This is a genomic window from Stenotrophomonas sp. YJH_SMC_21 (assembly GCF_059369555.1).
Genome location: NZ_JCAFSU010000003.1, coordinates 329631 through 386668, shown reverse-complemented (window position 1 = coordinate 386668; position 57038 = coordinate 329631). Strand labels below are relative to the sequence as shown.

Annotated in this window: 49 protein-coding genes (2 of these 49 cut by a window edge); 16 read left to right on the top strand and 33 right to left on the bottom strand. The window is 67.2% G+C overall.

Going from position 1 to position 57038, the window contains the following annotated elements:
* Positions 1 to 180, top strand: the end of a protein-coding gene (gene ubiM, locus AC5P67_RS07350) for a 5-demethoxyubiquinol-8 5-hydroxylase UbiM (RefSeq protein ID WP_043034836.1). 999 nt of this gene lie to the left of the window's left edge; only the last 180 of its 1179 coding nucleotides appear in the window; the start codon falls outside the window, past its left edge; its stop codon occupies positions 178 to 180.
* An 11-nt stretch (positions 181 to 191) separates the two neighbouring features.
* On the opposite strand, the gene AC5P67_RS07345 is transcribed toward ubiM, so the two are convergent.
* Positions 192 to 413: an RNA-binding S4 domain-containing protein gene (locus tag AC5P67_RS07345; RefSeq protein ID WP_005408703.1), complete on the bottom strand. Its 222-nt coding sequence runs from the start codon at positions 411 to 413 to the stop codon at positions 192 to 194.
* Positions 414 to 680: 267 nt separating this feature from the next.
* Between AC5P67_RS07345 and AC5P67_RS07340 the strand changes: the two genes are divergently transcribed.
* From AC5P67_RS07340 to AC5P67_RS07315, 6 genes are all read left to right on the top strand, one after another.
* On the top strand, positions 681 to 2636 hold the full coding sequence (locus AC5P67_RS07340) for a DEAD/DEAH box helicase (protein WP_043034837.1): 1956 nt from the start codon (positions 681 to 683) through the stop codon (positions 2634 to 2636).
* Positions 2637 to 2854: 218 nt separating this feature from the next.
* Complete coding sequence (locus AC5P67_RS07335) at positions 2855 to 5278, top strand: putative bifunctional diguanylate cyclase/phosphodiesterase (protein ID WP_495214437.1); 2424 nt, start codon at positions 2855 to 2857, stop codon at positions 5276 to 5278.
* A 109-nt stretch (positions 5279 to 5387) separates the two neighbouring features.
* On the top strand, positions 5388 to 7052 hold the full coding sequence (locus AC5P67_RS07330; RefSeq protein WP_087803328.1) for a sensor domain-containing diguanylate cyclase: 1665 nt from the start codon (positions 5388 to 5390) through the stop codon (positions 7050 to 7052).
* 34 nt (positions 7053 to 7086) lie between these two features.
* Entirely contained in the window at positions 7087 to 7809 is a 723-nt protein-coding gene (locus AC5P67_RS07325) for a pseudouridine synthase (protein WP_005408708.1), read from the top strand.
* Positions 7810 to 7953: 144 nt separating this feature from the next.
* Positions 7954 to 9024 (top strand): sensor domain-containing diguanylate cyclase, encoded by a 1071-nt coding sequence (locus AC5P67_RS07320; RefSeq protein ID WP_087803326.1) that lies wholly within the window; start codon positions 7954 to 7956, stop codon positions 9022 to 9024.
* Between the two features lie 163 nt (positions 9025 to 9187).
* Entirely contained in the window at positions 9188 to 10348 is a 1161-nt protein-coding gene (locus AC5P67_RS07315) for an AAA family ATPase (RefSeq protein WP_024956273.1), read from the top strand.
* 45 nt (positions 10349 to 10393) lie between these two features.
* Here AC5P67_RS07315 and AC5P67_RS07310 read toward each other — a convergent pair whose 3' ends face one another.
* From AC5P67_RS07310 to AC5P67_RS07300, 3 genes are read right to left on the bottom strand one after another with little or no spacing between them, the layout of a single operon-like run.
* On the bottom strand, positions 10394 to 11341 hold the full coding sequence (locus AC5P67_RS07310; protein ID WP_012479593.1) for a DMT family transporter: 948 nt from the start codon (positions 11339 to 11341) through the stop codon (positions 10394 to 10396).
* 34 nt (positions 11342 to 11375) lie between these two features.
* Entirely contained in the window at positions 11376 to 12194 is an 819-nt protein-coding gene (locus AC5P67_RS07305; RefSeq protein WP_099485269.1) for a DUF72 domain-containing protein, read from the bottom strand.
* Positions 12191 to 12634, bottom strand: a complete 444-nt coding sequence (locus AC5P67_RS07300; RefSeq protein ID WP_099485268.1) for a VOC family protein — start codon at positions 12632 to 12634, stop codon at positions 12191 to 12193. The genes AC5P67_RS07305 and AC5P67_RS07300 overlap by 4 nt, the downstream gene beginning before the upstream one ends.
* Before the next feature lie 110 nt (positions 12635 to 12744).
* Between AC5P67_RS07300 and AC5P67_RS07295 the strand changes: the two genes are divergently transcribed.
* The 3 genes from AC5P67_RS07295 (at position 12745) to agp (ending at position 17627) form a co-directional block, all read left to right on the top strand.
* Positions 12745 to 14304, top strand: coding sequence for a serine hydrolase (locus AC5P67_RS07295; protein WP_099485267.1), 1560 nt, complete (start codon positions 12745 to 12747; stop codon positions 14302 to 14304).
* 199 nt (positions 14305 to 14503) lie between these two features.
* On the top strand, positions 14504 to 16336 hold the full coding sequence (gene smrA / locus AC5P67_RS07290; protein WP_099485266.1) for a multidrug efflux ABC transporter SmrA: 1833 nt from the start codon (positions 14504 to 14506) through the stop codon (positions 16334 to 16336).
* A gap of 67 nt (positions 16337 to 16403) precedes the next feature.
* Positions 16404 to 17627 (top strand): bifunctional glucose-1-phosphatase/inositol phosphatase, encoded by a 1224-nt coding sequence (gene agp / locus AC5P67_RS07285; protein WP_111117849.1) that lies wholly within the window; start codon positions 16404 to 16406, stop codon positions 17625 to 17627.
* A 9-nt stretch (positions 17628 to 17636) separates the two neighbouring features.
* Here the strand turns inward: agp and AC5P67_RS07280 are convergent, their stop codons facing one another.
* Both AC5P67_RS07280 and AC5P67_RS07275 read right to left on the bottom strand, forming a co-directional pair.
* Positions 17637 to 18632 carry a polysaccharide lyase gene (locus tag AC5P67_RS07280; protein WP_099527836.1) on the bottom strand — a complete coding sequence of 332 codons (996 nt, stop codon included), beginning with the start codon at positions 18630 to 18632 and terminating at the stop codon, positions 17637 to 17639.
* Positions 18633 to 18777: 145 nt separating this feature from the next.
* Entirely contained in the window at positions 18778 to 20586 is a 1809-nt protein-coding gene (locus AC5P67_RS07275; RefSeq protein ID WP_005408718.1) for a DUF885 domain-containing protein, read from the bottom strand.
* Positions 20587 to 20698: 112 nt separating this feature from the next.
* Here AC5P67_RS07275 and AC5P67_RS07270 point away from each other — a divergent pair, with 112 nt between their 5' ends.
* Together AC5P67_RS07270 and AC5P67_RS07265 are read left to right on the top strand one after the other, a co-directional pair.
* Positions 20699 to 21055: a GFA family protein gene (locus tag AC5P67_RS07270; protein WP_012479600.1), complete on the top strand. Its 357-nt coding sequence runs from the start codon at positions 20699 to 20701 to the stop codon at positions 21053 to 21055.
* A 23-nt stretch (positions 21056 to 21078) separates the two neighbouring features.
* Positions 21079 to 21867, top strand: a complete 789-nt coding sequence (locus AC5P67_RS07265) for a DUF4349 domain-containing protein (RefSeq protein WP_005412726.1) — start codon at positions 21079 to 21081, stop codon at positions 21865 to 21867.
* Positions 21868 to 21898: 31 nt separating this feature from the next.
* On the opposite strand, the gene AC5P67_RS07260 is transcribed toward AC5P67_RS07265, so the two are convergent.
* Together AC5P67_RS07260 and AC5P67_RS07255 are read right to left on the bottom strand one after the other, a co-directional pair.
* Positions 21899 to 22192: a hypothetical protein gene (locus AC5P67_RS07260; RefSeq protein WP_005408721.1), complete on the bottom strand. Its 294-nt coding sequence runs from the start codon at positions 22190 to 22192 to the stop codon at positions 21899 to 21901.
* Between the two features lie 68 nt (positions 22193 to 22260).
* On the bottom strand, positions 22261 to 23205 hold the full coding sequence (locus tag AC5P67_RS07255) for a LysR substrate-binding domain-containing protein (RefSeq protein ID WP_005408722.1): 945 nt from the start codon (positions 23203 to 23205) through the stop codon (positions 22261 to 22263).
* Positions 23206 to 23320: 115 nt separating this feature from the next.
* Here AC5P67_RS07255 and AC5P67_RS07250 point away from each other — a divergent pair, with 115 nt between their 5' ends.
* Positions 23321 to 24193 (top strand): DMT family transporter, encoded by an 873-nt coding sequence (locus tag AC5P67_RS07250; protein WP_099490393.1) that lies wholly within the window; start codon positions 23321 to 23323, stop codon positions 24191 to 24193.
* Positions 24194 to 24769: 576 nt separating this feature from the next.
* Here AC5P67_RS07250 and AC5P67_RS07245 read toward each other — a convergent pair.
* Positions 24770 to 25672: a peptidylprolyl isomerase gene (locus AC5P67_RS07245; RefSeq protein ID WP_111117848.1), complete on the bottom strand. Its 903-nt coding sequence runs from the start codon at positions 25670 to 25672 to the stop codon at positions 24770 to 24772.
* 136 nt (positions 25673 to 25808) lie between these two features.
* Here AC5P67_RS07245 and AC5P67_RS07240 point away from each other — a divergent pair, with 136 nt between their 5' ends.
* Both AC5P67_RS07240 and AC5P67_RS07235 read left to right on the top strand, forming a co-directional pair.
* On the top strand, positions 25809 to 26174 hold the full coding sequence (locus tag AC5P67_RS07240) for a PadR family transcriptional regulator (protein ID WP_005408726.1): 366 nt from the start codon (positions 25809 to 25811) through the stop codon (positions 26172 to 26174).
* The gene (locus AC5P67_RS07235; protein ID WP_049395934.1) at positions 26171 to 27160 is read left to right on the top strand and encodes a sensor domain-containing protein; all 990 of its coding nucleotides are present in this window, start codon (positions 26171 to 26173) and stop codon (positions 27158 to 27160) included. Before AC5P67_RS07240 ends, AC5P67_RS07235 begins: the two co-directional genes overlap by 4 nt.
* 109 nt (positions 27161 to 27269) lie before the next feature.
* On the opposite strand, the gene AC5P67_RS07230 is transcribed toward AC5P67_RS07235, so the two are convergent.
* Positions 27270 to 28577, bottom strand: a complete 1308-nt coding sequence (locus tag AC5P67_RS07230) for a polyhydroxyalkanoate depolymerase (RefSeq protein WP_005408728.1) — start codon at positions 28575 to 28577, stop codon at positions 27270 to 27272.
* Positions 28578 to 28670: 93 nt separating this feature from the next.
* Entirely contained in the window at positions 28671 to 29261 is a 591-nt protein-coding gene (locus AC5P67_RS07225; RefSeq protein ID WP_005408729.1) for a class I SAM-dependent DNA methyltransferase, read from the bottom strand.
* 186 nt (positions 29262 to 29447) lie between these two features.
* Between AC5P67_RS07225 and AC5P67_RS07220 the strand changes: the two genes are divergently transcribed.
* Entirely contained in the window at positions 29448 to 29903 is a 456-nt protein-coding gene (locus tag AC5P67_RS07220) for a CopD family protein (RefSeq protein WP_005408730.1), read from the top strand.
* Between the two features lie 173 nt (positions 29904 to 30076).
* Here AC5P67_RS07220 and AC5P67_RS07215 read toward each other — a convergent pair whose 3' ends face one another.
* The 22 genes from AC5P67_RS07215 to AC5P67_RS07110 form a co-directional block, all read right to left on the bottom strand.
* Positions 30077 to 31036, bottom strand: a complete 960-nt coding sequence (locus AC5P67_RS07215) for an acetyl-CoA carboxylase carboxyltransferase subunit alpha (protein WP_005408731.1) — start codon at positions 31034 to 31036, stop codon at positions 30077 to 30079.
* A gap of 113 nt (positions 31037 to 31149) precedes the next feature.
* Positions 31150 to 32019 (bottom strand): hypothetical protein, encoded by an 870-nt coding sequence (locus tag AC5P67_RS07210; protein ID WP_059033803.1) that lies wholly within the window; start codon positions 32017 to 32019, stop codon positions 31150 to 31152.
* A gap of 56 nt (positions 32020 to 32075) precedes the next feature.
* On the bottom strand, positions 32076 to 35666 hold the full coding sequence (gene dnaE / locus AC5P67_RS07205; protein ID WP_043034852.1) for a DNA polymerase III subunit alpha: 3591 nt from the start codon (positions 35664 to 35666) through the stop codon (positions 32076 to 32078).
* Between the two features lie 228 nt (positions 35667 to 35894).
* Positions 35895 to 36566, bottom strand: coding sequence for a ribonuclease HII (gene rnhB, locus AC5P67_RS07200; RefSeq protein WP_005412735.1), 672 nt, complete (start codon positions 36564 to 36566; stop codon positions 35895 to 35897).
* Positions 36563 to 37765 carry a lipid-A-disaccharide synthase gene (lpxB, locus tag AC5P67_RS07195; RefSeq protein ID WP_043034888.1) on the bottom strand — a complete coding sequence of 401 codons (1203 nt, stop codon included), beginning with the start codon at positions 37763 to 37765 and terminating at the stop codon, positions 36563 to 36565. Before lpxB ends, rnhB begins: the two co-directional genes overlap by 4 nt.
* Before the next feature lie 53 nt (positions 37766 to 37818).
* Positions 37819 to 38610 carry an acyl-ACP--UDP-N-acetylglucosamine O-acyltransferase gene (lpxA, locus tag AC5P67_RS07190; protein WP_005412736.1) on the bottom strand — a complete coding sequence of 264 codons (792 nt, stop codon included), beginning with the start codon at positions 38608 to 38610 and terminating at the stop codon, positions 37819 to 37821.
* Positions 38611 to 38626: 16 nt separating this feature from the next.
* The gene (gene fabZ, locus AC5P67_RS07185) at positions 38627 to 39085 is read right to left on the bottom strand and encodes a 3-hydroxyacyl-ACP dehydratase FabZ (protein WP_005408737.1); all 459 of its coding nucleotides are present in this window, start codon (positions 39083 to 39085) and stop codon (positions 38627 to 38629) included.
* Positions 39082 to 40104, bottom strand: a complete 1023-nt coding sequence (gene lpxD / locus AC5P67_RS07180; RefSeq protein WP_005408738.1) for a UDP-3-O-(3-hydroxymyristoyl)glucosamine N-acyltransferase — start codon at positions 40102 to 40104, stop codon at positions 39082 to 39084. The genes fabZ and lpxD overlap by 4 nt, the downstream gene beginning before the upstream one ends.
* 440 nt (positions 40105 to 40544) lie before the next feature.
* A complete protein-coding gene (gene bamA / locus AC5P67_RS07175; RefSeq protein WP_262247216.1) occupies positions 40545 to 42908 on the bottom strand; it encodes an outer membrane protein assembly factor BamA in 2364 nt (787 codons plus the stop codon).
* A 74-nt stretch (positions 42909 to 42982) separates the two neighbouring features.
* Positions 42983 to 44341, bottom strand: coding sequence for an RIP metalloprotease RseP (gene rseP / locus AC5P67_RS07170; protein ID WP_099562088.1), 1359 nt, complete (start codon positions 44339 to 44341; stop codon positions 42983 to 42985).
* 55 nt (positions 44342 to 44396) lie between these two features.
* The gene (locus tag AC5P67_RS07165) at positions 44397 to 45587 is read right to left on the bottom strand and encodes a 1-deoxy-D-xylulose-5-phosphate reductoisomerase (RefSeq protein WP_005408741.1); all 1191 of its coding nucleotides are present in this window, start codon (positions 45585 to 45587) and stop codon (positions 44397 to 44399) included.
* A gap of 2 nt (positions 45588 to 45589) precedes the next feature.
* Entirely contained in the window at positions 45590 to 46426 is an 837-nt protein-coding gene (locus AC5P67_RS07160; protein ID WP_495214426.1) for a phosphatidate cytidylyltransferase, read from the bottom strand.
* Positions 46423 to 47190, bottom strand: coding sequence for a polyprenyl diphosphate synthase (gene uppS / locus AC5P67_RS07155; RefSeq protein WP_005408743.1), 768 nt, complete (start codon positions 47188 to 47190; stop codon positions 46423 to 46425). Before uppS ends, AC5P67_RS07160 begins: the two co-directional genes overlap by 4 nt.
* A 5-nt stretch (positions 47191 to 47195) precedes the next feature.
* On the bottom strand, positions 47196 to 47750 hold the full coding sequence (gene frr / locus AC5P67_RS07150) for a ribosome recycling factor (RefSeq protein WP_495214425.1): 555 nt from the start codon (positions 47748 to 47750) through the stop codon (positions 47196 to 47198).
* Between the two features lie 96 nt (positions 47751 to 47846).
* On the bottom strand, positions 47847 to 48575 hold the full coding sequence (gene pyrH, locus AC5P67_RS07145) for a UMP kinase (RefSeq protein ID WP_005408745.1): 729 nt from the start codon (positions 48573 to 48575) through the stop codon (positions 47847 to 47849).
* Positions 48576 to 48696: 121 nt separating this feature from the next.
* A complete protein-coding gene (locus AC5P67_RS07140) occupies positions 48697 to 50235 on the bottom strand; it encodes a GGDEF domain-containing protein (protein WP_005412741.1) in 1539 nt (512 codons plus the stop codon).
* Between the two features lie 224 nt (positions 50236 to 50459).
* Positions 50460 to 51335: a translation elongation factor Ts gene (tsf, locus tag AC5P67_RS07135; protein WP_005408747.1), complete on the bottom strand. Its 876-nt coding sequence runs from the start codon at positions 51333 to 51335 to the stop codon at positions 50460 to 50462.
* Positions 51336 to 51460: 125 nt separating this feature from the next.
* Positions 51461 to 52267, bottom strand: coding sequence for a 30S ribosomal protein S2 (gene rpsB / locus AC5P67_RS07130; RefSeq protein ID WP_005408748.1), 807 nt, complete (start codon positions 52265 to 52267; stop codon positions 51461 to 51463).
* A 220-nt stretch (positions 52268 to 52487) separates the two neighbouring features.
* Positions 52488 to 53186, bottom strand: coding sequence for a fimbrial biogenesis chaperone (locus tag AC5P67_RS07125; protein WP_005412743.1), 699 nt, complete (start codon positions 53184 to 53186; stop codon positions 52488 to 52490).
* Positions 53186 to 53431, bottom strand: coding sequence for a hypothetical protein (locus tag AC5P67_RS07120; RefSeq protein WP_033834089.1), 246 nt, complete (start codon positions 53429 to 53431; stop codon positions 53186 to 53188). Before AC5P67_RS07120 ends, AC5P67_RS07125 begins: the two co-directional genes overlap by 1 nt.
* 203 nt (positions 53432 to 53634) lie before the next feature.
* Entirely contained in the window at positions 53635 to 54669 is a 1035-nt protein-coding gene (locus AC5P67_RS07115) for a Csu type fimbrial protein (protein WP_005408750.1), read from the bottom strand.
* Positions 54666 to 57038 carry the 3' portion of a fimbria/pilus outer membrane usher protein gene (locus AC5P67_RS07110; protein WP_100438041.1) on the bottom strand. 6 nt of this gene lie beyond the right edge of the window, so only the last 2373 of its 2379 coding nucleotides appear in the window; its start codon lies beyond the right edge, outside the window; its stop codon occupies positions 54666 to 54668. The genes AC5P67_RS07115 and AC5P67_RS07110 overlap by 4 nt, the downstream gene beginning before the upstream one ends.

Genomic DNA, 57038 nt, shown 5'->3' with positions numbered 1-57038 from the left:
CAGCGGGGTCACCGGCTGGCGTCGCGGCCGCTGTACGAGGCCACCAATGCGATCGCCAGCCTGTACACCGACGATCGCCGCCCGGCGCGACTGCTGCGGGCGGCCGGCCTGCGCCTGGCGCAGGGCGTGGCACCGTTCAGGCAGCTGATTGCCTCGCACCTGACCCAGCGCGTAGCCTGAACAGCCTCACATCAGCCGGCGGCCAGCACCCGGATCTGGCTGTCGGCGAACTCGACCACCTGGCCTGCGCGGATCTTGCAGGCCTTGCGCAGTTCGACTTCGCCGTCGACCCGCACCAGGCCTTCGCTGATGACCATCTTGGCTTCGCCGCCGCTGGTGACCAGGTCGGCCAGCTTGAGCAGCTGCTTGAGTTCGACGTAGTCACCGTCGAGGTCGAATTCGAGAATCTGCATGGAGCGGGGTTCCTGGGAAGAGGGGCGCAGGCCAGCGGCCGGGCCGGGAAGAGGGCGCGTATTGTGCGCCAGCACGGGGCATGACGGCACGCGCACGGAAAGCTGTACGCCTCGTTCAGGATCAATGCGGTATCATCCCGCTCTGAGCGAGTGAAATCTCCTCCGACCGAGCAGCGCCAGGGCACGCGATAAGAAGGGCGCCCAAAGCGCGGACCATCCCTTTTTTATCGCACTGCCAGGAAGACGGCAGTGCCTTCGGAGTTCCCCATGTCCCAAGATTCCCAAGCGCCGCTGCAGTTCGCGCAGCTCGGCCTGTCCGAGCCCGTGATGCAGGCGGTCACCGCCATCGGCTACGAAACCCCGTCGCCGATCCAGGCCGCCACCATCCCGGCGATGCTGGAAGGCCGCGACGTGCTGGGCCAGGCCCAGACCGGTACCGGCAAGACCGCCGCGTTCGCGCTGCCGGTACTGTCCAACATCGACCTGCAGCAGATCAAGCCGCAGGCCCTGATCCTGGCGCCGACCCGCGAACTGGCCATCCAGGTCGCCGAGGCGTTCCAGTCCTACTCGTCGAAGATCCCGGGCTTCCGCGTGCTGCCGGTGTACGGCGGCCAGCCTTACGGGCAGCAGCTGTCGGCGCTGCGCCGTGGCGTGCATATCGTGGTCGGTACCCCCGGTCGCGTGATCGACCACCTCGACCGCAGCACCCTGGACCTGTCCGAGCTGAAGACCCTGGTGCTGGACGAAGCCGATGAAATGCTGCGCATGGGCTTCATCGACGACGTCGAAGCGGTGCTGAAGAAGCTGCCGGAGCAGCGCCAGGTGGCCCTGTTCTCGGCCACCATGCCGCCGCAGATCCGCCGCATCGCGCAGACCTACCTGCAGGACCCGGTGGAAGTGACCATCGCGGCCAAGACCACCACCTCGGCCAACATCCGCCAGCGTTACTGGTGGGTGAGCGGCATGCACAAGCTGGATGCGCTGACCCGCATCCTGGAAGTCGAGCCGTTCGACGCGATGATCATCTTCGCGCGCACCAAGGCCGGCACCGAAGAACTGGCCAGCAAGCTGCAGGCCCGTGGCCTGGCCGCTGCCGCCATCAACGGCGACATGCAGCAGGCCCAGCGTGAGCGCACCATCGCCATGCTGAAGGAAGGCAAGCTGGACATCCTGGTTGCCACCGACGTGGCTGCGCGCGGCCTGGACGTGGAGCGCATCAGCCACGTGCTGAACTACGACATCCCGTACGACACCGAAAGCTACGTGCACCGCATCGGCCGTACCGGCCGTGCCGGCCGCAGCGGCGAGGCGATCCTGTTCGCCACCCCGCGCGAGAAGGGCATGCTGCGCCAGATCGAGCGCGCCACCCGCCAGCCGATCGAAGAGATGCAGCTGCCGAGCGTGGAAGCGGTCAACGACAACCGCATCAACAAGTTCACCACGCGCATCACCGAAACCCTCGGTGCCGGCGGCCTGGACTTCTACCGCCAGCTGCTGGAGCGCTTCGAGAACGAGCAGAACGTGCCGGCCATCGAGATCGCCGCCGCGCTGGCCAAGATGCTGCAGGGTGACACCCCGTTCCTGCTGCAGCCGCCGGTGCGTGCCCCGCGTGAAGAGCGCGCCCCGCGCGAGCGTTTCGACCGTGGCGACCGTCCGGAGCGTGGCGATCGCTTCGACCGCAACGAGCGTGGTCCGCGCTTCGAGCGTGGCCCGCGTCGCGACGACGCCGAAGGTGGTTTCGAGCAGCGTCCGCGCCGTGAGGTTCCGCCGCGTGGTGCACCGGAGCAGGGCATGGAGACCTACCGCATTTCGGTGGGCCACCAGCATGGCGTGAAGCCGGCCAACATCGTCGGCGCCATCGCCAACGAAGCGGGCCTGGAAAGCCGCTTCATCGGCCGCATCGACATCCACGACGACTTCTCGCTGCTGGACCTGCCGGCACAGATGCCGCCGGACGTGCTGTCGCACCTGCAGAAGGTGTGGGTGTCCGGCCAGCAGCTGCAGATGCGTGCGCTGGCTCCGGGTGAAGACACCAACCCGGCCCCGCGTCCGTTCAAGCCGCGCTTCGACAAGCGTGGCCCGGGCGGCCCGGGTGGTCCGCGTCGTGGTAGCCCGGGTGGTCCGGGTGGTCCGGGTGGCCATGGTGGCGACCGCGGCGGTGACCGCGACAGCCGCCCGCCGCGTCGTGACGGCTTCAAGCCGCGCGGCCCGCGCAGCTTCTAAGCCGCACCCGCAGCCGTCCATAACAACGCCAGCCCCCGGGCTGGCGTACAGGAAAAGGGGACGGAGGGGATTAAGTCGTAAATGGCAGGCCATGCGCTTATGCCGAAAACGACTTAATCCCCTCCGTCCCCTTTTTCGCATGGCCCACACATTGCCGGTCATAGGCTGGGCCGGTTCCAAGGCAGGTTGTCACCGCAGCACATTCGGGGGGATCCGGGATGGGTAGAAGTGGCACGGACCAGCAGAGCCGGCGGGTGCCGATGACCCGTGGGCTGGGATTGCGCTTTGCGTTGTTGACGGGCATGGCGATCGGGTTGGTCGCGTTGTCCGCGTTGATCCAGGAACTGCAGGCAGCCTCGACCGCCTGGATTGCCGGCCAGGGGTACTGGTCACGAGGGCAGCAGGATGCAACCGCTGCGCTGAGCCGCTACCTGGCGCGTGGCCATGCCCAGGACCTGGATGACGCGCGCCAGGCGCTGTGGATTCCATTGGGCGATCTGCAGGCCCGGCTGGCGCTGGAACAGGCGGTACCGGACGAGGAAAAGGCCAGGCAGGGCTTCCTGCAGGGTGGCAACGCGCGCGCCGATATCCCGCGCCTGGTGTTCTCGTTCCGCTATGCACGCGACATCGGTGCATTCCGGGAAGCAACCACGCTGTGGCGACAGACCGACGATGATCTGTTGGCCGTGCAGCGGCTGGTTGCCGAGCTGCAGTCGGGGCACGCCCAAGGCGTGCTGCCAGCGGCGGACCGCGATCGGTACCTGCAACAACTGCGTGATCTGGACCGGCGGCTGCAGGTGCAGGCGCAGGCATTTTCGCAAGCGTTGCTGCGCATGGCCACGATGGTACGGATCGCCACGCTTGTGGTCGGCGGGTTGTCGGTGCTGGCGATCAGCCTGATGGCGGTGGCCCTCGCGCGCCGCGTCGGCAAGGACCTGACCGAGCATGAAAGCCGCTTCCGTGCGGCCTTCTACCAGGCCAACGTCGGCATGCTCAAGCTCGACACCGACGGCAAGGTGATCGAAGCCAACCAGGCGATGGCCGACATCCTCGACTACCGACGCGACGTGCTGCTGCAGATGTCGCTCGGCGATCTGTTGATGGAAGGCGAACTGGTCATCGATGGCGTCGGCCGCATCGACTGGGACCGGCAGCTGCGGCCGAGCGAACTGCGCTTCTGCCGCCGCGATGGCAGCCTGGTGTGGGGGCGCTGGAGTGGCACCGGTGTGCGCAGCGCGGGAGGTGGCCTGTCGGTGTTTGCGATCATCGAGGATGTCAGCCAGAACCATGCATTGGCACGTGAGATCGAGCATCACGCCAGCCACGATCCGCTGACCGGCCTGATCAACCGCCGCGAGATCGAGCGGCTGCTGGAGCGTGCGCTGCTGCAGGTACGCAGTGATGGCGGTACGCATGCGCTGTGCTACATCAACCTGGACCACTTCAAGCTGGTCAACGACAGCTTCGGCCATGCCGCCGGTGACCAGATGCTGCGCAGTTTCGCCGACTATCTGGTGGCGGCCGTGCGTGACGGTGACTGGGTCGGCCGCCTGGGCGCCGACGAGTTCGCCGTGTTCCTCGCCCATGCCGGGCAGGACGAAGCCAAGCGGGTGCTGCAGCGGGTGATCCGCAACCTGGGCCAGGCCACGTTTCCGATCAGCGAGGGCAGCCCGCAGCTGAGCTGCAGCATCGGCGTGGTCGAGGTCAGTGCAGATGCGCCGGACGTGAACTGGTTGATGAGTGCTGCCGACAGCGCCTGCTATGCCGCCAAGCAGGCCGGGCGCAACCGCGTGCACTGCTTCAATGAGAACCGCATGGCGCTGGAGGAGCGGCGGCAGGAGGCCGAGCGCCTGCAGGGCGTCAGCCTGGCGATGGCCGAGAATCGCATGCTGCTGTATGCGCAGCGCATCGCCCGCGTGGGCGATCCGTCCTACCTGCACTACGAGGTGCTGGTGCGCATGCGTGGTACCGATGGCAGTCTGCATCTGCCCGGCCAGTTCATGCCGGCGGTGGAGCGCTATGGCATGGCAGTGGCGCTGGACCGGCACGTGCTCGGGCTGCTGTTCCGCCACCTGCAGGTGTGCCCGGCGCACGTGCGCCAGCTGGGCCTGTGCAACGTCAACGTGTCCGCGCAGTCGATCGCCGAGCCGGGATTCCTCGCCTTCGTCTGCGACCTGCTCGAGCGCAACCGCGCGCTGGCCTCCAAGTTGTGCTTCGAGATCACCGAGACCGCGGCGATCAGCAACCTCAGCCAGGCCCGCGCCTTCATCGATGCGGTGAAGGCACGGGGGTGCCGGATGGCGCTGGATGACTTCGGCTCCGGCCTGTCTTCCTTCGGCTACCTGCGCCAGTTGCCGGCGGACATCCTGAAGATCGACGGCGCCTTCGTGCGCGACATGGATACCGACCCGGTCAGCCACGCCACGGTGCGCGCGATCAGCGAGCTCGGGCGCGAGCTGCAGATGGAAGTGGTGGCCGAGTGGGTGGAGACCGCCGAGGTTGCCGGTGCGCTGACCCGGCTTGGCGTGCAAGGGCTGCAGGGCTATGCCATCGAACGGCCGCAGCCGCTGGAGCGGCTGACCCTGGTCGATCTGCGCCCGGTACGGCTGGTCGCGGTGAAGGGGCCGCCGGCGGCTGGCTGAACCGCGGGCGCCGACTTTGGTCTACACATGCGCGGCGTGCCCGGCTGCGATAATGCGCGCCAGGGGCGGCGCGCAGTGGGCGCGGACGTAAGCAGGAACAGGACGTGGCGTGGGCGGCAGGCAGTGGCGGTATGGAACAGGAGCGGTGCTGGCCGTCCTGATGGTGTGGTTGGCGTTGCCGTGGCCGCTTCAGGCTGCAGAGGCCGTGTCGGGCCATGATTATCTCCTGGTCGGCGGCGCTACCGACGAGCCGACGCCGCACCGCGCATGCACGCCGCAGATGCTGTCCGGCGCCCGCCAGCAGGTGCTGGTACCGGCTCCGCCGCAGGGCTGGTCAGGGCAACCGCAGGCGCTGGACGTGTTCAACGTCTTCGCCGGTGAAGTGCGCGTCCAGCATGGCGACCGCGAGATCTGCGGCAACATGCACGATGCGCGCACCCGCGATTCACGTTTCCGGGCTGGCATCGGCCTGGTGGCCGTGCCGCCGGCCGGCAGCCATGAGCCGTTCCTGGTCTCCTGGCAGACACCGCTGAAGGCACGTTGGGTGCCGACCCTGCGGCTGGGCGCGCCCAGCCCGGTGCAGCAGAACGACACCGCCCGCCTGCTGGTGCGCGCGGCCTGCATCGCGGTGGCGATCGCGCTGGCGCTGTCGGCGTTGATGGCCTTCCTGACCACCCGGGACCGCAGTTTCCTGGTCTACATCGCCGGCACCACCGTGATGGTGCTGTGGCAGGCCATCCTCGGCGGGCTCAGCGGTTATCCGGAACCCTGGCTGCCGGTGGGCGAGCACGGCGCCTGGTGGCTGCTGGCGCTGACCGCTGCGACCCAGGCACTGGTGCTGCCGGCGCTGTGGCGGCTGAACGGAGGCGACCGCGTGCTGCCTCGATCGCGCCCGGCCCAACTGGCGGTGTTGTGGACCCTGATGGCGCTGGCCGTGCTGGTGCCGTGGCTGCGCTCGGAGCATCTGGCCTGGGTCGCGAAGGGCTTGCAGGTGTCCTATCTGTCCGGATGTGGCCTGGCACTGATGGTCGGCGTCTGGGCACGCTGGCGCGGCGACCGTTGGGCACAGGCGGGTCTGGCCGCGCTGGCACCGATGCTGGTACTGATCATCGCCGATGCCTGTGGTGCTGCGTGGCTGCTGGAATACCGGGTGGAGGCGCTGCAGCTGGCGGTGACCTGGCTGTTGATGATGGCCGCCTATGCGTTGAACCAGCGGCTGGGCCGGCTGCGCCAGCAGCGTGATGAACTTCGCCAGCTGGCCGAGACCGATGGCCTGACCGGGCTTCCCAACCGTCGCGCCGGACTGCAGCAGCTGGCCCGCCATCTGGAACGGGTGGACCGTGAGCGCGGCCCGTTGGTGATCGGCTTCCTCGACATCGACCTGTTCAAGGACATCAACGACCGCCACGGCCACGCAGTGGGCGACCAGGTGCTGGTGGCGGTGGCGCGTGCCCTGCGCGCGGCGGTGCGCAGCCAGGACGAAGTGGTGCGGATGGGCGGCGAAGAGTTCCTGCTGCTGATGCCCGGCATGCCGCGCGAGGCGGCGTCGGCACGGCTGGACCGCCTGCGCCAGCGCATCACCGAGGCTGGCCAGGCCCTGCAGGTGCCGGGGCTGGAGGTGACCGCCAGCATCGGCCTGGCGCAGTGGCGACCGGGCGAGGACGATCTGGCCGGGCTGCTGCGGCGCGCCGACCATGCCATGTACGTGGCAAAGCGGGCGGGCCGCAACCGGGTCTTCGACGGTGAGGAGCTCGATCCGCCCGCCCTGGCATGAAGCGCAGCGGGCGGCGATGCCGGATAATGGGCCGATGACCACCCGACTCAACAAACATATCGCCGACACCGGCTTCTGCTCCCGCCGCGAGGCCGATCGCCTGATCGCCGCGCGCCGCGTTACCGTCAACGGCCATCCGGCCGGTACCGGCGCGGTGGTGGGCGAGGAAGACCAGGTGCTGGTCGACGGCCAGCCGCTGCGCGCCCGCGTGGCACGCAAGCCCGGCGCCCGCCGCCACGTCTACATCGCATTGAACAAGCCGGTAGGCGTCACCTGCACGACCGAAACTTCGGTCAAGGGCAACATCGTCGACTTCGTCGGCCACGAACAGCGCATCTTCCCGATCGGCCGCCTGGACAAGGAATCCGAGGGGTTGATCCTGATGACCAGCAACGGCGACATCGTCAACCAGATCCTGCGCGCCGAAAATGGCCACCAGAAGGAATACCTGGTGGCGGTGAACAAGCCGGTCACCGATGAGTTCCTGCGCGGCATGGCGCGCGGCGTGCGCATCCACGACCAGATGACGCTGCCGTGCAAGACCTCGCGCATCGCCAAGTTCGGCTTCCGTATCACCCTGCAGCAGGGCCTGAACCGGCAGATCCGCCTGATGGCCGCCGAATTCGGCTATCGCGTGACCCAGCTGCGCCGCGTGCGCATCGACAACATCAAGATCGGCGCGCTGAAGCCGGGCCAGTGGCGCAACCTGACCGAGCAGGAACTGCAGGGCCTGCTGCCGAAGCAGCTGGACTGGTAACGCGCGGTAGTGCCGGCCGCTGGCCGGCTGCTCCAGGCATCGAATGAGTGCGGGATGCCGGCCAGCGGCCGGCACTACCCGTCGTGCGGTTTACGCGCCGGCATCAGCTAGACTTTGCAGTGACCTGCCGGAACGTGACGCTGCATGATCAAGCCCGACAAGCCTGCCAACGAAGCCCTTCGGCTCCAGGCGCTGTACCGCTACCGGATCCTTGATTCGCAGCGCGAGAAGTCATTCGACGACCTGGTGGCGATCGCCAAGGCGGTCTGCGGTACCTCGATGGCAGCGGTGACCCTGATTGACGTCGAACGGCAATGGTTCAAGTCGATCCAGGGCATCGACGCGGCGGAAAACCTGCGCAGCGAATCGATGTGTGGCCACGCCATCCTGCAGCCGCACGAAATCATGGTGGTCGAGGATGCGTTGCAGGACATCCGCTTCCATGACAACCCGGTGGTGACCGGCGACCCGCACATCCGCTTCTACGCCGGTGCGCCGCTGATCAGTTCCGATGGCCTGCCGCTGGGTACGCTGTGCGTGTTCGATGCACAGCCGCAGCACCTGCCCAGCGACAAGGCCGAGGCGCTGGCCGCGCTGTCACGGCAGGTGATGCTGGTGATGGAGCTGCGTCGTTTCGCGCTCGACATCCAGAAGCACATGCTGGAACGCGATGACTACGAGCGCCTGCTGTCGGAGTACCAGGACGTGCTGCTGGCGCAGAATGCCGACCTGGCCGAACAGAGCCGAACCGATGCGCTGACCGGCCTGCCCAACCGCCGCGCGATGGCAGCGGCACTGCAAGAGGCGGTGGCGGAGATCGATGGGCAGCCGGGAGTAGCCTGCGTGGCCCTGCTGGACATCGATCATTTCAAGCACATCAATGACTTCCAGGGCCACGCCACCGGCGACCGGGTACTGGCTGAGCTGGGCGTGCTGCTGCGTTCGCATTTTGCCGGCCGTGGTATGGCCGCGCGCTATGGCGGCGAGGAGTTCGTGGCGGTGATGCCGGGCACTGATCTGCGCACGGCCGAACTGCAATGCGAGTTCCTGCGCCTGGCCGTGGCGGATCTGCCGCTGGGATTCCCGGTCACGATCAGCATTGGTGTGGCCCAGCACCAGCCCGGTGAAAGCGTGGATGAGATGCTGGCGCGCGCCGACAAGGCGCTGTACCGGGCCAAGGGCAACGGTCGCAACCGGGTGGAGCTGGCGGGCTGAAACACGGCGGTTCGCGCGTTGAACGCATGCGACGCGTGGATGACTCGATGCCGCTCCAGTAGATCCACGCCATGCGTGGATGCTCTTCCCGTTTCACTTGGCGTCGCAGCTCCTGCGATCAGAACCGGCCAGCATGACGTCCCTGTTTCCACGGATACCAGCCATGCTGCAGACCCTGGCCATCGCCCACTATCGCTCGCTGCACGGGCTGGTACTGCCGCTGCAGCCGTTGAACGTGGTCACCGGTGACAACGGCAGTGGCAAATCCAGCCTGTACCGCGCGCTGCGCCTGCTGGCGGAAACCGCCCAGGGCGGCGTCGCGGCGGTGCTGGCCCGCGAAGGCGGGCTTGGTTCGGCGCTGTGGGCCGGCCCCGAATCCATCGATCGCCGGGTTGCGGCCGGCGAGATCCCGCTGCAGGGCGGACCCCGGCAGGCGTCAGTGGGGCTGAAGCTGGGATTCACCACCGACGAGTTCGGCTATGCCATCGACCTGGGCTACCCGCCACCCAGCCGTTCCGCGTTTGCGCTGGATCCGCAGATCAAGGCGGAGGCGATCTGGGCCGGGCCGTTCCTGCGCAGCGCCAACCTGCTGGTCGATCGCCGTGGGGCAATGGTGCGCCAACGCCATGCGCACGGCTGGGATCTCGTGGATGACCGGTTGTCGCTGTTCGACAGCCTGTTCACCCAGGTCGGCGATCCGCAGCGCATGCCGGAAACCATCGCCCTGCGTGAGTACATCCGTCGCTGGCGCTTCTACGATCATTTCCGCAGCGACGCCGATGCCCCGGCGCGACAACCGGCGATGGCAACGCGCACGCCGGTGCTGCATCACGACGGGCGGGATCTGGCGGCGGCCTGGGTGACCATTCTCGAGATCGGAGATCCGGTTGCGTTGGCACGCAGTGTCGATGATGCCTTCCCCGGCGCCACGGTCGGCTTCGAAGAGCTGGACGGTCGACTGGCCCTGCGATTCCACCAGCCCGGGCTGCTGCGGCCGTTGTCGATGGCCGAATTGTCTGACGGTACCCTGCGATTCCTGCTGCTGGCCGCGGCACTGCACACGCCGCGGCCACCGCCGCTGCTGGTGCTGAACGAGCCGGAGACCAGCCTGCATCCGGACCTGCTGCCGGCGCTGGCGCGGCTGATCATCGCCGCCAGTGCGCGCAGCCAGGTGTGGGTGGTGTCACACGCCAGCCGGCTGATCGCGGCGTTGGAGCAGGCGCCGGGCTGCCACTCGCTGCATCTGCACAAGGAGCAGGGCCGCACGCTGCTGAGCGGGCAGGGCCTGCTGGATGCGCCGGCCTGGCATTGGCCGCAGCGTTGAGACATCGATCCGGATCCGGTAGATCCACGCCATGCGGGGATGCACTCAATCGGCGATGTTGCGTGCTTCGGCCGTGCCAAGGATTTCCGGGTGCTGCACCGGCTTGCGGCGGTTCAGCAGCGGATGCAGGAACACCGCGCCGACAATGATGGCCACGCCCAGGTAGAACCACGGCGTGACCTCGTGCTGCTCGCGCAGCAGCACCACCGCCAGCACCACCGCATAGACCGGCTCCAGGTTGGTCACCAGTTGAACCGTATAGGCGCTCAGGTGGCGCAGCGCGACCAGGGCCAGGGCGAACGGCAGCAGCGTGCAGAACCCGGCCAGCACCAGCAGCAGGATGCCGTCGTGCAGATTCGGGACCACCCACAGCGGGCTGGCCAGTGCTGGCAGCAGGTAGGGCATCAGCGGTGCCAGCAGGGTCAGGGTGAGGGTGCCGGCCCCCAGCTCCAGGGCGGTGACCGTGAGCGGATCGGCGTGGCTGACCATGCGCTTGTTGAGCGAGCCGAACACCGCTACCAGCAACGCCGAGATCGCGCCGATCAGTACACCCAGGCGCATGCCATCGGGCACGCCACCCACCACCAGCGCCACGCCCGGCAGTACTGCCAGGCCGAAGGCCAGTTCACGCAGCTGGAACGGCCGCTTGGCCACCCACGGTTCGATGATCGAGGTGAACACCGGCGCCAGCGCGATGCACGTGGCGGCCACCGACGCGTTGGCCAGCTTCACCGCACCGTAGAACGTCAGCCAGTGCAGGGCAACCAGTGCACCGATGCCGGCGTAGCCGGCCACCAGCCGCAGGGGCAGGGTGCGCAGCCCGCGCCACACCCGTGGCAGCAGCGCCAGCATCGCCGTCACCAGCAGCATGCGCCACCACACCAGCGGCAATGCGGGCAGGGTGATCAGCTTGCCGAGGATGGCGGTGACGCCCCACAGCAGGACACAGAAGTGGATCTGCCACAGCGCTTTGCGGGTGTCGGGTGTGCTCATCCGCCTATTGTGAGGCAAGGCGAACGTCGCAGCGCTACCCGCGTGTGGGATCGCTGCCCTGGTCAACCCGCCGCTGCAGGGCCATCGCCGCCGCCGGGTTGCGTGCCTTGCCCGCGCCGATGCACAGCAGGTAGACCTCGCGCGGGGTTTCCGGAGCTGGCGCGGCCAGGCAGGGCAGGTCATCCACCGGTTCGCCGCGTGACCAGCGGTGTGCGCGTTCGGCCCAGCGCTGCTGCACGGGCGCCGGCAGACCCTCGTTCAAGCGGGCCTGGCTGCGCTTGATCCGCGCATAGACGAAGCCGGCACTGACATCGCCGTGCAATGGCGCCTCGTCGCTGTCCTCGATCACCAGCGCCACGCCGTGGCGGCGGGCGGCGTCGACCAGTGCCGGGCCATGTGCCTCGGCGTTGCGGACCTCCAGCGCATGCTGCAGCGGCACCCCTTCCAGATGCTTCGGCAGCTGTGCCATCAGCCGTTCCAGTGCTTCGGCGTCGGCCGGATGCCGTGGATCGAACTGCCACAGCAGCGGGCCCAGCCGGTCACCGAGCGCAGTCGCCGCCTGCAGGAAGGGCGCGGCCGCCTCGACCGTGCTGGACAGGTCGCGGCGCTGCACCAGGTAGCGTGGCGCCTTCATCGAGAACCTGAAGCCTTCCGGCGTCTGCGCGGCCCACTGCGCGCACTGCGCGGCGGTGGGCGTGCGGTAGAAGGTGCCGTTGATTTCGATGCAACGCAGGGCACGGCTGGCATGGGCCAGTTCTTCACGCTGCGGCAGGCCCACGGGGTAGAAAACGCCGCCGCGCCATTCGGGAAACACCCAGCCACCGATGCCGCAGCGGATCGCTCCGGCGGTCACTGGCCGTGGTCCGCGCGCCACGGGTCGTAGCTGCCGAACCACCACAGGTAGCCTTCCGGGTCGGCGCAGGCATAGCCACGGCCGCCGTAGTCCTGGTCGGCGATGTCGATGACGATTCGGGCACCGGCGGCCTTGGCCCGGGCGTAGTGCGCGCCGGCATCGGTGACGATCACGCAGGCACTCTGCGTCTGGCGGCCGCCGACCTCATCAGGCATCGCCGCATGCTCGCTCCACGCGCTCTGGTTGCTGGCCGAGCCCAGCATGATCATGCCGGTGCCGAAGGTCAGCTGCGCATGGAACACCGTATCGCCATCGGCGTAGACGGCCTGGGCATGGAAGCCGAAGGCGCGCTGCAGCCAGTCGATGGCAGCCTGCGCATCGCGGTAGCGCAGGCACGGAATGATGGTGGAGCCGCTGCTCGGTTGGCCGTTCTCGCCCATGACACCCCTCCTATGGCACAGGGCAGGGTGCAACGCAGAACGTTACCATCCCGCGAAATCCCGGTGACGGCCTGCACATGGCCGCCACCCCTGTTCGGAGATCGTGCTGGATGAAACCCTGGATTGGAGGAGCCGTGCTGCTGGCGTGCACGACCATGGCGAGCGCTGCCACCCCGGCGCAGCTGCAGGAGCTGGATGCAACCGTCGAGCGCGTGCGCGCGCAGTTCGACGTGCCCGGTATTGCGGTGGCGGTGGTCAAGGATGGCGAGGTGGTGCTGGAGCGCGGCTGGGGCGTGCGCGAGCAGGGCAAGCCGGAACCGGTGCAGGCCGATACGCTGTTTGCCATTGCGTCCAACACCAAGGCGTTCACCGCTACCTCGCTGAACCTGCTGGCCGAGGACGGCAAGCTGAAGATGGACGACAAGGTGATCGACCACCTGCCGTCGTTCCGCATGTCCGATCCGTTCGTGACCGGCCAGATGACGATCCGCGACCTGCTGTCGCATCGCAGCGGACTAAGCCTGGGCGCCGGTGACCTGTTGTTCTGGCCGACCACCTCCTACAGCAATGCCGAAGTGGTGGAGCGGCTGGGCAAGGTGCCGCTGAAGGGTGGATTCCGCGAGGGCTATGCGTACGACAACATCCTGTACGCGGTCGCCCAGCAGGTGATCGAGCATGTTTCCGGCATGAGTTACCAGCAGTTCCTGCAGACCCGCATCTTCGACAAGGTGGGCATGGCCGGTACGCGCTACAACGCCGATCACCTGAAGCCGGGCGACAAGGCCGCGGTCGGCCACGCCAAGTACGATTTCAAGGACCTGCGCACCGTCGCGCCGCTGACCTGGTCGAACAATGCCGGCGCCGGCGGCATCTATTCCAGCGCGCACGACATGGCGCGCTGGATGCAGGTGCAGCTGGCCGAAGGCAAACTGGCCGACGGCACGCCGTTGTTCTCCGAGAAGAGCCAGCAGCAGATGTGGCGGATGATCACGCCGCAGTCGATCCCGGCGCCGAGCGTGCCGGAGCTGGCACCGGCGCGGGCCAACTTCGCCGGCTATGGCGAAGGCTGGAGCCTGAGCGACTACCGCGGGCAGAAGCTGGTCTGGCACACCGGTGGCTGGCCGGGCATGGTTTCGCGGCTGACCCTGGTACCGGGCGAGAAACTGGGCGTGGTGGTGCTGACCAATCAGGAAGTGGGCGCGGCGTTCAATGCGATCACCCTGAGTGTGCTCGATGCCTACCTGGGCGGTGAAAAGCATGACTGGGTGGACGCCTATGCCAAGGCCGTGGCCAAGGGACAGGACAAGGCCGACGAGGCGTGGGCCAAGCACCAGAGCGCGCGCGACAAGGGCAGCAGGCCGTCGCTGGCGCTGGCCGGCTACACAGGCATGTTCCGCGACCGCTGGTATGGCGACATGCAGGTCAGTGCCGGGGGCAAGGGACTGCGCCTGCGCTTTGCCAGGACCGCGCAGCTGAGCGGACGCCTGGAGCACTGGCAGCACGACACCTTCATCGTGCGCTGGGACGACCGTTCGCTCAACGCCGACGCGTTCGTGAACTTCAGCCTGGACCCGGACGGCAAGGTGCGCGAGGTGCGCATGCAGCCGATTTCCGACCTGACCGATTTCAGTTTCGATTTCCAGGACCTGCTGTTCACCCCAGTGAAATGACGCCGCCGGGCGTGGCCCGGCGCTGACGTTTGACGAATCCGATGGGTAGTGTCGGCCGCTGGCCGGCAACCTCATGATCCCCGGATGCGTCGCAAGGGTGCCGGCCAGCGGCCGGCACGACCGCAGCCGCAGCGATCGTCGGCCGGCGTACACATGCGGCATGGGATACTCCGCCAGCTAAAGATGGCGAGGGAATGCGATGTTCCGTTGGTTTGAATCCCTGATTCCGGTGTTCCCGCCCGTGGACGGGCGGATGCCTCCGCGCAAGGTGCTGCCGTTCTACCTGCACTACCTGCGCCCGGTGTGGCCGGTGCTGCTGGCCACGCTCATCGCCGGCCTGCTGCTGGCGCTGGTGGAAGTGGCGATGTTCGATTACCTGGGCCGCATCGTCGACATGGTCGCCGAGCAGCCCGGTGCCGACTTCTTCAAGCGCCATGCCAACGACCTGGGCTGGATGCTGTTCATCACGGTCATCGCGCGTCCGATCCTGGTCGGCCTGCACAACCTGCTGGTCAACCAGGCCATCGTGCCCGGCCTGAGCAACCGCTCGCGCTGGTTGATGCACAACTATGTGGTGCGGCAGAGCCTGAGCTTCTTCCAGAACGACTTCGCCGGCAGCGTCGCCAACCGGGTGATGCAGACCGGTACCTCGCTGCGCGAGTCGGCGGTGCAGATGGTCGATTCGCTCTGGTACATCGTGGTCTATACCGGCACCGCGCTGTACCTGTTCGCGCAGGCCGACTGGCGGCTGATGGTGCCGCTGATCCTGTGGCTGCTGGCCTATGCGGTGATCATGGTCTACTTCGTGCCGCGCGCGAAGGAACGGGCCTGGATTGCGTCCGAAGCGCGTTCCAAGGCGATGGGCCGCATCGTCGATGGCTACACCAACATTCCCACGCTGAAGCTGTTCGCCCATGGCGGGCGCGAGCAGGCCTACGTGGCCGAGTCGATCCAGGAACTGGCGGTCAAGCACCGCGCGCAGACCCGGGTGACCACCGGCATGGACCTGACCATCGCCATCGTCAACGGTTTCCTGATCGCCGGTACCTGTGGGCTGGCGCTTTGGCTGTGGAATGGCGGCCACATCACCGTCGGTGCGATCACGCTGGCGACCGGCCTGGTGATCCGCATCCACAACATGTCCGGCTGGATCATGTGGACCATCAACGGCATCTTCGAGGACATCGGCACGGTGCAGGATGGCATCACCACCATCGCCCAGCCGCTGACCGTGCAGGACCGCGAGGATGCAGTGCCGTTGCAGGTGACCCGTGGCGGCGTGCATTTCCAGGACATCCACTTCCACTACGGCAAGAAGGGTGGCGTGATCGCAGGCCTGGACCTGGTGGTGAAGCCGGGCGAGAAGATCGGCCTGGTCGGTCCTTCGGGTGCCGGCAAGTCGACCCTGGTCAATGTGCTGCTGCGCCTGTACGACCTGGAAAGCGGCCGCATCCTGATCGACGGCCAGGACATTGCCTACGTCACCCAGGAAAGCCTGCGCCAGCAGATCGGTGTGGTCACCCAGGACACCTCGCTGCTGCATCGCTCGATCCGCGACAACCTGCTGTACGGCCGTCCAGACGCGACCGATGAGCAGCTGCGCGCTGCGGTGGCCAAGGCACGTGCCGAAGCCTTCATCGATACGCTGGTGGACGGGCAGGGGCGTCGTGGCTACGACGCACATGTCGGCGAGCGCGGCGTGAAGCTGTCCGGCGGCCAGCGCCAACGCATCGCCATTGCCCGCGTGCTGCTGAAGGACGCCCCGATCCTGGTGCTGGACGAAGCAACCTCGGCACTGGACTCGGAAGTGGAAGCGGCGATCCAGGACAGCCTGGATGAGCTGATGGGCGGCAAGACGGTGATCGCGATCGCGCACCGGCTGTCGACCATCGCGCGCATGGACCGGTTGGTGGTGATGGACCAGGGACGCATCGTGGAGACCGGCACCCACGCCGAACTGATTGCGACCGGTGGCCTGTACGCACGGTTGTGGGCGCGACAGACCGGTGGATTTGTTGCTGCCGATCAATGATCGCTTCGGGGGCGGATCCCTTTCCGCAGGAAAGGGCTCTGACCCCAGCGTGTTTCCGGAGACCTGCATGATCCGCCCCCTGCGCTCCCTGTTGCTGGCACTCAGCCTGGTTGCCACGGTTGCCACGGCTGCGCCGGCACCCATGGACGGCGACCAGCTCGAGCAGGTCGTCCTGCTCAGCCGTCACAACCTGCGCGCGCCGGTGGTAGCCTCCGGCGCGCTCGCCAACGCGACGCCCGAGACCTGGCCGCGCTGGGAGGTGGCACCGGGCGAGCTGACTACCAAGGGAGGCGTGCTGGAGGTCTACATGGGCCGCTACATCGCCGAGTGGCTGCGCCAGGCACAGCTGTTGCCGGTGTCGGGTTGCCCGCAGGAGGATGACTTCCACGCGTACGCCAACAGCCTGCAGCGCACCCAGGCCACCGCGCAGTTCTTCGTTGCCGGTGCTTTCCCGGGCTGCCATGTTTCGGTCGAACAGCGCATGCCGTTGGGCTCGATGGATCCGTTGTTCGATCCGGTGATCCGCCGCGACGACGCGGCATTCCGCACGCGCGCGCTGGAGTCAATGCAGCGAGCGCTGGCCGCAGCGGACCTGGCACCGGCTCTGTCCGTGGTGGAAGAGATCACCCGCTATCCGCAGTCGGCGGCATGCAAGGGGCACAGCGACTGCCATCTGGCGCTGGCCGATACCACCTTCAGTACGGAACCGGGCAAGGAGCCTCGCGCATCCGGATCACTGGCGCTGGCCAGCGGGCTGGTCGATGCCTTGTTGATGGAGCACTACCAGGGCAGTGGCATCCCCCGCGAAGGCTGGGGCCGGTTGACCACCGAGGCGCAGTGGCAGGCGTTGGCGCAGATCCGCAACCGCTACCAGGACATCCTGTTCGGAACGCCCGAGGTGGCGCGGGATGTGGCCGCTCCGCTGCTGACAAGAGTGAATGCGTTGTTCGACGACCCGGCGTCGCCGAAGGTGACCCTGCTGGTCGGTCACGATTCCAACATCGGCTCGGTGCTGGCGGCGTTGGGAATCAGCGACTACAGCCTGCCGGGGCAGTACGAGAAGACACCGATCGGTGGCCTGCTGCAGTTCGAACGCTGGCGTGATCGCCACAGCGGGGTGGAACGGATCCGCCTGGCCTACGTCTACCCGACCACCGCGCAGCTGCGCGATGCGCTGCCGCTGGCCAACGCGCAGCCGCCGGGCCGCGTCGTGCTGCGTGTGCCGGGGTGCGCGGCTCAGGGGTGCACCGTCGCCGAGTTCCAGCGCCTGCTGCATCCGAAAGCCCGCTGAGGCGCGCTGCTAACGCAGCGGCGTGCGCACGATGCCCTGCGTGGCCATCAGCGTAAGGTCGCCGCCCAGCCGTGGCGAGTGGAACGGGCCGCGTGCATGCGCGGCGTCGAACACGCCGCCGTCAGGTGAGCGCAGGCGGTAGAACTCGACCCAGCCGCTGGCCTGCAGGGGCAACTGGGCAACGCCGGTGTGCTGGTTGAACCATGCAGGGTCCTTGCTGCCTTCGATGACGCGGCGGGCAAGGCGGTCAATTGCATGGTCCTTGCTGGCATACCAGTCCTGGCCGCGCAGCCGCGCCAGCTCGGCCATCATCACCAGTGGCGCCAATGCGTAGTCGTGATAGTGCAGGGCCCGTTGCCCGCGGGCCATCTCCAGCGGCAGGCTGCCATCGTCCTGGATGTCATCGATGCCCTTCTGGAACGCGGCGTGGCCGGCCTGCCACAGGGCGTCGTCGTCGGTGGCCAGTCCGGTGGCCAGCACGCCCAGCCCGCCCCAGTAGTAGTGGTTGTTGCGGCGCCGTTTCGGATTGTCCCAGTACGCCAGATTGGCCCGTGCCAGCTTCTGCAGCCACGGATCGATACGCGCACGCTGCTGCGGGTTGGCCTGGTCATGCACTTTCAGGTAGGCCATTGCTACCGCATCGAGCATCCACTGCCGCATGTAGAACGACTGATCGTTGTTGACCCGGATCATCTGCCCGAGCATGGCGCCGTCGTCGGCCCACGCACCCAACCAGCTCAGCGTGCACTGTGCCGCTGCCGGGTCACCGTTGCGCAGGTAGTCATCGCTCATGCGCGCCACGTCGGCGGCATAGCGGTCCAGCGGTGCAGTGGCGTCCTTGTTCTGCTGGTTCAGTACCGGGTCGATGATCGAGCCGACTTTGTCGGTGTAGTAGCCAAGCGCGCGGATGTCCAGCTGGCCGGGCGGCGGCGCGGGGCAGGCGGCGAAGGCACCCGCACTGGCCAGCAGCGTGGGCAGCAGGGCGAGGCGCAAGGGGAGAGACATTGGAAACCGGCGGAAGGGGGAATCCGGCGAACGATGCGCCTGGCCATGTTGCCGGCATGTGATGCGGAGATGGTCTGGCGATCCCCCACAAACAGATCGGCCCGGGTTTCCCCGGGCCGCTCCGCTTCAACTCACACCACCCCGATCACTCGATCGGCTGGTCCAGCATCAGCTGGCGTGCGAAACGCACCGGCGGTGCGCCGTAGGACAGTACCTGGTCGTGGTACGCCTTCAGGTTGAACTTGTCGCCCAGCTTCTCCTGCACCGCCTTGCGGGTGTCGAAGTGTTCCTGCGCACCGACGAAGTAGGTCGGTAGCTGTGCCGAGGTCAGCTGTGCACGCACCCACTTGCCCGCCGCTTCGCTTTCCTGCTGGAACGCGTCGTGGGTCATCAGGTGCATTGCCTTCTCGCGATCCCAGTTGTCCACGTGCACGCCCTGGTCGAGGATCGCGTTGGAGATCGTGCGCAGGTAGAACTTCAGCTGCACCAGGTGGAACAGCGGGTCGTTGTTGAGGTAGCCCTGCTCCTGCATCATGCGCTCGGTGTAGACCGCCCAGCCTTCGGCGAACAGGCCTGAACGCAGCACCGCACGCAGGGTGGAGGGGAACTTGGCCGAATGCCAGCCTTCCAGGTAGTGGCCCGGGGTGCCTTCGTGGATGCTCAGCAGGTGGATCATGCGCGAGTTGTACTCACGCAGGAACGAGTCGACCTGCTTGTCGTTCCAGTCGTCCGGAATCGGCGACACGGCGTAGAAGGTCTTCAGGTTCTTGTCCAGCGGACCCGGTGAATCACAGTAGGCCACGGCCACGCCACGCTGGAATTCCGGCATCAGGATGATGTCCACCGGCGCGTCGGGCAGCGTCATCAGATCGTGCTCGCGCACGAACGCGGTGGACTGCTCCAGTGCGGCCTTGGCATCGTCGACGACCTTGTCGCGTGCCGGCTTGTCGGCGTAGGCCAGCTCCAGCGCAGCTTCAATGGCCTTCTGCTGCTGCTCGTCGGTCGGCTGGGCCGGCATCTCCGGCGCACCCGGCTTGTCCTTCAGCACGGTCTGCGCGATGCCGTACATGTCTTCGCGCACGCGCTTGAGTTCGGCGCGTGCACGCTCACCGATCTCCTGGCGCGACAGCGAGGAGCTCAGCGCGAACTTCAGCTTCTGGTCGTACTTTTCCGCACCGATGCGGAAGTCGCCCTTGGCATTCGGCACCAGGGTCTTGTCCAGCCAGGTCTGCTGCTCGTCCACCGCCTTCTTCAGGCCGTCGATGGCGGCCTGCAGACGCTGCTGGTCGGCCTGCGGCAGTTCACCGATGTGGGGGGTGATGAAGGTATCGACGATGCTGAGGATGCCCTTGTTCTGCTTGGCCACCGTCTCGGCATGGATCTTCGGCACGCGCGCCGGATCCAGGTTCTCGCGGGCCTGGGCGAAGATCGCCGGCAGCTTTTCCATGCGCGCGGTGGCCGACTTCAGGCGCTCCGGGAGCGGCGCGAACTCGCGCGCCATCAGGCCGTAGATCGCGCTGCCGGCGATGCCGTTGTACAGCTGCGGGTCCCACTTGCCGGACTGCAGCACTTCGGCGTTCCATATTTCCGACTGCAGCTGGTTGCGCAGGATCGCTGCGTCCACCTGGTTCTCGCGGCCCAGCTTGGCCACCTCGATCTTGTCCAGCTCGCCCAGCAGCGCCTTGTAGGCGGCCAGGGTCTTCTGCTGGCCGGCGGCACTGAGGTCGTCCAGCTCGCTGTCGTAGCGGTGGTCACCGATCTGGGTAGCGCTGACCGGCGACAGCTGCATCCAGGTGTCCAGGGCGCGCTTGGACAGGTCGGCGAAGGCGGCATCGACCGCCGCGTCACCGGCCTGCTGGCTGGTGGCCGGGGTGGAAGCGTTGGTCGGGGCGTCGGCCGGCTGGCAACCGGCCAGCGCGGCGACCAGGGCGAGGGCAAGAAGATGCGGGCGCATCGGCGTTCCTGTACAGGGTCAAACCCTGAGCATAGGGCCGCGTGGCTGCTTTGTCCCCGTGCCATAGGATTACCATGGGCGCAGACAAGGACCCTCCAAAGGAGCGCAGAACATGGAATACCAGGGAAGCTGCCATTGCGGCAGGATCGCATTCACCGTACAGGCCGGGGCGCCGATCAGCGACGTCATCGACTGCAACTGCTCGATGTGCCGCCGCCGTGGCAGCCTGCTGTGGTTCGCCCCGCGCGAAGCGTTCCAGCTGAGCACCGATCCGGCGGACGTGGCCACCTACCACTTCAACAAGGCCCACATCGACCATCACCATTGCCGCGAATGCGGCATTGCCCCCTACAGCGAGGCGGTGGATCCACGCAGCGGTATGCCGATGGTGGCGGTGAACGTGCGCTGCGTGCCTGCAGTGGATCTGGCCACGCTGGCGGTGACCTCCTACGACGGGGCCGCACTGTGAGGCCGGTGCGCGCGTGGACGTGCATGGCAGCAATGCCGGTGCTGCTGCTGGCGCTGGGCGCCTGCGCCAAGCAGGGCGACATGGCGGCGGATGCGGGCGCCACGGCGGCCGAGGCTGCCATCGCTTCACCGGAAGGCGCATTCCTCGCCTACGAACACGACGTGCAGGTGCAACTGGAAGCGGCGCAGATCGCACCGCGCATCCAGCAGGTGGCACAGGCCTGCCAGAGCGCGAAGTTCGGTGACTGCGCGGTGCTGCAGGTAGACCAGCGCAGCGGCGAGCAGCCCAGCGGCGAGGTCAAGGTGCGGATTGCACCGAAGGGCACCGAGCCGTTGATCGCGTTGGCCGGTGAGGGCGGCACGCTGCAGTCGCGCAACACGCGTGCCGAGGACCTCGCGCAGGCCGTGGCCGACACCGCGCTGACCAAGGCGCGGCTGGAGAAGGAACACGCGCGGCTGCTGGCCTACCAGGACCGCAAGGACCTGAAGATCGAGGACCTGATGGCGATCACCACGCGGCTGTCCGAGATCGAGGCGGGTGTCGAGCAGGCCAGCAAGGATGCCGCGCAGCAGCGCCGGCGCATCGATACCCAGCTGGTGACGATCCATTTCGATACCACGTCCGGCCAGCGCAGCCGCAGCGAGATCGGCGAGGCGCTGAGCGAGTCGGGCAGCATCCTCAGCACCAGCGTTGCGTTCCTGATCCGAGCCGTTGCCGCGCTGCTGCCGGTGGCGGTGCTGGCCTTGATCGCGGCCTGGGGTGTGCGGGCATGGTGGCGCCGCCGCCGTCGCAAGCTGCCGCCCAACCTCTGAGATGGGGGCTGATGCCGGCAGCCCGCCGGCATCAGCCCTCGTCGGTCTCGTACTCGACGAACACATCCAGCTCCAGCGCCAGTTCCTGCACTGCGTCGCGCACCTTCTGCGCGGTGCTTTCATTGCCGACTTCCACTTCCAGCTCATGGATGCCCGGGCCGATGTCGTCGGACAGCCCGGCCGAGCTGGAATCGTCGTCGTCCATGTGCGGCATCAGATCGTCGGTTTCCTCGACATGCTCGATGCCCTCCAGGCCGAGCAGCAGGTCGCTGATGGCACGGGCGTCGTCTTCAGTTCCGGTGATGCGCAGTCGCAGCATGGCCATGGCGTAGGTACGTTGTGGAGTTGCCTGCAGCCTAGCCAGCGCCGGGCAAAGAACGGGTGAGGGTGCAGTCAGGCGCGTGTGGCCGGGCGTCCGAGCAGGCTGTCCGGCAATGCGGGAATCGGTGTGCGTTCGTCCTGCGCCTGCTCCAGCAGCCAGTCGATGAACAGGCGTGCGGCCGGGCTGGGCGGTTGTCCTTCGGCATGCACTACGTGATACGCATAGCGCGCCTTCAGTGCCGGGCCGGGCAGGCGCACCACCTCGTAGCGCTGCAGATAGGGCTGGGCGATGTGGGTTCGCGCCAGCACCGCGCCCATGCCATACACCGCTGCACGCATCGCATCGGTGCTGTCGGCGAAGGTGTGCATGGGCGGCAGCGGCGACGGCGTGCGCACGCCGGCGTGGCGGAACCAGTCGCGCCAGCCCTGCGGCGACAGGTCGGTGAGCAGCGGCAGGTCGGCGATGCGCGCCGGATCGACCAGCGTTTCGACGCCGGCCAGTGCCGGTGAGGCGACCGGGAACAGGTAGTCATCCATCAGGTGCTGCGCACGCAGGCCGGGCCATTGGCCCAGGCCGTAGCGGATGCCCACTTCCGGGCCGTTGTCGTCATAGCGATCCAGCCCGCTGCCGGTATGCAGTTCGATGCGGATGTGCGGGTAGGCCTGGGTGAAGCGCGGCAGCCGTGGCAGCAGCCAGCAGTAGGACAGCGAGCGCAGCGTGGTGATCCGCAGCGGCACGCTGTCGGCATCCGGCTGCAGGTGATGGGCGACGGCCGCGACATCGGTGAAGGCGGCGCTGGCGGCGTCGGCCAGTTGCCGGCCCTCGGCAGTCAGGCGCACGCCACGCGCGTGGCGCAGGAACAGGCGCACCTCGAGCACCTCTTCCAGGCGGCGCACGTGGTGGCTGACCGCGCTGGCGGTCAGGTGCAGCTCCTGCGCGGCCTGGGCGAAGTTCTGGTGGCGCGCGGCGACCGCGAACACGGCCAGTGCGGGTAGCAGGGAAGGGCGTAGCAGCATGTCGAGCCTCAAACCATATTTGTGGCTGGCAGCGATACTACGCGCTTGTGCGGCGGGCGTCTGCGCCTGATCCTATTCCCCTTGGCGAGGAATTGACGATGTACGGAGGCAAGGCATGAATGCGGTCCCACAGGCGGCCGAGCGCGATTGGCGCACGCCGCTGGAATTGACCCTGTTGGGCGCCATCTGGGGCTGCTCGTTCCTGTTCATGCGGGTGGCGGTGCCGTCGTTCGGCCCGTTCGCGCTGGTCGAGGTGCGGCTGGTGCTGGGTGCGCTGGTGCTGCTGCCGTTCCTGTGGCGCGCCCGCGCGCAGTTCCCGCCGCGGCGCTGGCTGTGGCTGGCGCCGATCGGCCTGATCAACTCGGCGTTGCCGTTCGTGTTGTTCGCCTATGCAGCGGAACAGGCGCCGGCGGCGATCGGCGCGATCTGCAATGCGATGACCGTGCTGTTCGCCGCGCTGATCGCCTTCCTGTTCTTCGGCGAGAAGATCGGCATGCGCCGCGCCGGTGCCTTGCTGGTTGGCTTCGCTGGCGTAGTGGTGCTGGCCACCGCCAAGGTTTCCGGCCTGAGTATCGGCACCGCGGTGCTGGCCGGTGCGGCGGCTTCGCTGCTGTACGGCCTGGGCGTGAACCTGGTGAAGCGGCACATGACCGGCCTGCCGTCGGCGGCAGCGGCGGCGGCAACGCTGTCGTGTGCCTCGCTGTGGATGCTGCCGATGGCGGTGAGCCACTGGCCGCAGGCGGCGATTCCGCTGAAGGCCTGGGGCGCGGCCGTCGCACTGGGCGTGGCCTGCACCGGGCTGGCGTTCCTGATGTTCTACCGCCTGATCGGCCGTATCGGCCCGTCACGGGCGTCGACGGTGACCTACCTGATTCCGCTGTTCGGCGCGGCGTTTGCGTGGTTGTTCCTGGGGGAGGCGGTGACGGTGCAGATGTTGATTGCGGGTGTGTTGATTCTGGGTAGCGTGGCGGTGAGCCAGAAGGGCTGAGGAATTGGCGTTTTGCGCGTTGCGCGTGCTGAAGGTGCTTCACTGTTCATGGGCGTTACTTTTCTTTGTACGCAAAGAAAAGTAACCAAAAGAAACGTTCCGCCGGCCGCGAGCCGGTGCTGCGCACCGGTGCCCTGCGCTCCTCGGCCCGTCGAGGGACGGCGCGGGAACTCGCTGCGCTCAGACACCCGCGCCTCTTCGCCCTCGCCGGACCTGCGGTGCTCGGCTCGCTCAAGGCGGATCCAAGATCAAAGGCAGAAGCGGTCGCTTCGCTCGCCGGGCCCGGCCCGGCACTACCATGCATCGTCGTGCAGCTGTGGCTCTTGACCTTGGGTCCGCCTTGAGTGAGCCGAGCATCGCAGGGGAATCAGGGGCGAAGAGGTGCCGATGTCTGAGCGCAGCGAGTTCGGCACCGTCCCCTGATTCACCGAGAAGCGCAGGGGACCGACGTGCGAAGCACGGCGGCTCGCGACCTGGCGGCGCGTTTCTTTTGGTTACTTTTCTTTTCGCGCGAAAAGAAAAGTGACGCCCATGAACAGTGAAGCACCTTCAGCACGCGTCACGCGCAGGAAACCATCAGCGCACCGGCACCGGAATATTGCACAGATCGATATGCCCGGCCGGACGCTTGTAGAAATCATCCACGCGGTTGCGCCGCGCCTCCACCGTATCGGCGAAGGTCTTCGAGTCGGTACGCAGTACCTGGATCGGCGTGCGCTCGGCTGCCGGCACATCGCTGGCGCGGCGGATCGACACGATCGGCGTGCGCAGTTTCGGGTCTTGGTAGAAGCCCATCGGCGCGGGCCCGCGCGGTGTTGCGCTGAGCAGTTCCATGCCCTTCAGCACGCGGCCGACCACAGTGATGTTGCGGTCCAGCTGGCGCGGCGACTGGCCGGTCACCACGTACAGTTCGGCACCGATGCTGCTGTCTTCCTCGTTGCTGCGGCCGGCGCCGAGCATGCCGTAGCAGTGCGCCAGCCAGGCCTTGCCGGCCTGCGGGTCCTGGCCCACCGGGAAGCCGTCGACGAAACCGGTCTGCGCGGCCCAGCCATCGCGGTCGGGCAGCACGCTTACCTTCAGGCCCGCGCTGGCACGTTCGAATTCGGCCGGCAGCTTGCGCGCGGCACTGCCGAACGGCCTGGCCTTGGCCGCGTCATCGGCGTCGGCATCGCCGAACTGCACCACGAAGTTGTCCTGTGAGCGGTAGATGCTGGTGCCGTCCCAGAAGTGCTCATGGGCGAAGGTCTGGATGTTGGCGACATGGCGCGGGGCGAACTGCGGCGCCAGCTCGATGATCACCCGTCCAGCCGGCAGGTCCATGTACAGCAGGTTGGCCGGGTCCGGGGTACGCCAGTCGCTGGCCGCGGAGGCATCAAGGATCTGCTGCGGGCTGCGGTAGGGCGTTGCCGCGCTGGCCAGCGAGGGCAGCAGGCAGGCCAGGGCGAGGGCGGTCAGGGCAAGACGGCGACGGTGCGGCATGGGATCCCCGGAACATGAACGAGGCTTCGATTCTGCGCGAGCGGCCCGGCCACGCCAACCGGCACGATGACTAACGACACATTCGCTATACCGAACTTCGTACTACTGTGGACTTCAACGTAGTGGAGGGCCGGTCATGTCCGAGGACGATGTCCAGCTGAAGAAGTTCCAGAAGGAGCTCAGCGCCGGAACGGTGTCGCTGGCCCTGCTGGCGGTGCTGGCCCGGGCCGGGGAGCCGCTGTACGGCTACCTCATTGCCAAGGAGCTGGAGCGGGTGGGCGAGGGCGTGCTGAGCGGCAAGCAGAGCGCGCTGTACCCGGTGCTGCGCAACCTGGAGGCTGCCGGTCTGCTGGAAAGCCACGTGGAGCCGTCCAGCAGCGGTCCGCCGCGGCGCTACTACCGCATCAATGAACGTGGCCGCGAGGTGCTGGCGCAGTGGCGCCACGCCTGGCAGGCCACCCGCGATTCCGTCGATTCCGTGTTGGAGGGGGTACCGCAATGAACGACCCGAGCCTGGCAGGCCGAGCCCTGCCCACGACCATCCCGCAGTACCTGGCGCAGCTGCGTGTGGCGCTGGAAGGTGCCGACCCGGCGATGGTGCAGGACGCGCTGTACGACGCCGAGGAATACCTGCGCTCGGAGCTGGCGGCGCAGCCCGGCCGCAGCGAGGCCGAGGTGATCGCCGACGTCGCTGGCAGCTATGGCGCCCCGGACGAAGTGGCCGAGATCTATCGCGAGACCGAAGTGACGGTGAACCGCGCGCTGCGTACGCCACGTGCAGATACCGCGCCGGTGCTGCGCGCGGCGGCGGAAGCCAGTGGCGTCGAGCCGGCCGCACCGCCGCCGGCGCCGGTGCAGCGCTCGCTGCTGGCGCGCTTCTTCGGTGTGGTGACCGATCCGCACACCTACGGTGCGCTGTTCTACATGCTGCTGTCGCTGGCTACCGGCATCTTCTTCTTCACCTGGGTGGTGACCGGCCTGTCGCTGTCGCTGGGCCTGCTGATCCTGATCGTGGGCATTCCGCTGACCGTGCTGTTCTTCGGCTCGGTGCGCGGGCTGGCGCTGCTGGAAGGGCGGCTGGTGGAAGCGCTGCTGGGCGAGCGCATGCCGCGCCGTCCGCGTTACACCGATCGCAGCCGCACCTGGCTGCAGCGCATCGGCGACATGTTCACCGATGGCCGCACCTGGCTGACCCTGCTGTACTTCGTGCTGATGCTGCCGCTGGGCGTCATCTACTTCACCCTCGCGGTGACGCTGCTGTCGCTGTCGCTGAGCCTGATCTGGGCGCCGGTCGCGGCGATCTTCAGTGGCGACATTCCGGGCGTGTACGTCGATGGCGTGAACGTACTGCCGATGGCTGCATCGCCGCTGGTGGCGATCACGGTTGCTGCGGCGGGCGCGCTGCTGCTACTGCTGACGATGCATCTGGCACGCGGCATCGGCAAGCTGCACGGGCTGATTGCCAAGAACCTGCTGGTGCGGTTGTAACAGGCCAGGGGTCGGATCCCTGTTCGCAGAACAGGGCTCTGACCCCGGATCCCATCATGCTGGGGTCAGAGCCCTTTCCGCTGGAAAGGGATCCGACCCCTGCCGGGAATCAGCCCGCCTTTCGCCGCAACGGGGTGACGTTGCTCTTCTTCTTCGTGGCCTTCGCCGCCGGTGCTTCGGCATGCGCGGCGAAGAAGTCGCGCACCTTCGGATACACCACTTCGCGCCAGCGACGGCCGCTGAAGATGCCGTAGTGGCCGGCACCTTCGACGATGAAATGCTCACGGCGGTCCGCAGTGATGCCGGTGCACAGCGCCTGTGCGGCTTCGGTCTGGCCGAGGCCGGCGATATCGTCCAGCTCGCCCTCGATGCTCAGCAGCGCGGTATCGCGGATCGCCGACGGATCGACCTTCTCGCCGTTGACCACCCACTCACCACGCGGCAGCAGGAAGTCCTGGAACACCACGCGGATCGTATCCAGGTAGTACCTGGCCGGCATGTCGAGCACCGCGTTGTACTCGTCGTAGAAACGACGGTGCGCGTCGGCGTCTTCCAGGTCGCCCTTGACCAGGTCGGTATAGAAATCCCAGTGCGAACTGAAGTGGCGGCTCGGGTTCATCGACAGGAAGCCGGCGTGCTGCAGGAAGCCCGGGTACACGCGGCGACCGGCGCCGGGATAGCTGGCCGGCACGGTGTGGATGACGTTGTTCTCGAACCACGACAGCGGGTTCTGCGTGGCCAGGTTGTTCACTGCGGTCGGGCTGCATCGCGCATCGATCGGGCCACCCATCATCACCAGCGTGCGCGGCGTCGGTTCGCCACGGCTGGCCATCAGCGAAACCGCGGCCAGCACCGGTACGGTCGGCTGGCACACGCTCACCACGTGCAGGCGCTCCACGCCGAGGTGGCGGATGAATTCCTGGATGTAGGCGATGTAGTCGTCCAGGCCGAATTCGCCTTCGCTGGCCGGCACCATGCGCGCGTCCACCCAGTCGGTGACGTACACGCGGTGGTCGCGCAGCAGCGTGCGCACGGTATCGCGCAGCAGCGTGGCATGGTGGCCTGACAGCGGCGCTACCACCAGCACGAACGGCTGGTTGAGCATGGTGTGCAGCTGGTCGGCTTCATTGCTGTGGCGCTTGAAGCGCAGCAGCTTGCAGAACGGCTTGCTTACTTCCTCGTGCACGACGATCGGCACGCGTTCGCCATCGACGTCGATTTCGTTGATGCCCCACTCGGGCTTCTCGTAATCCTTGCCGATGCGGTGGAAGAGTTCATTGACCGCCGCCAGGCGATCAGCGCCGGGCATCTGCGACCACCAGTGGCCCTGGTTGGCGAAGAACCTGGCGTTTGCCTGGGCCTGGTGCACCCAAGGGGCGAGCAGGTTGCGGGTCAGTTCGTGCAGTTGATAGAGCATGACGACCGAATATGTATGGTCATATGTTGCCGCGCAGCATATCCCATCCGGGTGTCCCGCAGGTTAAGTCGGCTGAAAATAATGAATCTGGATTCACATCCGTTCCAGCGCGGCCGCATCGCCTGCCAGGGCGGGGCCGAGCCAGCAGTGCGACCCTACCGGCTGCAGGCCGTGCCGGGCCAGCGTGCGGCGGTACCAACGCGCCGGGCGGGCCTGGAAGCCGTCGTGGTCGCCTTCGAACGCGTCCTCGGCGGCGAAGGTCTCCAGGAAAGCCACGCCGCCCGTCAGCTCTGCCACGCCGGCCAGTCCGGCGCGCAGCTCGCGGTCGGGCACGTAGTGCATCACGTCCGAGCAGACCAGCAGGTCGACCGGGGCACAGGGCCGCAGCCAGGCGAAATCGCCGAAGCGGGCCATGTGCAGGTTGCGGGTCCTGCCGTAGCGGCGCACAGCGTACTCGCTGCTGTCGAAGCCGAGGTATTCGACCTTCGGACGCAGCTTCAGCAGCGGTGCGCGCCAGGCGCCTTCGCCGCAGCCGATGTCCAGCACGCTGCGGATCGGTCGTTCCAGGTAGTACTCGGCACTGGCCACGGCCAGGGCGACCTTTCGCGCCAGGCGGGCGCTGCCGCCGATGTCGGCACGGCGGTACCAGCGTTGGAAATAGGCGGCGTCGTAGGTCTTGTCCATGGGGCGGTGCGCGATCGGGGAAAAGGCGCCTATCGTACGGTGTTGCGCCCCCGGGTGTGGCGGACCTGCAGTAGAGCCACGCCATGGGTGGCTGCCATGCTGCGGCGATTGGACGCGGCAGCCACCCATGGGGTGGCTCTACTGCGACAATGGGTACCCATCTACGCCAGCCGCCGGAGCGAGCGCATGCAGAGCTACTACTGGGTCAAGACTTTCCACATCGTGTTCGTGGTGGCGTGGATGGCCACGGTGTTCTACCTGCCGCGCATCCTGGTGAACCTGGCCGAGACTGCGGGCCAGCCGGCGGTGACCGAGCGCCTGCAGCTGATGGGCCTGCGCCTGTACCGCTTCGGCCACTCGATGTTCGGCCTGGCATTCCTGCTGGGCCTGGTGCTGTGGCTGGGCTACAAGGTCATCCCTGATTTCCCGACCATGGTCGCGCCTGGCGGCGCCGGCTGGCTGCATGCCAAGCTGGGGCTGGTGGTGCTGCTGCTGGTGTACTTCGGCTGGATCGGCCGCCTGCTCAAGGGCGTGGCCAAGGGCAGGGCGCTGCCGTCGTCGCGCGCGCTGCGCTGGATCAACGAGATCCCGCTGCTGGCCTTCATTCCGATCGTATGGCTGGTGCTGGCCAAGCCGTTCTGAGGCGGGGTCATCTGCACCCGGTAGATCCACGCCATGCGTGGATGCCGTCAGGGCGCAAACGAAAGCGCCGGGCAAATGCCCGGCGCTTTCGTTTCTGCAATCACCTGCGTGTTGCCGGCCAGCGGCCGGCACTACCAGGCCTACCTGCATGCTGGCCAGCGGCCGGCACTACGTCAGGCTGCTTCGTACGTGCCGTAGCTGCGCAGGCGCGCGTAGCGCTGTTCCAGCAGCTGTTCGGTGGACAGCTTGTCCAGCGCGTCCAGTTCGTTCAGCAGCACCGCCTTCAGGCGCTTGGCCATCTGCGTCGGGTTGCGGTGGGCGCCGCCGGTGGGCTCGCGTACGACCTTGTCGACCAGGCCCAGGCTCTTCAGGCGCGGGGCGGTCAGGCCCAGCTGTTCGGCCGCGTCCTTGGCCTTGCCGGCGTCCTTCCACAGGATCGAGGCGCAGCCTTCCGGGGTGATGGTCGAGTACACCGCGTATTCCAGCATCACGGTGCGGTCGCCCACGCCCAGCGCCAGCGCGCCGCCGGAGCCGCCTTCGCCGATCACGGTGCAGATGATCGGCACCTTCAGTTCGGCCATCTCGATCAGGTTGCGCGCGATCGCTTCGGACTGGCCGCGCGATTCGGCGTCGATGCCCGGCCAGGCGCCAGCGGTGTCGATCAGGGTCAGCACCGGCAGGCCGAAGCGCTCGGCCATCTTCATCAGGCGCAGGGCCTTGCGGTAGCCCTCCGGCTTGGGCATGCCGAAGTTGCGCTTGATCTTCTCCTTGGTGTCACGGCCCTTCTGGTGGCCGATCACCATCACTGCACGGCCGTTGATGCGGGCCAGGCCACCCATGATCGCCTTGTCGTCGGCGAAGGCACGGTCGCCGGCCAGCTCCTGGAACTCATCGAACATGACGCGGAGGTAGTCGGCGGTGTAAGGGCGCGACGGATGACGTGCCAGCTGCAGCACCTGCCACGAGGTCAGGTTGCGGAAGATCTGCGCGGTGCGCATGCGCAGCTTGTCCTGCAGCGCGTGCACTTCCGCCTCGACATTGACCGCCGGCCCGGCACTGGCGTTGCGCAGTTCCTGGATCTTGGCTTCCAGGTCGGCGATGGGTTGCTCGAAGTCGAGGTAGTTCGGATTCATCGGAAGCCGTCGTGTAAAGAAGAGGGGAATTCTAGCCGAATGCGCGCAAACCACCCGTACGCCTTCGTCTGGAAGGCGACGGTAGCGCAGCCGGGCGGGGCGCGCCAGTCAGCTCAGGGCACCACCAGGGCGCTGCGGCCCATCAGCTGGCTGCGCTGGGAAACGAAGTCGTTGTAGGCCTCGTTGGCGTCACGGCCCAGCCCGCTGCCCAGCGTGGCGGTGGCCGAGGTGAAGGCCATCTGCGCGGCGAAGTCCTGCTTGCGCAGCGCCTTCTGTTCATCGGCGGTGGTAGCCTTCAGCCAGCGCGCATAGACCTCGCGCAGCGGCGCGGCGTGGGCCTCGAAGGCCGGCACCAGCGCCGGCAGGCTGGCCGGGGCCGGTTCCAGGCTGAACGCCGGGGCCACGTAGCCGGCCGGCTGCTCGCGCTTGAACGCGCCGGGCTCGCCCATGCCTTCTTCCACGTAAGCGATGAAGTCTGGCGCGGTGAACACCTTGGCCACGATCTGGCCACCGCTGGCGTCGACGTGGGCCACCACCTTTTCCTTCGGGAAGGGCTCGCGCACGCCGTAGGTCCAGGTTTTGTCGATGAACAGGTCGTGGCTCTTTTCGAACGGGCCTTCGAAGTCGACCCCGCCAAGTTCGATGCCCTTGTTGCCGACGCCGAAGTTCTTCAGCTTGCTCTCGTCGGTGACATAGACCTCGCGGGCGATCACGTACTCGCTCAGGGTCGGGTTGATCAGGCCGCCACGGCCATCGACGTAGACGATGAAGCGCACGTCGCCCAGTTTGTCGGTGTGCAGGCGGTGCTCACCGACAGCGAGCGAGATCGGGCGCGAGCCCTGTGCGGCCACCGGCAGGTCCTTGCCATCGATGCTCAGGGCCAGCGGCGCATCGGTCGGGTTGTCGATCTGGAACTCGACCTTCGATGGCGAGCAGGCGGCCAGGGCCAGCGCGGCGGCGAACGGGAACAGCAGGGTCTTCATTGGCAATCGTCCTTGATGACTGGAACGGGAAAAACAGGAATACGGAGGAGCCGACCTCAGCTGGCCCACGGTGGGCTGTAGCGCACTTTCAGCGTGCGCACGGCGGGGTCGGCGCGCAGCGCCTCCATCAACTTGGAATCGATGCGCACCGCGCTCTGCCCGGACACATCGAGCATGCCGGCGACGCCGCCGTGCGGGCCCTTCAGCAGCAGGTCCAGGCGCAGCGGTGTGCGCCCCGGGCGATGGCGGTCGAGCAGCGCATCGATGCGCTCCCAGACCGGACGCTGCTGGCGCAGGTCCAGGCGCAGCGACAGTCGCGTGGCGTAGTTGGCGCAGACTTCGTCGAAGTCCCAGCACTGGCGGATGCGCAGTGCGTAGCCGCCGTTGAACTCGTCCTCGCGCAAGCCGCCCTTGACCACCAGGATGCGGTCCTTGGTCATCAGGTGCCCGAACTCGGCCATCGCGTCGGAGAACGCGCTGCACTCGACGCGGCCGCGGCCATCTTCCAGCTGGATGAAGATCTGGCTCTCGCCCTTGCGACGCACACCGACCACCTGGCCGGCCAGCACGGTCTGTACTTCCGGGCGCCAGCGCTTTTCGCCGCCGCCGCCGCCACCGCTGTTGGCGCTCCAGATCTTCTCCACCGAACCCAGGTCGTTGCCGACCAGATCGCGTACATCGTCGCGCCATGGATCGAACGGGTGGCCACTGAGATAGAAGCCCAGCGTGTCGCGCTCGCCGTTGAGGCGCTGCAGCAGCGGCCATTCTTCGGCTTCGGGCAGGTCCAGCTGGATCGTGGTCGCGCTCGGGTCCGGGCCACCGAACAGCGAGTTCTGTCCCGAAGCGCGCTCGCGGGCCATCTGGTCGGTAGCCTTGATCACCTCCGGCAGCTGCAGCATCAGCGAGGCACGGTTGCGGCCGAGCTCGTCCAACGCACCACAGTTGATCATCGCTTCCAGCGTGCGCCGGTTGAGCTTGGCCGAGCCGACGCGGGTGCAGAAGTCGAGCAGGTCCTTGAACGGGCCGCCCTTCAGTCGCTCCTCGACCACCGCCTCGCAGGCACCCTGGCCGACGCCCTTGATCGCACCGAGGCCGTACTGGATGGTGTCCGGGGTCACCGCTTCGAACATGAAGGCCGACTGGTTCACCTTGGGCGGCAGCACGGTCAGGCCGAGGTTGCGCACCTCGTCGAGGAAGCCGACCACCTTGTCGGTGTTGTCCAGATCGGACGACAGCGTGGCCGCCATGAACTCGGCCGGGTAATGGCGTTTCAGCCATGCGGTCTGGTAACTGACCAGCGCGTAGGCGGCGGCGTGCGACTTGTTGAAGCCGTAGCCGGCGAACTTCTCCATCAGGTCGAAGATCGCGTCGGCCTTGGCTTCGTCCACGCCGTCCTTGGCCGCGCCTTCGCGGAAGATCTCGCGGTGCTTGGCCATTTCGGCCGGCACCTTCTTGCCCATCGCACGGCGCAGCAGGTCGGCGCCGCCCAGCGAGTAGCCGCCGACGATCTGCGCCATCTGCATCACCTGCTCCTGGTACACCATGATGCCGTAGGTGTCTTTCAGGATCGCTTCGGTGCGCGGATCGGGATAGATGATTTCTTCCTGGCCGTGCTTACGCGCATTGAAGGAGGGAATCAGGTCCATCGGGCCGGGGCGGTACAGCGACACCAGCGCGATCAGGTCTTCGAAACGGTCGGGGCGCGCGTCCTTCAGCAGGCGGCGCATGCCCGAGGATTCGAACTGGAACACTGCGCCCGTATTGCCGTTGGCGAAGATGTCCTTGTAGGTGGGCGTGTCGTCCAGCGGAATCGCGGCGATGTCCACCGGCGGAATGCCGGCGCGCTCATGGCGCTTGTTGATCGCCTTCACCGCCCAGTCGATGATGGTCAGCGTGCGCAGGCCGAGGAAGTCGAACTTCACCAGGCCCACTTCTTCCACGTCGTTCTTGTCGAACTGGGTGACCGGGTTCTTGCCGAGACCGTTCTCGTCGTGTTCGGCGTACAGCGGGCAGAACTCGCTCAGCGGTTCGGGCCCGATCACCACGCCACCGGCGTGCTTGCCGGCGTTGCGGGTCAGGTCTTCCAGCTGCAGCGCCAGGTCGATCAGGTCGCGGACATCGTCCTCGGTCTCGTAGCGCTGGATCAGTTCCGGCGACGCCATTTCCGAGCTGGGGCCTTCCTTGCCCTTGCCCAGTGCATCCTTCAGGTGGATGCCGAGGATGTTCGGGATCAGCTTGGAAACACCGTCGACCAGGCCGTACGGGAAGCCGAGCACGCGGCCGGAGTCGCGCACCACCGCCTTGGCGGCCATGGTGCCGTAGGTGATGATCTGGCTGACGCGCTCGCGCCCGTACTTGCGCGCGACGTAGTCGATCACCTCGTCGCGGCGGTCCATGCAGAAGTCGATGTCGAAGTCGGGCATCGACACGCGTTCCGGGTTCAGGAAGCGCTCGAACAGCAGGTTGTACGGCAGTGGGTCCAGATCGGTGATCTTCAGCGCCCACGCCACCAGCGAACCGGCACCCGAACCACGGCCAGGGCCGATCGGGATGCCCTGGTTCTTGCCCCACTGGATGAAGTCGGCCACGATCAGGAAGTAGCCGGGGAAACCCATCTTGATGATGGTGTTGAGCTCGAACTCCAGGCGCTCGAAATAATCTTCGCGGGTCTTGCCCGGCGCCAGCGGATTCTTCTCCAGGCGCTCTTCCAGGCCGTCGCGCGACATCTTCTGGATCCAGGTGTCCAGGGTCTCGTCGTCGGGCACCGGGTAATTGGGCAGGAAGTAGGTGCCCAGCCGCATCTCGATGTTGCAGCGCTCGGCCAGCGCCAGCGTGTTGTCGATGGCATCGGGAATGTCGGCGAACAGCGCACACATCTCTTCGGCCGATTTCAGGTACTGCTGGTCGCTGTACTCGCGCGGGCGCTTGGGGTCGTCCAGTACGCGGCCGGTGGAAATGCACACGCGCGCTTCGTGCGCGCTGAAATCGGTGGGCGCCAGGAAGCGCACATCATTGCTGGCCACCACCGGCAGGCCACGCTGGCCGGCGGCCATCAGCGCGAACTGGTTGAAGGTTTCCTCGCCCTCGCGGCCGGTGCGGGTCAGCTCCAGGTGCAGGCCATCGCCGAACACGCGCTGCCAATCGGCCAGCTGCTGCTCGGCCAGTTCATGCTTGCCGTCCAGCGCCAGGCGCCCGGCCAGGCTCTGCCGGCCGGCCAGCGCGAACAGGTTGGCGTTGCCGGCCTTCAGCCAGTCCGGATGAATGGCCACGCCGCCTTCGGGGCGATGGCCTTCCATCCACGCGCGGGTCAGCAGCCGCGACAGGCTCAGGTAGCCCTCGCGGTCGCGGCACAGCAGGGTCATCCGCCACGGATCCTGCCCTTCCTCGGCGATCAGCACGTCGGCGCCGGCGATAGGCTTGATGCCCACGCCTTCGGCCGCCTTGTAGAACTTGACCAGGGCGAACAGGTTGTTGAGGTCGGTCACCGCCAGCGCGGGCAGGCCGAGTTCGACCGAGCGTGACAGCAGGTTGGCCTGCTTGGCCTTCTTCGGGTCCGCCTGGTCCGGCTTGGCCGGCACACGGATGGTGGAGTCCGCCAGCGAGAACTCGGTGTGGACGTGGAGATGTACGAAGCGGGAGTTGGACATGCCGGACCAGGTTGGAGCGCGCGGGCCCCGGGTGCTGACGGGGGAATCGTCGCCGGGGTCGGGAAGCGCTGGAGTGCCCGGTCAGGGTAGCGAGGGCTGGAGGGCGCGACAAGCTCTTGACGGCATGCGATATCGCATCCGCGCTATCGCTCCCCACGGTTCGCAGGCGAACCGCGGGCCCCGCCTGACCCTGCTTTCGCAGCCGGGTGCAGCGACCGTTCAGGCGATTCAGGCGATTGCGATGTCTGCGGTCACAGCTGCCGGGTTTTCCAGGCACTCGCGCACCGGGGCGAAGCTGCGCCGGTGCTCCATGCAGGGGCCGTGCTCGCGCAGGGCGGCCAGATGGGCCGGGGTGCCGTAGCCCTTGTGCTGCTCGAAGCCGTATTGCGGGTGGCGGGCATGCACGTCCTGCATGTAGCGGTCGCGCGAGACCTTGGCCAGGATCGAGGCGGCCATGATCGCGCGGTCGATGCCATCACCGCCGACCAGTGCCTGCGCCGGCAGTACCAGGCCCTTGGGCACCACGTTGCCGTCGATGCGGGCGAAGCCGGCCACGTGGGCGACCGCTGCAACGACGTCACGCATGCCCTGCAGGGTGGCCTGGTAGATGTTCAGGCGGTCGATGGTGTCCACGTCCACCAGCACCACGTGCCAGGCCAGGGCACGTTCGATGATGCGGTCATGCAGTTGCTCGCGGCGGGCTGCGGTGAGTTGCTTGGAATCGTCCAGGCCGTTGATGCGTGGCCGTGCCGGGTCGAACACCACCGCCGCCACCGCGACCGGTCCGGCCAGCGGACCGCGGCCGGCTTCGTCGACGCCGGCGACCAGACGCTCCGGCTCGACCACGGCAGCACCGTCGAACAGGGCCAGGCTGGCCGCTGCGGCGTGGCGGCGGCTCATGCCTGGGCCTGGTCGCGCATCAACAGCTCGCCCACAGCGTCGGCCGCGCGGGCCGAGGCATTGCGGCGCAGTCGTTGATGCAGGCGGGCATAGGTGTCCTGCAGGTCGGTCACCCGCTGCGGGTGGTCGAACCATTGCTGGATGGCCGCCGCCAGCTTGTCCGGCGTGCAGTCGTGCTGCATCAGTTCCGGTGCCAGGTCCTGGCCCGCCAGGATGTTGGGCAGGGCAAAGCGGTCGACCTTGATCAGGCCCAGCGCCTTGACCAGGCGGTAGGTCAGCTCGTTGACGCGGTAACCGACCACCATCGGCCGCTTGACCAGCATCGCCTCCAGCGTCGCGGTACCCGAGGCCAGCACCACCACATCGGCGGCGATCATCGCGTTTCGCGCCTCACCGTCGAGTACATGCGAGAAGGCTACCGGCAGCGCCGAGCGTGACAGCTGTTCTTCGATCAGGCGCTTGCAGGCCGGGTTGGCGGCAGGCACTACCACGTGCAGGCCGGGGATGCGCTCGGAGACCTGCCAGGCGGCCTCGAAGAACGGTTCACCGAGGCGCGAGATTTCGCCCAGGCGGCTGCCTGGCAGCACTGCCAGCACCTTGGCCGAGGTCGGCAGGCCAAGCGCGGCGCGCGCTTCCTCGCGGTTGCCCTGCAGGGGGATGTCATCGGCCATCGGATGGCCAACGAAGCGCGCGTCGATGCCGTGCCTGGCATAGATCGGGGGTTCCATCGGGAACAGGCACAGCACCAGGTCGGCACTGCTGCCGATCTTCTCGGCGCGCTTCTCGCGCCAGGCCCAGACCGAGGGGCTGACGTAGTGCACGGTGCGCACGCCGCGCTGCTTCAGCCAGCGTTCGATGCCCAGGTTGAAGTCGGGCGCGTCGATGCCGATGAACACGTCCGGCTGCCATTCCAGTGCACGCTGGCGGAACGCGGAACGCAGTTTCAGCAGGCGTGGCAGGTGGCGCAGCACTTCGGTCAGTCCCATCACCGCCAGCTCGCTGGCATCGTGCCAGGTCAGGCAGCCGGCGCTGCGCATGGCATCGCCACCGATGCCGGCGAATTCGGCATTCGGAAAGCGTGCCTTCAGCTCGCGCACCAGGCCCGCACCCAGCAGATCACCGGAGGCCTCACCGGCCACCAGAGCGATCCGCAACGGGCGCTCGCTGAGCACCCGCTGCGCGGGAACGCTGCCGGCCATCGAGGCCAGCGGAATCACGGCGGCGCCGGCCGGCGCCTGGCCGGTCGTGCTGCTCATCGCAGCAAGGGCCTCTCAGCGTGTTCGATGAAGTCCAGCATGGCCTTCACGTCATCGCTGTCGCGTGCCTGTTCGGTCAGCTGCACCTTGGCTTCGGCCAGCGGCAGGCCCGCCACGTACAGGGTGCGGTAGGCGCGCTTGATGGCGGAGATGCGCTCGGCGTCGAAGCCACGACGCTTCAGCCCTTCGCTGTTGATGCCGCGCGGGCGGCCCAGCGAATCGGTGCCGACCATGGTGAACGGCGGTACGTCGCCATTGGTCAGCGCGCCCATGCCGAGGAAGGCGTGCGCACCGATGCGGCAGAACTGGTGGGCACCGGCGAAGCCGCTGATGATCACGTAGTCGCCCACGGTCACGTGGCCGGCCAGGGTGGTGTTGTTGGAGAACACGCAGAAGTTGCCGACATGGCAGTCGTGCGCCACGTGCGTGTAGGCCAGCATCCAGTTGTCGTTGCCGATCGTGGTGATGCCGCCGCCGCCGCCGGTGCCACGGTTCAGGGTGACGAACTCGCGGAACACGTTGCGGTCGCCGATCACCAGTTCGGTGCGTTCGCCGGCAAACTTCTTGTCCTGCGGCTCGCCACCGATCGCGGCGTGACCGATGAAGCGGTTGTCACGGCCGATCCTGGTCGGGCCGTGGATGCTGCAATGGGGGCCGACCACTGTGCCGGCGCCGATTTCCACATCGGCACCGATCAGGGTGAACGCGCCGACCTGGACGTCGTCGGCCAGGCGCGCGGCCGGATCGATGACGGCAGTCGGGTGGATCCGTGGTGCGTTGTCAGTCATTGCTGCCTCCCGTGGATCAGCCCTTGGCACCGGCGCACATGACCTCGGCCGAGGCAACGACTTCACCGTTGACCTTGGCCTCGCCGTAGTACCAGCCCATGTTGCGGATCAGGCGCTTCATCTGCACATCCAGCATCAGCACGTCGCCGGGCACGACCTGCTTGTTGAAGCGGGCGTTTTCCACCTTGACCATGTAGAACAGCTTGGACTGCGCATCGCGGCCAAGCGTCAGCTGGGTCATCACGCCACCGGCCTGGGCCAGCGCTTCGATGATCAGCACGCCGGGCATGATCGGGCGGCCCGGGAAGTGACCCTGGAAGAACGGCTCGTTGATGCTGACGTTCTTCTGCGCCAGGATGCGCTTGGCGTCGATGTCGAGCTCAAGCACCCGGTCCACCAGCAGGAACGGGTAGCGGTGCGGGAGCAGTTCCTGGATCTGGCAGACGTCGATCGGAAGCTGCAGCGTGTCGTTCATTCTTTCTCCTTGCCAGCAGCCAGGACGCGGCGAGCCAATGCGTCCAGCTGCTTGAAGCGCGCGGCGTTCTTGCGCCACGTGCGGTTGTCGGTCAACGGGGTGCCGGACGAGTACTCGCCCGGCTCATGGATGGAATTGCGGACCACCGACTTGCCGGTGATCACGACCTTGTCGCAGATCTCGAGGTGGCCGACCACGCCGACGTGGCCACCGAGCAGGCAGTAGCGGCCGATCCTGGCGCTGCCGGCGATGCCGGTGCAGCCGGCGATGGCCGAGTGCGCGCCGATCTGCACGTTGTGCGCGATCTGTACCAGGTTGTCCAGGCGCACGTCTTCGTCCAGCACGGTGTCTTCCAGTGCACCACGGTCGACGCAGGTGTTGGCGCCGATTTCGCAATCGTCGCCGATGCGCACGCCGCCGAGCTGCGGCACCTTGATCCACTTGCCGGCGTCCATCGCCAGGCCGAAGCCATCGGCACCGAGCACGGCACCGGGGTGCACGCGCACGCGCTTGCCGAGCTTGACCCGGGTGACCAGGGTGACCCGGGCGATCAGTTCGCAGCCGCTGTCCAGGCTGCAGTCTTCGCCGATCACGCTGCCGGTGCCGATGATGCAGTTCTCGCCGACCACGCTGCGCGCGCCGATGGAGACGAAGGGGCCGATGTGGGCGCTGGCGGCGACCTGGGCGCTGGGATCGATGACGGCGCTGGGGTGGATGCCCGGTGGGCGCGTGGGCGCGATGTCGAACAGCGCGGCGATCTTGGCGAAGGTGGTGTACGGGTCCTTGGCCACGAGCGCGGCGCCGGGGGCGGCTTCGGCGTCGTCGGCGCGCAGCACGACCAGCGAGGCCTGGCTGTCGGCCAGCTGGGCGCGGTAGCGTGGATTGGCGAGGAAGGTCAGCTGGCCAGGACCGGCGTGGGCGAGGGTGGCCACGCCGTGGATGGCGGTGGCGGGGTCGCCATGGACCTGCAGGCCGAACTGCTCGGCGAGTTGCTGGGCGGTGTAGGTGGGAGTATTCACGGCGGGAGTTTAACGTGTGACGCCATTGCGGTCATGCGGGGGGCATATGCAGCCAACGGCAGGGCCCCTCGCGGCCGGCAGAGCCAGTGTCATGGGCTGGGTCGGACGGGGCGGGACTGCGGGGGGCGGCGCAAGTACGTCCATGTAGCCTTGGTCGCCGCATCCATGCGGCTCACACCCCCGCAGCCCCACCCCGTCCGACCTCCGACGGCCTGGCGCGAGTGCCAGCCACGGAAAAACAGAAAAAATCAAAAGCGGGGTGCGCGCTTCCCGCATCCGGACTAAACGAAAACGCCGGGCAATGCCCGGCGCTTCGCGCCCCGTCTGGTGGAGAGCCCCCCTTCTGTTAAGGGGGGCGCGCCAATGGCGCGGGGGATAGGAGGTAGGTCGGGACCCGCTGCTTGCGCAGCAAGCCGCGGCGCACCTTCGGTGGTCAGTTCTTAGAACTGACCGCCGAAGGTAAATTGCAGGCGTTCGATCTTGTCGCCGTCTTCCTTCTTCAGCGGGAACGCGTAGCTGATCGAGATCGGGCCGACCGGGGCGCGCCACAGCAGGGCCACACCGGTGGAGACGCGCAGTTCGTTGGCCTTGAAGTTCTTGGTGCCGTTGTAGACGTTACCGAAGTCGACAAAGGCCGACACGCGGGCCGATGGGCTGTCGAACAGGCGCGGGAAGTAGGCTTCGACCGAACCGACGGTCTTCAGCGAACCACCCAGCGGCTGGCCTTCCGGATAACCCTGGGTTACTTCGCGCGGACCGAGGGTGTTGTCCTCGAAGCCACGTACCGAGTTGGTACCACCGGCGTAGAAGTTCTCGAAGAACGGCAGGCCGCTGGCGGTGACGGTACGGGTTTTGCCGTCGGCGTCGGTGATCGTACGGGTGTAGTCCTTGCCGTAGGCATCGCCGTAGCCCACTTCGGCGCGGGTGTTGATCACCAGCGACGGCATGATCGGCCAGTACTTGCTGATCTGGTAGTTCAGCTTGTAGTACTCGATGGTCGAGCCCGGCAGCGTGGTTTCCAGACCGACGCGCTGGTAGGTACCGCGGGTCGGCATGAAGTAATCGTTGCGCGAGTCGCGCGCCCAGCCCAGCTCGGTACGCCAGGCATGGAAGGTGCGCGAACCGACCGCATCGATGTAATCGATGATCGAGGCCGGGGTCGAGCCACGGTAGGTCGTGATCTGGTTGCTGTCGATGCCGAACATCAGCGAGACGGTGTCGGTCTCGGTCAGCGGCACGCCGAATACCACCTGCGCAGAACCATTGGTGCTGTTGTACTGCGCGGTGTTGAAGTCGGAGTAGTCCAGTTCACGCCAGGACAGGTTGTAGCCCAGCGAAACGCCGTCGTCGGTGAAGTACGGGTTGGTGTAGCTGAAGCCGTAGCGCTGCAGGTAGCTGCTGCGCGAGGCTTCGACCGACACGCGGTTGCCGCCGCCGAGGAAGTTGTTCTGCGACAGCTGCACCGAGGTGGTCATGCCGTAGGACTGCGAATAGCCCAGGCCGAACACGAAGCTGCCGGAGGTGGTTTCCTTGACGTTGTAGACGACGTCGACCTGGTCGTTGCTGCCGCTGACGGCCGGGGTCTCGACGTCCACCGACTCGAAGTAGCCCAAGCGCTGCAGGCGGATCTTGGAGCGGTCGATCGCGGCCTGCGAGTACCAGCTGTTCTCGAACTGGCGCATTTCGCGACGCATCACTTCGTCGGAGGTGCGGGTGTTGCCACGGAACAGGATGCGGCGCACCGACACGCGCGGGCCGGGCACGACCTGCATGTTGATCCCTACCGTCTGTTCGGCACGGTTGGTGGTCGGGATCGGGTTCACCTTGGCGAACGCGTAGCCGATGTTGGACAGCGAGTTGGTGATGGTGTCCGAGCTGAATTCCAGCAGGGCACGCGAGAACGTGTCGCCCGGCTTCTGGATCACCATGCGCTCGACGTCCTCCTGCGGAAGGATGGTGTCGCCGCTGACCTTGATCTCGGAGATCTTGTACTGCGCACCCTCGGTCACGCCCGCGGTGAGGAACATGTCGCGCTTGTCGGGGCTGATCGAAACCTGGGTGGAATCGATGCTGAAGTCGACGTAGCCGCGGTCCAGGTACCACGAGTTGAGCTTTTCCAGGTCGCCGGACAGCTTTTCCTTGGAGTACTGGTCGTCACGGCGGTACCACGACGCCCAGTTGTGCTCCTTGGACTCCCAGGTCTCCAGGATGTCCTTGCTCTCGAACTTCTCGGTGCCGACCAGGTTGACGTGGCGGATCCTGGCCGCCTTGCCTTCCTTGATGGCGATCGCGATGTCCACGCGGTTGCGGTCCAGCGGGCTCACGGTCGGGGTGATCTCGACGGTGTACTTGCCGCGGTCGTTGTACTGGCGGCGCAGTTCCTGGGTCACGCGGTCCAGGCTCAGGCGGTCGAAGGTGCCACCCTCGGTCAGGCCGATGTCGGACAGGCCCTTGAGCAGCTGCTCGGACTTGATGTCCTTGTTGCCGGTCACGGTCAGCTTGTTGATCGCCGGGCGTTCCTTGACGGTCACCACCAGGATGCTGCCCTGGCGGTCCAGCTGCACGTCTTCGAAGAAGCCGGTCTTGTACAGCGCGCGGATGGTCTCGCCGACCTTGTTGTCGGTGATCGTCTCGCCCCGTTCCACCGGCAGGTAGGTGAACACCGTGCCCGAGCTGATGCGCTGCAGGCCATCGACGCGGATGTCGCTGACAGTGAAGGGCTCGGCTGCCTGGGCCAGGGCGGGAGCGCCGGTGACGGCGGCGAGGGCGAGGGCCAGCAGGCGGCGATTGGGGAGTCGCGTCATGTCACGTCCGGTAGGAAGGTCGATTTCATTGGTGCGGGATGCCGACGCTGTAGACGGCAACAACGTGGAAAAGTTCATCGCGGGACCAGGCCGAGGATGTCGTTGTAGAACGCCAACCCCATCAGCCCGGCCAGCAACGCCAGGCCGATGTATTGGCCGGCGGCGATGGCACGCTCGCTCAGCGGGCTGCCCTTGACCAACTCGATAAGGTAATACAGCAGGTGCCCGCCGTCCAAGATCGGGATCGGCAACAGGTTGATGATGCACAGGCTGAGTGACAGCAGGGCAAGGAACTGCAGGAACCAGTCGAGGCCGCGTTTGGCCGAGACATTGGCCACGCGGGCGATGGTGACCGGCCCGGAAACGTTCTGCAGCGAGGCTTTGCCGGTGACGATGCGGGCCATCATGCCCAGCGAATCGGCGGCAAGCCGGCCGGTTTCACGTACGGCGACGGTCACTGCATCCAGCGGCCCATAGCGCAGCAGGGTGTCGTAGGAGGGGCTGTAGGTGGTGGGGAAGCCGACGCCGATCTGCCAGACCGGGTTGCCCTTGCCATCCTTGCCCTGGCGGGGCGTGACTTCCAGTGCAAGGCGTTCACCGCCTCGCAGGACCTCGATCATGCCGGGGCCTCCGGCACGGCCGAGGGCCTGGATCTCGCCGATCACCTGGTCGACGCTGTCGATGCGCTGGCCGTCGATCGCCACGATCAGGTCGCCCGGCTGCAGCAGCCCGGTGACCACCGAATCGGCGGTGAGCGAGTCGACCAGTGCCGGCTGCAGCCACGATTGCCAATACAGGCCGGCCAGGATCGGTACCCGTCGTTCATCGAAGCCGGCGGGCAGCTGCGACAGCGGCAGGGTGCGCACGCGCACCTGGTCCGCAGGGTCGAGTACCTCAAGCGTGACGTCGCGGCGATCCATCGCGGCGGCGGTCAGCGCCATGCTGGCCTCGCCCAGGGTGGCGACCTGGCGCTCATCCACCCGCAGAAGGCGGTCACCGCTGAGCAGTCCGGCGCTGGCGGCGATGCCGTCAACCCGGCCGATCGTCGGCGAGTAGTCCTGCTTGCCGATCACGAACATCGCCCACAGCAGCAGGATGCACAGCAGCAGATTGGCGATCGGCCCTGCAGCAACAATGGCGATGCGCTGCCACACGGTCTTGTGGTTGAAGGCCTGGCCGCGCTCGTGGGGATGGACCTCGACCTCACGTTCGTCGAGGAACTTCACGTAGCCACCCAGCGGGATGGCGGCAATGGCGAACTCGGTGCCGTGCCTGTCGCGGCGCGACCACAGCGGACGGCCGAAGCCGACCGAGAAGCGCAGGATCTTGACCCCGCAGAGGCGGCCGACCCAGTAATGCCCGAACTCGTGGAACGTGACCAGCAGCCCGAGGCTGACAATCATCCACCAGACCGATCCGAGGAAGTCAGTCATGCAGGCTCACAGTGGCGGGCAGGGGCGGCGGCGTCATGCTGGGCGAGGCGGTCGTTCAGGCGGCGTCGATGGCGTTCAGGGTGAGCTGGCGTGCCCGCTGGTCGGCGGACAACAGGACCTCCAGTGTATCGGCTGGCTGGGTCGGCAGTGTTGAAAGAGCGTTAGCAACCAGCTCCGGGATGGTCAGGAAACCGATCCGGCCCTGAAGAAATGCTGAAACCGCCTCTTCATTGGCGGCGTTCAGCACCGCCGGGGCAGTACCGCCGGCCTGCATGGCCTGCCAGGCCAGCGCCAGGCAGGGGAAGGCGTCGGTGTCAGGCGCCTCGAAATCCAGCCGGCCCTGCGCCAGCAGGTCCAGCCCGGCCACGCCCGATTCGATGCGCTGCGGCCAGCCCAGGCCGACCGCCAGGGTGGTGCGCATGTCCGGCAGGCCCATCTGGGCCAGGGTCGAGCCGTCGACGAATTCGACCAGCGAATGGACCAGGCTCTGCGGGTGCACCAGCACCTCGATGCGCTCGCCGGGCACCGAGAACAGATGGTGCGCCTCGATGACTTCCAGGCCCTTGTTCATCAACGTCGCCGAATCGACCGAGATCTTCGGGCCCATCGACCACTTCGGGTGAGCCACGGCCTGGGCCGGGGTGACCTCGGCCAGCTCGGCGCGGCTGCGGCCGCGGAACGGGCCGCCCGACGCGGTCAGCAGGATGCGGCGCACGCCGGCGCCGTCGATGCTGGCGTCGCGCGAACGCAGGCACTGGAAGATCGCGCTGTGCTCGCTATCGATCGGAATGATCTCGGCGCCGGCGCGCTCGGCGGTGCGGGTCAGCAGCTCGCCGGCCAGTACCAGCGATTCCTTGTTGGCCAGCAGGATGCGCTTGCCGGCCGCAGCGGCGGCGAGGGTCGAGGACAGCCCTGCAGCACCGACAATGGCCGCGACGACCGTGTCGCAGGCATCGCTTGCTGCCAGCTGATCCAGTGCGGCATGACCGGCGTGGGCCTCGGTCGACAGCCCGGCATCGCGGAGGCCGTCGCGCAGTTCGGTGAACAGCGCTTCGTCGGCGATGACCGCGTGCGCGGGCTTGTGCTGGCGGCACAGGGCCAGCAGTGCCTGCACCTGGCGGCCGGCGGCCAGCACCGTGGCCTGGTAGCGCTGCGGGTGGCGGGCGATGACGTCCAGCGTGGAGGCACCGATCGAGCCGGTGGCGCCGTATACGGCGACCCGGCGCAGGTCTGCGACAGCATTCATGGTCAGAACCCGAAGATTTCCTTGCCCAGCGCGAACACCGGCACGGCGGCGAGGACGCCGTCGACGCGGTCGAGCACGCCACCATGGCCCGGAATCAGGTTGCCCGAGTCCTTGGCACCGGCGTGGCGCTTGATCAGGCTTTCGAACAGGTCACCCAGCACCGACGCGAATACGGCCACCACCGAGGTGATCAGCAGGCCCGGCAGGTGCGCGATGTCGATGCCGGCCAGCCAGCCCAGTCCGAGGGCCACGGCGACACCGGCCAGCAGGCCGCCGAACAGGCCTTCCCAGGTCTTGTTGGGGCTGATCTGCGGCGCCAGCTTGTGCTTGCCGAAGTGACGGCCGGCGAAATAGGCGCCCGAATCGGCTGCCCAGACCAGTGCCAGTGCCGCCAGCAGCCACAGGTGGCCCTGCTTGCCTGGCGGGTCACCGCCAGCGTGGATCAGTACCAGCGCTGCCCAGGCAGGAACGATGGCCAGGGTGCCGGCCAGCATCTTCACGATCCGGGAGGGGGCCGTCGGCTGGGCGCCAAAGTTGAAGAAGCGCAGCCAGGCCAGCGCCGCCAGCCACCAGGCAACACCCGCCAGTGTGGTGATCTGGAACAGCACCAGCGTGCTGCCATCGGCCCACACCAGCAGCACCATCAGCAGCAGGTTCAGCACCAGCAGCACGGTGCGCGCGAGGGTGTCTTCGATGCCGGCCAGCTTCAGCCATTCCCACAGGCCGATCAGCAGCACGGCGGCGGCGGCGGCGGCCAGCCATTGCGTCGGCAGCAGCAGGATCGCGGCAATGGCGAGCGGCGCCATGATCAGCGCGGCGAGGACTCGGGTCTTGGTCATGGGCTGGAGGTCTCGGTGGCCAGTGCGGCGATCTGGGCGCTGGTCAGGCCGAAACGGCGCTCGCGGCTGCCATAGGCATCCAGCGCCTGCTGCAGCAGGGCGGCATCGAAGTCCGGCCACAGCGCCTCGGTGAACCACAGCTCGGTGTAGGCCAGTTGCCACAGCAGGAAGTTGCTGATGCGGGTGTCGCCACCGGTGCGGATGAACAGATCCGGCGGCGGCAGGTCGGCCAGGGCGACCTGGCTGCCCAGCAGCGATTCGTCGATCTGTTCGGGCAGCAGGCGTCCTGCGGCGACTTCAGCGGCCAGCGCGCGCGCGGCACGGGCGATGTCCTGGCGACCGCCGTAGCTGGCGGCGATCGACAGGGTCAGGGTGGTGTTGTCGGCGGTCCGCTGCTCGGCCAGCTGCATGCGGCTGACCAGTCCGGCACCAAAGCGCTCGCGTTCGCCGATGAAGCGTACGCGCACGCCGCGCCGGTGCAGTTCGTCCACTTCGCGGTCGAGCGCGCCGAGGAACAGCTTCATCAGGGCGTCGACTTCTTCCTGCGGCCGGCCCCAGTTCTCGCTGGAAAACGCGAACAGGGTCAGCGCCGGAATGCCCAGTTCAAGGCAGCGCTCGATGGTGCGGTTGACCGCGCGCGCGCCGGCACGATGGCCGATCACGCGCGGGCGGCGGCGCTGCTGTGCCCAGCGCCCGTTGCCATCCATGATGATGGCGACGTGGCGGGGCAGGGTGGCCGGCAACGGAGGCGGGACTGAAGGCATCGACTTCAGACCGACAGCAGTTCTTTTTCCTTGTCGGCAACGACCTTGTCGACGTCCTTGATGTTGGTGTCGGTCAACTTCTGGATGTCGTCCTCACCGCGCTTCTTCTCGTCCTCGCTGATCGCCTTGTCCTTGACCAGCTTGGCGATTTCCTTGTTCGCGTCCTGACGGATGTTGCGGATCGCGATCTTGGCGCCTTCGCCTTCCTTCTGCACCTGCTTGACCAGCTCCTTGCGGCGCTCTTCGGTCGGCGGCGGCATGTTGATGCGGATCGCGGCGCCCAGCGTGTTCGGGGTGAACTCGGCGTTGTAGAGACCCTTCTCGATCTCCTTGATCATGCCCTTGTCGAACGGGGTGACCAGCAGCGAGTGCGCATCGGCGTTGGAGATCGAGGCAACCTGGTTCAGCGGGGTGCTGGCGTTGCCGTAGGCATTGACCGTCACGCGGTCCAGCAGGGCCGGCGTGGCACGCCCGGTCCGGATGGAGGTGAGGGTGTGCTTCAGAGCGTCGATGCTCTTGGCCATGCGCGTCTGCGCGTTGTTCTTGATGTCGTTGAGCATCGCCCGGTCCTGGATGTATCTGGAATCGGGCGATTATAGGCGAATACGGGACGCTGCCGGGCCTGAATCGGCCCGGTTGTCGCCGCGCGCTCAGGCTCAGGCCGGATCGCGGCCCTGGACCAGGGTGCCGATGTTCTCGCCGTTGAGGATCTTCAGCAGTTCGCCCGGCTGGCCCATGTCGAACACGCGCATCGGCAGGTCGCTGTCGCGGGCCAGTGCGAAGGCGGCGGTATCCATCACTTCCAGGCCGCGGCGGATCACTTCGTCATAGCTCAGGCTGTCGAAGCGGACCGCATCGCTGTGCTTGTTCGGGTCCTTGTCGTACACGCCATCGACCTTGGTGGCCTTCAGCAGCAGGTCGGCACCGATCTCGATCGCGCGCAGGGCGGCGCCGGAGTCGGTGGTGAAGAACGGGCTGCCGACGCCGGCGGCGAAGATCACCAGGCGGCCCTTTTCCAGGTGGCGGATGGCGCGGCGGCGGATGTAGTCCTCGCACACGTCGTTGATCTTGATCGCGCTCATCACGCGCGCCTTGGCGCCCAGCTTCTCCAGGGCGTCCTGCATGGCCAGGGCGTTGATGACCGTGGCCAGCATGCCCATCTGGTCGCCGGTGACCCGGTCCATGCCGCCTGCGGCCAGGCCGGCGCCGCGGAAGATGTTGCCGCCGCCGATCACCAGGGCCACTTCGGCACCGGCCTGCTGGGCTTCGATGACCTCACGGGCCAGGCGGTTGATGATCTTCGGGTCGATGCCGTAGTCCTCATCTCCCATCAGCGCCTCCCCGGACAGTTTCAGAAGGATGCGGCGATAGGCGAGCTTGGACATGGGGACCTCGGGTGCGTGGAAATCGCGGGCGATTCTACGCGCATGCGGCGTCGGGCCATAGTGTTTTGTGCACTGCGGCGTAAAATCCTGGCGTTCGCCCCGGTCATCCGGGGCTTCCGGTTCAGCCCAGCTCGGCGCCCGCGGTCGCTGACAGCTCGTCGTGGCCGAGGGCGCCGGGGGAGCGCGCGATCACCCGGTTGCGGCCGAGGTTCTTGGAGCGGTACAGCACGTCGTCGGCGGCGCGCAGCAGGTCCTGCACGTCGGCGAAGCGTTCGTAGCCGCCCTGGGTGGCCACGCCGGCGGAGAAGGTGACGAACAGCGGGCCGCCTTCCAGTTCGGCCATCGGCGTGGCAACGATGTTGGCCAGTACCCGGCGGATCACGTCCAGTGCTACCGTTTCGCTGGTGTTGGGCAGCAGCGCGACGAACTCCTCGCCGCCGAAGCGGGCCACGGTGTCGCTGTGGCGCAGCTGGCCCTGCAGTTTGCCGGCAAAGGCCCGCAGCACCTCGTCGCCGGTCAGGTGGCCATGGGCGTCGTTGATCTTCTTGAAGTCGTCCAGGTCGATGAAGGCCACCGACAGCGGCCAGCCCTGGCGGCCGGCGCGCAGGAATTCCTGCTCCAGCACGGCTTCCAGCTGGCGCCGGTTGAGCACGCCGGTGAGGGCATCTCGATGGGCCTGGTCGGCCAGGCGCTTGGCCCGGGCTTCGAATTCGTCAGCGCGGCGACGGGCCTGGTCGGCATCCTGCAGTTCGCGCAGGTTGCGCAGGGTGGCCAGCTCCTGCGCGTGGTCGATCAGCTCGCGCACCCGCGAGGGGGAATTCAGGCCGGCCTCGAACAGGCTGGCGATGTCCGGCAGGGCCTCGCTGATGCGGGTCAGGACCTGGTCGAAACGGGCGCTGTCCAGTTCAAGGCGGTCATGCACCTGCTGCAGGGCGCGCTCGCGGGCGGCATCGGCGTCATCGTCCAGCCAGATGTCGGCCACGGCACCGGACAGCTGCACGCAGGCCTGGAACGGCGATTCCGCGGCGTCCAGGTCTTCGCTGTGGCTGATGCTCTCCACCAGGTAGCGCGGCAGGCCCCACTGCTCGGCCACCCAGGCGCCGACCTCGGCGTGGCTGCAGCCCAGTTCGTCGCGCTCGCGCGCGACCAGGTCGATGTTGTCGCGTGCTTCGCGCAGCAGCGGCAGGTAGCGCTCCGATTCGGCCTGGGCCAGGCACAGTACGCCCAGGTCCTGCAGCAGGCCGGCGAGCATCAGTTCTTCCAGCCGGCGCAGGCCGCGGGCCTGGCCCAGCTGGCTGGCAGCCAGCGCGCTGAGGATGCTGCGCTTCCAGGCGCGTTGGCGCAGGTCGTGGTCGGCGCCGGTGCCGCCGGTCAGCCCCTGGGTGACGGTGAAGCCGAGGGCCAGGCTGATCGTGGCATTCAGGCCGAGCATGGTCAGTGCCTGGCCGAGGTTCTCGATCCGACGGCGGCTGGCGTACAGCGGCGAATTGGCGATGCGCAGCATGCGAGCGCTCAGCGCCATGTCGATGGCGATGATGTCGGCGGCGGTGGCGATATCCGCTTCCGGGTCCTGTGCCAGTTCGATGATGCGCAGGGCAATACCGGGTGGCGAGGGCAGGTTGCGGCAGAGCGCCAGGGCAGCTGTCAGCTCGGGAGGCATGTCGGGTCGTTCAATTCCATTGGGACAAGAATACCTAGGAATGCATCACAGTCCGCGATTTTCGTTCCTGCTAAATGACTGTTGATTCCCTGTGCCGAGTATCGGCTTGATTCGCGCGCAACGCAAAGGTGCCGCTGTGCGCACCCCACAGGGCCGCCGGCATAAAAAAAGAGCCGCGGTCTCCCGCGGCTCCTTCTGGTTGCTTCACAGCCGGAGGGCTGGAATCAGACCTGCATCGCCTTGGCAACTTCGGCGGCGTAGTCTTCCACCACCTTCTCGATGCCTTCGCCGACGATCAGCAGCTTGAAGCCAGCAACATCGGCGCCAGCGGCCTTGACCACCTGCTCGACGGTGGTGTCGCCCAGCACGTAGGTCTGGCCGTACAGGGTCACGTCGCTGACGATCTTGTTGATCTTGCCGCTGATGATCTTTTCCAGGATGTCGGCCGGCTTGGCCTTGTCCTTTTCGGACATCTTGGCCAGCTCGATTTCCTTTTCCTTCTCGACGAAGTCGGCCGGAACGTCCGCAGCCTTGTTGTGCGGCGGCTTCAGCGCAGCCACGTGCATGGCCAGGCCACGGGCCAGCTCGACGTCGCCGCCGATCAGATCGACCAGAACGCCGACCTTGCCGTTGGTGTGGACATACGCACCGATGTTGCCGGTGGTGTCGACATTCACCATGCGACGGATCTGGATGTTCTCACCCAGGGTCTGCACGGCGGTGGCGCGGGCTTCTTCAACGGTGCGGCCATCGGCCAGCTTGGCAGCCTTGACGGCTTCGACGTCGGTGGCGCCCGATGCCAGGGCGGCAGCGGCAACGGCATTGACGAAGGACTTGAAGTTGTCATCGTTGGCGACGAAGTCGGTTTCCGAGTTGACTTCGACCAGCACGGCCTTGCCGCCATCCTGGGCCAGGCCCAGACGGCCTTCGGCGGCCACGCGGTCAGCCTTCTTGTCGGCCTTGGCGGCGCCGGACTTGCGCATGGCTTCAGCAGCAGCGTCGATGTCGCCGTTGGCTTCGGTGAGCGCCTTCTTGCATTCCATCATGCCGGCGCCGGTGCGCTCGCGCAGTTCCTTGACCAGGGAAGCAGTGATTTCCACGGGATTACCTCACGAAAGAAAGGGGTTGGGCCGGCATGGTGGCCGGCCCGTGTGACACGGTCCTGTCACGCGCCAAAGGCTGCGCGCAGGGAGGGTGGACGCCGGGCGTCCACCCCGGGCCTGGATCAGGCCTGGGCGTCGTCGCCCTTCTTGGCAGCCTTCTTGGCCGGAGCGCGGCGGGCCGGCTTCTCTTCGCCTTCAGCAGCGGCTTCAGCGAACTCTTCCTCACGCACCGAAGCAGCGTGCGGAGCAGCAGCCTTGCCTTCCAGCACGGCGTCGGCAGCGGCGCGGGCGTACAGCTGCACAGCGCGGATGGCGTCGTCGTTGCCCGGGATGGCGTAGTCCACCAGTTCCGGGTTGTAGTTGGTGTCGACCACGGCGATGACCGGGATGCCCAGCTTCTTGGCTTCCTTGATCGCGATGTCTTCGTGGCCGATGTCGATCACGAAGATGGCGTCCGGCAGGCGGTTCATGTCCTTGATGCCGCCCAGCGAGGCTTCCAGCTTGTCGCGCTCGCGACGCAGGCCCAGCACTTCGTGCTTGACCAGCTTCTCGAAGGTGCCGTCGGTTTCACCGGCTTCCAGTTCCTTCAGGCGGGCAACCGACTGCTTGACGGTACGGAAGTTGGTCAGGGTGCCGCCCAGCCAGCGCTGGTTCATGAACGGCATGCCGCAACGCTCGGCTTCTTCCTTGATGGTTTCGCGGGCGCTGCGCTTGGTGCCCAGGAACAGGACGGTGCCGCGCTTCTGGGCAACCGACGAGATGAAGTTCATCGCGTCGTTGAACAGCGGGACGGTCTTTTCCAGGTTGATGATGTGGATCTTGCCGCGGGCGCCGAAGATGTACGGAGCCATCTTGGGGTTCCAGTAGCGGGTCTGGTGGCCGAAGTGGACGCCGGCTTCCAGCATCTGACGCATGGTGACCTGGGGCATTGCAATACTCCTGATATGGAACCAGCGATTCCGCCCGCGGGGATAGGTATGCGGGACGCGTGGAAGCGCGATCGGTTCCGGGGTTGGGCTTCCCTGTTGCCTCCGTGGCCGAACTCCTTGCGGAGCACCCCGGCACGGATGGGGGCAGCAGGTGTGGATTCACCGGTGACGTCCGGTGTGGACGGGTTCCCGCGCACGCAGGCGGCAGGAATCCGGTCGATTATAGCCCGCTCGGTGCGCTGGCTGCAATTGCCGGGCCTGGAGCGACCAGATCGATCACGCGGCCATCCTGCAGCCGGGCCTGGAAATGACCGCCGGCGTAGCCATCAGCGCGGGCGGGCAGGGCCCAGCGGCGCTCATGGCCGGCCAGCAGATACCCGGCCAGGCCGGGCAGCAGCAGGGTGCGCTGACCGCCGCTGGTGATGTAGGCGAGATCGTTCAGGCGTGCGTGCAGGGTACCGGTGTTGCTCAGTCGCAGGAAGGTATGTGACTGGCCGGGTTCGATCCCTGCATGCAGCCGCGATTGGGCCATTGGCGTGGCGTGCCCGCGGAACAACGGCAGCGAATAGCGCTGCAGCCCTGGCGTAGTGGGGGCCAGGACGACCCGATAGGCCTGTTCGCCGACAGCGGATGCCGGCTGGCGTGGCAGCAGCCAGATGCGCTGTCGGACGCCGGGCGGGATGTCGAGCAGGGTGGGGCTGGCGAGCACCTGGTCGGTGGGACGCAGCATGTCCGCGTCGGTCTGCTGGTCCCACGCAAGGATCTGTACCCGGCCCTGCCAGCGGCCGGGACCGGGGTTGAAGAGCCAAAGTTCGCCCTGGCCACCTTCGGCGGGCAGCTGCAGTGTGGTCGGCAACAGGTCCAATGCCGCGGCAGGCAACGCCAGCAGCATCGCCAGCAGGGTCAGAAGTGCCCGCATCAGTAGATGACGGTCACGGCGGACGTCGTGTCTTCGTCGTCGGCGGGAGGCGCGAGCTCGCGGACCTGGGGCGGAAGTTGCGGTGTGTCGCTGCGCTGGTGGGGTGCGGGGCAGTGGGTGCTGCCGGGGTCATCGCGGCAGGCTTCGACCACGGTCAGGCGGATCTGCAGGTTGCTGGGGCCGGGTTCGGCCCACGCCAATGTGCTGGCGAACAGTATCGCCCCGATCAGAAATGCGCGAGCCACCTGGCAACCACCGTGCTGAAAGATCTCGCTGCGCGGTATCGGCTGGATCGGCCGAATCTGTAGCGTCGACTGTCAGTCGACTGCTCCTGGCACAGGAATGATGCGCGCATCCACGCATGACGTGGATCTGCCGAAACCGCCCCGGTGGGCGTCGATCGTCCGAAACCTGCCTGGTGGGTGCCGACCGTTGGTCGGCACACAGGTCAATAAGTGATCGTCACCTGCACCACATCGTTGTAGATGCCGGCCGGGGGCTGGCCGGTGACCGGCGGCACCCGGCCATAGATGGTCAGCTGCTGCGCGCTGCCACTTCCGGTGCCGCCAACGGTATCGACGTTGAGGGTGTTGCCCCAGCGCAGGCTGCGCGCGGCATTGCGGTACAGCTCGTAGGTGAGGTAGTAGGTGCTGCCGCCGATGGTGGTGGCCATGCGCCGCGTGCTGGTGGCGGAGGGGTTGTTCTGGCCGTTGTTGAGGCTGACCTGGTAGGCCGTGTTCTTCAGGCAGGTCAGGGTCAAGGTGGCGGTCCGGTCGATGTTGGCGGGAATGCCGCCGGTGACGTTGCCGAAGTCCATGTTGGTGGTGACGTAGCTGCCGCACTGCGGCAGCACGTTGGCGGTGGCGGTGAAGCTGAAGGCGTTGCTGATGCTGTTGGTGCCGGTGGCGCCGCCGTTGCAGTTGGCGGGCACCGTGGCATTGCCGAGCAGGACCTCGTTCCAGGCCCAGGTCAGCACCACGTTGGCGCCGTTGAAGGTGCTGCTGTAGGCGCCTGACGCCAGGATCTGATTGGCGGGGATCTGTGCGGACAGCTGCGTGGTCTGCGTGCCGCTGCCGCCGGTCAGGGGCACGTTGTAGGTCAGGGTCAGCTCCTGCGCCGGCGGCGAGCCGCGCGGGGTCAACCCGGTCACCTGGCTGAAGTTGGAGGTGTTGTAGAGCTGGAAGTTCATGCTGTCGCTGGTGCTGGTCTTCATCGTCCGCCAGCTGGAGCTGCTGCCGCCGCCGCTGCCGGCGCCGATGCCCACGCAGACCCGCACGCCGGTAGTGGCCAGCACGCTCAGCGCGGCAGTGGTGCAGGTCACGGTGATGTTGAGCGTGCCGGTGGTTGCACCGGGGGCATTGCTGTTGACGTTGCCAAACGGCAGCGTCGGGTCGGCGACGGCGGCGCACACCGCGACGGCGCGGGCCGGTGCCGCCGCCAGCAGGCCGGCGACCAGCAGCAGGCCGAGCAGCAACGTCCTCATGGCGCTACCTCCGGGATGCACGCCAGCGGTGCCGGCTTCGGTCGCGCGCCGGAAGCCACCACCTTGGGCACGTCCGGTACCTTCACCCTGCATTGCCCGCGGCTGGTGGTGATGTACAGCACGCTGCCGGCGGACACGTCTTCCAGGTACAGCAGCCCGTCATAGCCCACCAGCGCCTGTCGCCCGTCCGGCAGCTGCACCTCGCTGCCGACCTCCAGCGGTTGCCCGTCCATGCCGTGCAGGGTCAGGTTCAACGACGGCCGCGAACGCAGCGCGAAGGTCACGCGGGTACCGGCGCGTTGGCGGGGTGTCACCCAGTCTTCGATGCGATCGGCGCGCATGTCCTCGGGCAGGTCCAGGGTGTCGATGGAGACGCGGTTGCGCTGCCAGGACAGCAGTGGGCTGACCAGCAGCAGGCCGCGATCATCGGTCACGCCGATCAGCCGGTTTTCCAGCCGCACCGGCACGCCGCCCACGCCGTTGGTGCTGATGACTGCGAACGCGTCGGAGACTTCGCGGGTGGCGAAGGCATGCCCGCCCATCCACACCAGGCTGCCACTGGCGCTGGCGTAGGCATAGTTCAGGCCGCCCTGGCGCGAGGCGCCGAATGAGTAGCGACCGACGTCATTGAGGATGCCGACTTCGGCCAGGCCGCCATTGCCGTCCTCGCCATGGCGCACCTGCGCGCGCCAACCGACGCCGCCGGCGCTGCCGTCGCCGGGCACCGGCTGGGTCACGTCCGCTACCCAGCTCTGGCTGTCGCCGTTGCGCTGGCTGGAGAGGCTGGCCTGGCGGTTGTTGCCCAGGCTGGCGGTGACCGACAGGTAGATGCTGCGGTCATCGCTCTTGTCCAGGTTCTGGTTCACCGACAGGTAGGCCGACCACCGCTGGCTCCAGGTGCGTGACCAGAACAGACTGGCGTAGCGGTTGTCGTCTCCGTCGGGATAGCGCAGGCGCAGGTAGCTGGCGCTGAGCGTGCCCAGCCGCAGCAGATCGGCGCCGACCGTGGCCTGTTCACTGATGCTCGGCGGCAGGCTGCCCTGCAGTGCGCCCAGGTCGCGGTAATCGCCATGGCTGCGCACGCTGCGCAGATTGAAGTTGAGTCGGCGGTTGTTCCAGCTGTAGCCCAGTGCCCATTGCCCGCCCCGCAGGCCGTGATAGTCACTGTGCGCATAGGCGGCGTTGAACACGCCCGCGCCGCCGAGCAGCCACCAGCCGCCGATGCCGGCCTGGGCCAGGCCGCCGCCGCCTTCGGCATGTGCTTCGCCGGTAAAGGTGTCGCTGATACCGCCTCGCCAGCTGGCACTGGCCACGGTGCGATCGTCGTAGGCGAAGGAACGCTGGCCGAAATCCTCACGCAGGCGGCCAACGCCGGCCGACCAGTCCGACAGGCCCTTGGCCAGCAGCTGCTGGGTGCCATAGAAACTGAAATCCAGCGTCTGCATGCGCCCGAATGCATCGGTCACCACCACCTGTGCGCTGCCGGTGCCGCTGATGCCGGGTTGCGCGGCCAGCTGGAACGGACCGACCGGCACCTGCCCGCTGTACTGGCGCAGGCCATCGACGTACAGCTCTACCGTGGACGGCACCACCGCCTGGCCGAGGAAGCTGGGCGTGGGGGTGAGTACGCGATACGGCTGCAGGCCGTAGTTGCGGCCGATCTGCAGGCCGCCCAGACGCACCGGACGGGTCCAGTCGACGAAGCCGCTGTAGAAATCGCCGACCTCCAGCGTCATCGCCTTGTCGGGGAAATCCAGGCTCCAGCGCGTATCCAGGCGCACGCTCTCACCGCGCCAGCGACGGTCGCCGGGCTGCTGGTAGCGCCGGCTGATCGCTGTGTTCTCGACGGTGCCGTTGCCGATCCCGAACAGGCGCAGCTCCGAGCTGAGGCTGAGGTTGCCGAGCATGTCGACCCGGCTGCCATACAGGTCGTAGTTCAGCAGCAGGCCGGGCGAGGCGGTGCTGGCCGGTGCCCGGGTCTGCGGCTGGCTGAGCACGGTGGTCGGCAGGGTCAGCTGGTCCAGCGGCACGTCCAGGGCCAGGGTCTGCATATGCGCGTCGTAGCGCACAACGGCCCCGCTGATCTGGTCCAGATAGACCGGCGCATCGCCGCGGGCGCTGAAGCCGAGCTGGCGCAGCACTTCCGGACTGGCCTGCAGCCGGCCACGGGTTTCAGTGAATGGCAGCAGGCCGCGGGGCGTGCTGTTGAGCGAGACGTCCAGGTACAGGGTCTGGCTGGCGGTCAGGGGCGTGGGGGCGGGCAGGATCGCGTCGGCCGACACCCCGGAGACGTCCGCAGCCCCGGCGGCAGCCACGCCGGACACATCGGCGGCTTCGGTCGCCGCAGGAGCCAGGGCAGCAAACAGCGC

Bases quoted from the DNA above. Each gene is read 5' to 3' on its own strand.
- frr (WP_495214425.1), bottom strand. From the start codon at position 47,750: ATGCTCAACGACATCAAGAACAACGCGCAGACGCGCATGGCCAAGAGC.
- AC5P67_RS07240 (WP_005408726.1), top strand. From the start codon at position 25,809: ATGTCCGAGGACGATGTCCAGCTGAAGAAGTTCCAGAAGGAGCTCAGC.
- AC5P67_RS07250 (WP_099490393.1), top strand. From the start codon at position 23,321: ATGAATGCGGTCCCACAGGCGGCCGAGCGCGATTGGCGCACGCCGCTG.
- AC5P67_RS07280 (WP_099527836.1), bottom strand. From the start codon at position 18,632: ATGTCTCTCCCCTTGCGCCTCGCCCTGCTGCCCACGCTGCTGGCCAGT.
- AC5P67_RS07160 (WP_495214426.1), bottom strand. From the start codon at position 46,426: ATGACCAAGACCCGAGTCCTCGCCGCGCTGATCATGGCGCCGCTCGCC.
- AC5P67_RS07325 (WP_005408708.1), top strand. From the start codon at position 7,087: ATGACCACCCGACTCAACAAACATATCGCCGACACCGGCTTCTGCTCC.
- lpxA (WP_005412736.1), bottom strand. From the start codon at position 38,610: ATGACTGACAACGCACCACGGATCCACCCGACTGCCGTCATCGATCCG.
- fabZ (WP_005408737.1), bottom strand. From the start codon at position 39,085: ATGAACGACACGCTGCAGCTTCCGATCGACGTCTGCCAGATCCAGGAA.
- uppS (WP_005408743.1), bottom strand. From the start codon at position 47,190: ATGCCTTCAGTCCCGCCTCCGTTGCCGGCCACCCTGCCCCGCCACGTC.
- AC5P67_RS07310 (WP_012479593.1), bottom strand. From the start codon at position 11,341: ATGAGCACACCCGACACCCGCAAAGCGCTGTGGCAGATCCACTTCTGT.
- smrA (WP_099485266.1), top strand. From the start codon at position 14,504: ATGTTCCGTTGGTTTGAATCCCTGATTCCGGTGTTCCCGCCCGTGGAC.
- AC5P67_RS07320 (WP_087803326.1), top strand. From the start codon at position 7,954: ATGATCAAGCCCGACAAGCCTGCCAACGAAGCCCTTCGGCTCCAGGCG.
- AC5P67_RS07235 (WP_049395934.1), top strand. From the start codon at position 26,171: ATGAACGACCCGAGCCTGGCAGGCCGAGCCCTGCCCACGACCATCCCG.
- AC5P67_RS07275 (WP_005408718.1), bottom strand. From the start codon at position 20,586: ATGCGCCCGCATCTTCTTGCCCTCGCCCTGGTCGCCGCGCTGGCCGGT.
- AC5P67_RS07255 (WP_005408722.1), bottom strand. From the start codon at position 23,205: ATGCTGCTACGCCCTTCCCTGCTACCCGCACTGGCCGTGTTCGCGGTC.
- AC5P67_RS07315 (WP_024956273.1), top strand. From the start codon at position 9,188: ATGCTGCAGACCCTGGCCATCGCCCACTATCGCTCGCTGCACGGGCTG.
- AC5P67_RS07270 (WP_012479600.1), top strand. From the start codon at position 20,699: ATGGAATACCAGGGAAGCTGCCATTGCGGCAGGATCGCATTCACCGTA.
- AC5P67_RS07210 (WP_059033803.1), bottom strand. From the start codon at position 32,019: ATGAAGACCCTGCTGTTCCCGTTCGCCGCCGCGCTGGCCCTGGCCGCC.
- AC5P67_RS07140 (WP_005412741.1), bottom strand. From the start codon at position 50,235: ATGCCTCCCGAGCTGACAGCTGCCCTGGCGCTCTGCCGCAACCTGCCC.
- agp (WP_111117849.1), top strand. From the start codon at position 16,404: ATGATCCGCCCCCTGCGCTCCCTGTTGCTGGCACTCAGCCTGGTTGCC.
- AC5P67_RS07295 (WP_099485267.1), top strand. From the start codon at position 12,745: ATGAAACCCTGGATTGGAGGAGCCGTGCTGCTGGCGTGCACGACCATG.
- AC5P67_RS07245 (WP_111117848.1), bottom strand. From the start codon at position 25,672: ATGCCGCACCGTCGCCGTCTTGCCCTGACCGCCCTCGCCCTGGCCTGC.
- AC5P67_RS07125 (WP_005412743.1), bottom strand. From the start codon at position 53,186: ATGCGGGCACTTCTGACCCTGCTGGCGATGCTGCTGGCGTTGCCTGCC.
- AC5P67_RS07335 (WP_495214437.1), top strand. From the start codon at position 2,855: ATGGGTAGAAGTGGCACGGACCAGCAGAGCCGGCGGGTGCCGATGACC.
- AC5P67_RS07225 (WP_005408729.1), bottom strand. From the start codon at position 29,261: ATGGACAAGACCTACGACGCCGCCTATTTCCAACGCTGGTACCGCCGT.
- dnaE (WP_043034852.1), bottom strand. From the start codon at position 35,666: ATGTCCAACTCCCGCTTCGTACATCTCCACGTCCACACCGAGTTCTCG.
- rpsB (WP_005408748.1), bottom strand. From the start codon at position 52,267: ATGCCCCAGGTCACCATGCGTCAGATGCTGGAAGCCGGCGTCCACTTC.
- AC5P67_RS07115 (WP_005408750.1), bottom strand. From the start codon at position 54,669: ATGAGGACGTTGCTGCTCGGCCTGCTGCTGGTCGCCGGCCTGCTGGCG.
- AC5P67_RS07300 (WP_099485268.1), bottom strand. From the start codon at position 12,634: ATGGGCGAGAACGGCCAACCGAGCAGCGGCTCCACCATCATTCCGTGC.
- lpxB (WP_043034888.1), bottom strand. From the start codon at position 37,765: ATGGCCGGCAGCGTTCCCGCGCAGCGGGTGCTCAGCGAGCGCCCGTTG.
- rnhB (WP_005412735.1), bottom strand. From the start codon at position 36,566: ATGAGCCGCCGCCACGCCGCAGCGGCCAGCCTGGCCCTGTTCGACGGT.
- AC5P67_RS07265 (WP_005412726.1), top strand. From the start codon at position 21,079: ATGGCAGCAATGCCGGTGCTGCTGCTGGCGCTGGGCGCCTGCGCCAAG.
- AC5P67_RS07220 (WP_005408730.1), top strand. From the start codon at position 29,448: ATGCAGAGCTACTACTGGGTCAAGACTTTCCACATCGTGTTCGTGGTG.
- AC5P67_RS07340 (WP_043034837.1), top strand. From the start codon at position 681: ATGTCCCAAGATTCCCAAGCGCCGCTGCAGTTCGCGCAGCTCGGCCTG.
- pyrH (WP_005408745.1), bottom strand. From the start codon at position 48,575: ATGTCCAAGCTCGCCTATCGCCGCATCCTTCTGAAACTGTCCGGGGAG.
- AC5P67_RS07165 (WP_005408741.1), bottom strand. From the start codon at position 45,587: ATGAATGCTGTCGCAGACCTGCGCCGGGTCGCCGTATACGGCGCCACC.
- AC5P67_RS07260 (WP_005408721.1), bottom strand. From the start codon at position 22,192: ATGGCCATGCTGCGACTGCGCATCACCGGAACTGAAGACGACGCCCGT.
- rseP (WP_099562088.1), bottom strand. From the start codon at position 44,341: ATGACTGACTTCCTCGGATCGGTCTGGTGGATGATTGTCAGCCTCGGG.
- AC5P67_RS07230 (WP_005408728.1), bottom strand. From the start codon at position 28,577: ATGCTCTATCAACTGCACGAACTGACCCGCAACCTGCTCGCCCCTTGG.
- AC5P67_RS07345 (WP_005408703.1), bottom strand. From the start codon at position 413: ATGCAGATTCTCGAATTCGACCTCGACGGTGACTACGTCGAACTCAAG.
- AC5P67_RS07215 (WP_005408731.1), bottom strand. From the start codon at position 31,036: ATGAATCCGAACTACCTCGACTTCGAGCAACCCATCGCCGACCTGGAA.
- bamA (WP_262247216.1), bottom strand. From the start codon at position 42,908: ATGACGCGACTCCCCAATCGCCGCCTGCTGGCCCTCGCCCTCGCCGCC.